Origin of the sequence: Kocuria sp. KSNUG (assembly GCF_049532735.1) — a bacterium.
GTDB lineage: Bacteria > Actinomycetota > Actinomycetes > Actinomycetales > Micrococcaceae > Kocuria > Kocuria rhizophila.
Genome location: NZ_CP150981.1, coordinates 1,612,953 through 1,670,623, shown reverse-complemented (window position 1 = coordinate 1,670,623; position 57,671 = coordinate 1,612,953). Strand labels below are relative to the sequence as shown.

Annotated in this window: 46 protein-coding genes and 1 tRNA gene (2 of these 47 cut by a window edge); 20 read left to right on the top strand and 27 right to left on the bottom strand. The window is 71.4% G+C overall.

What is annotated here, in order from left to right:
- Together AABM36_RS07215 and AABM36_RS07210 are read left to right on the top strand one after the other, a co-directional pair.
- Positions 1-185: the end of a DUF3000 domain-containing protein gene (locus AABM36_RS07215; protein ID WP_145000602.1), read on the top strand. 427 nt of this gene lie to the left of the window's left edge; only the last 185 of its 612 coding nucleotides appear in the window; the start codon falls outside the window, past its left edge; it ends in the stop codon at positions 183-185.
- A gap of 146 nt (positions 186-331) precedes the next feature.
- Entirely contained in the window at positions 332-1,621 is a 1,290-nt protein-coding gene (locus AABM36_RS07210; protein WP_145000600.1) for an HRDC domain-containing protein, read from the top strand.
- A gap of 104 nt (positions 1,622-1,725) precedes the next feature.
- On the opposite strand, the gene AABM36_RS07205 is transcribed toward AABM36_RS07210, so the two are convergent.
- Entirely contained in the window at positions 1,726-2,145 is a 420-nt protein-coding gene (locus tag AABM36_RS07205) for a hypothetical protein (protein WP_145000598.1), read from the bottom strand.
- 156 nt (positions 2,146-2,301) lie between these two features.
- Between AABM36_RS07205 and AABM36_RS07200 the strand changes: the two genes are divergently transcribed.
- Positions 2,302-2,808, top strand: a complete 507-nt coding sequence (locus tag AABM36_RS07200) for a Rieske (2Fe-2S) protein (RefSeq protein WP_145000596.1) — start codon at positions 2,302-2,304, stop codon at positions 2,806-2,808.
- 10 nt (positions 2,809-2,818) lie between these two features.
- On the opposite strand, the gene dxs is transcribed toward AABM36_RS07200, so the two are convergent.
- The 4 genes from dxs to AABM36_RS07180 all read right to left on the bottom strand — a co-directional run bounded on the left by dxs (position 2,819) and on the right by AABM36_RS07180 (position 11,458).
- Positions 2,819-4,855: a 1-deoxy-D-xylulose-5-phosphate synthase gene (dxs, locus tag AABM36_RS07195; protein WP_145000594.1), complete on the bottom strand. Its 2,037-nt coding sequence runs from the start codon at positions 4,853-4,855 to the stop codon at positions 2,819-2,821.
- A gap of 203 nt (positions 4,856-5,058) precedes the next feature.
- The gene (acnA, locus tag AABM36_RS07190; protein ID WP_145000592.1) at positions 5,059-7,866 is read right to left on the bottom strand and encodes an aconitate hydratase AcnA; all 2,808 of its coding nucleotides are present in this window, start codon (positions 7,864-7,866) and stop codon (positions 5,059-5,061) included.
- A gap of 167 nt (positions 7,867-8,033) precedes the next feature.
- Positions 8,034-9,488 (bottom strand): class I SAM-dependent RNA methyltransferase, encoded by a 1,455-nt coding sequence (locus tag AABM36_RS07185; RefSeq protein ID WP_145000590.1) that lies wholly within the window; start codon positions 9,486-9,488, stop codon positions 8,034-8,036.
- A complete protein-coding gene (locus tag AABM36_RS07180; RefSeq protein WP_423445504.1) occupies positions 9,485-11,458 on the bottom strand; it encodes an APC family permease in 1,974 nt (657 codons plus the stop codon). Before AABM36_RS07180 ends, AABM36_RS07185 begins: the two co-directional genes overlap by 4 nt.
- A gap of 64 nt (positions 11,459-11,522) precedes the next feature.
- On the opposite strand from AABM36_RS07180, the gene AABM36_RS07175 reads away from it, so the two are divergent.
- Both AABM36_RS07175 and AABM36_RS07170 read left to right on the top strand, forming a co-directional pair.
- Positions 11,523-12,242, top strand: a complete 720-nt coding sequence (locus AABM36_RS07175; RefSeq protein WP_423445502.1) for a potassium channel family protein — start codon at positions 11,523-11,525, stop codon at positions 12,240-12,242.
- Positions 12,242-13,000 carry a potassium channel family protein gene (locus AABM36_RS07170; protein ID WP_019310674.1) on the top strand — a complete coding sequence of 253 codons (759 nt, stop codon included), beginning with the start codon at positions 12,242-12,244 and terminating at the stop codon, positions 12,998-13,000. The genes AABM36_RS07175 and AABM36_RS07170 overlap by 1 nt, the downstream gene beginning before the upstream one ends.
- Here AABM36_RS07170 and AABM36_RS07165 read toward each other — a convergent pair.
- From AABM36_RS07165 to dut, 4 genes are read right to left on the bottom strand one after another with little or no spacing between them, the layout of a single operon-like run.
- Entirely contained in the window at positions 12,906-13,622 is a 717-nt protein-coding gene (locus tag AABM36_RS07165) for a DUF3159 domain-containing protein (protein WP_081477468.1), read from the bottom strand. The two genes, AABM36_RS07170 and AABM36_RS07165, sit on opposite strands and share 95 nt — an antisense overlap.
- Positions 13,619-13,987 carry a hypothetical protein gene (locus tag AABM36_RS07160; protein ID WP_019310676.1) on the bottom strand — a complete coding sequence of 123 codons (369 nt, stop codon included), beginning with the start codon at positions 13,985-13,987 and terminating at the stop codon, positions 13,619-13,621. Before AABM36_RS07160 ends, AABM36_RS07165 begins: the two co-directional genes overlap by 4 nt.
- A 2-nt stretch (positions 13,988-13,989) precedes the next feature.
- Entirely contained in the window at positions 13,990-14,763 is a 774-nt protein-coding gene (locus AABM36_RS07155; RefSeq protein WP_423445499.1) for a DUF3710 domain-containing protein, read from the bottom strand.
- Positions 14,764-14,822: 59 nt separating this feature from the next.
- Positions 14,823-15,239 (bottom strand): dUTP diphosphatase, encoded by a 417-nt coding sequence (gene dut / locus AABM36_RS07150; protein WP_423447926.1) that lies wholly within the window; start codon positions 15,237-15,239, stop codon positions 14,823-14,825.
- Between the two features lie 295 nt (positions 15,240-15,534).
- Here dut and AABM36_RS07145 point away from each other — a divergent pair, with 295 nt between their 5' ends.
- A complete protein-coding gene (locus tag AABM36_RS07145) occupies positions 15,535-16,200 on the top strand; it encodes a DUF3093 domain-containing protein (RefSeq protein WP_423445498.1) in 666 nt (221 codons plus the stop codon).
- A 102-nt stretch (positions 16,201-16,302) separates the two neighbouring features.
- Here AABM36_RS07145 and AABM36_RS07140 read toward each other — a convergent pair whose 3' ends face one another.
- The gene (locus AABM36_RS07140; RefSeq protein ID WP_423445496.1) at positions 16,303-16,602 is read right to left on the bottom strand and encodes a DUF4193 domain-containing protein; all 300 of its coding nucleotides are present in this window, start codon (positions 16,600-16,602) and stop codon (positions 16,303-16,305) included.
- A gap of 316 nt (positions 16,603-16,918) precedes the next feature.
- Here AABM36_RS07140 and sepH point away from each other — a divergent pair, with 316 nt between their 5' ends.
- A complete protein-coding gene (gene sepH, locus AABM36_RS07135; RefSeq protein WP_423445494.1) occupies positions 16,919-18,292 on the top strand; it encodes a septation protein SepH in 1,374 nt (457 codons plus the stop codon).
- A 133-nt stretch (positions 18,293-18,425) separates the two neighbouring features.
- Positions 18,426-19,067: a hypothetical protein gene (locus AABM36_RS07130; RefSeq protein ID WP_423445492.1), complete on the top strand. Its 642-nt coding sequence runs from the start codon at positions 18,426-18,428 to the stop codon at positions 19,065-19,067.
- Positions 19,068-19,130: 63 nt separating this feature from the next.
- Here AABM36_RS07130 and AABM36_RS07125 read toward each other — a convergent pair whose 3' ends face one another.
- From AABM36_RS07125 to AABM36_RS07110, 4 genes are all read right to left on the bottom strand, one after another.
- The gene (locus AABM36_RS07125) at positions 19,131-20,261 is read right to left on the bottom strand and encodes an alkaline phosphatase family protein (RefSeq protein ID WP_423445490.1); all 1,131 of its coding nucleotides are present in this window, start codon (positions 20,259-20,261) and stop codon (positions 19,131-19,133) included.
- Positions 20,258-20,962, bottom strand: coding sequence for a DUF5998 family protein (locus AABM36_RS07120; RefSeq protein WP_423445488.1), 705 nt, complete (start codon positions 20,960-20,962; stop codon positions 20,258-20,260). The genes AABM36_RS07125 and AABM36_RS07120 overlap by 4 nt, the downstream gene beginning before the upstream one ends.
- Positions 20,963-21,087: 125 nt before the next feature.
- A complete protein-coding gene (locus AABM36_RS07115) occupies positions 21,088-22,710 on the bottom strand; it encodes a protein kinase domain-containing protein (RefSeq protein ID WP_423445486.1) in 1,623 nt (540 codons plus the stop codon).
- Positions 22,711-22,723: 13 nt separating this feature from the next.
- A complete protein-coding gene (locus AABM36_RS07110) occupies positions 22,724-25,414 on the bottom strand; it encodes a GNAT family N-acetyltransferase (protein ID WP_423445484.1) in 2,691 nt (896 codons plus the stop codon).
- Between the two features lie 70 nt (positions 25,415-25,484).
- On the opposite strand from AABM36_RS07110, the gene AABM36_RS07105 reads away from it, so the two are divergent.
- On the top strand, positions 25,485-28,040 hold the full coding sequence (locus AABM36_RS07105; protein WP_423445482.1) for a DNA gyrase/topoisomerase IV subunit A: 2,556 nt from the start codon (positions 25,485-25,487) through the stop codon (positions 28,038-28,040).
- Positions 28,041-28,169: 129 nt separating this feature from the next.
- Here the strand turns inward: AABM36_RS07105 and AABM36_RS07100 are convergent, their stop codons facing one another.
- Positions 28,170-30,278, bottom strand: coding sequence for a DNA gyrase/topoisomerase IV subunit B (locus AABM36_RS07100; RefSeq protein WP_191872105.1), 2,109 nt, complete (start codon positions 30,276-30,278; stop codon positions 28,170-28,172).
- Positions 30,279-30,501: 223 nt separating this feature from the next.
- Between AABM36_RS07100 and AABM36_RS07095 the strand changes: the two genes are divergently transcribed.
- Positions 30,502-30,702 (top strand): DUF7455 domain-containing protein, encoded by a 201-nt coding sequence (locus AABM36_RS07095; protein ID WP_047978633.1) that lies wholly within the window; start codon positions 30,502-30,504, stop codon positions 30,700-30,702.
- A 122-nt stretch (positions 30,703-30,824) separates the two neighbouring features.
- Here the strand turns inward: AABM36_RS07095 and AABM36_RS07090 are convergent, their stop codons facing one another.
- The 5 genes from AABM36_RS07090 to AABM36_RS07070 all read right to left on the bottom strand — a co-directional run bounded on the left by AABM36_RS07090 (position 30,825) and on the right by AABM36_RS07070 (position 37,307).
- Entirely contained in the window at positions 30,825-31,553 is a 729-nt protein-coding gene (locus tag AABM36_RS07090) for a ubiquinone/menaquinone biosynthesis methyltransferase (RefSeq protein ID WP_423445479.1), read from the bottom strand.
- Positions 31,553-33,109, bottom strand: a complete 1,557-nt coding sequence (locus AABM36_RS07085) for an RNA polymerase sigma factor (protein WP_423447924.1) — start codon at positions 33,107-33,109, stop codon at positions 31,553-31,555. Before AABM36_RS07085 ends, AABM36_RS07090 begins: the two co-directional genes overlap by 1 nt.
- Positions 33,110-33,557: 448 nt before the next feature.
- Positions 33,558-34,853: a hypothetical protein gene (locus AABM36_RS07080; RefSeq protein WP_423445478.1), complete on the bottom strand. Its 1,296-nt coding sequence runs from the start codon at positions 34,851-34,853 to the stop codon at positions 33,558-33,560.
- A gap of 168 nt (positions 34,854-35,021) precedes the next feature.
- Positions 35,022-36,317 carry an MFS transporter gene (locus AABM36_RS07075; RefSeq protein ID WP_259919684.1) on the bottom strand — a complete coding sequence of 432 codons (1,296 nt, stop codon included), beginning with the start codon at positions 36,315-36,317 and terminating at the stop codon, positions 35,022-35,024.
- 57 nt (positions 36,318-36,374) lie between these two features.
- Positions 36,375-37,307 (bottom strand): proteasome assembly chaperone family protein, encoded by a 933-nt coding sequence (locus AABM36_RS07070; RefSeq protein WP_019310694.1) that lies wholly within the window; start codon positions 37,305-37,307, stop codon positions 36,375-36,377.
- Between the two features lie 216 nt (positions 37,308-37,523).
- Between AABM36_RS07070 and AABM36_RS07065 the strand changes: the two genes are divergently transcribed.
- The 4 genes from AABM36_RS07065 (at position 37,524) to AABM36_RS07050 (ending at position 43,456) form a co-directional block, all read left to right on the top strand.
- On the top strand, positions 37,524-39,050 hold the full coding sequence (locus AABM36_RS07065) for a leucyl aminopeptidase (RefSeq protein WP_423445475.1): 1,527 nt from the start codon (positions 37,524-37,526) through the stop codon (positions 39,048-39,050).
- 172 nt (positions 39,051-39,222) lie between these two features.
- Positions 39,223-40,590 carry a dihydrolipoyl dehydrogenase gene (gene lpdA / locus AABM36_RS07060; RefSeq protein ID WP_047978638.1) on the top strand — a complete coding sequence of 456 codons (1,368 nt, stop codon included), beginning with the start codon at positions 39,223-39,225 and terminating at the stop codon, positions 40,588-40,590.
- A gap of 118 nt (positions 40,591-40,708) precedes the next feature.
- Positions 40,709-42,940, top strand: a complete 2,232-nt coding sequence (sucB, locus tag AABM36_RS07055; protein ID WP_423445473.1) for a 2-oxoglutarate dehydrogenase, E2 component, dihydrolipoamide succinyltransferase — start codon at positions 40,709-40,711, stop codon at positions 42,938-42,940.
- Positions 42,941-43,108: 168 nt separating this feature from the next.
- Positions 43,109-43,456, top strand: coding sequence for a hypothetical protein (locus AABM36_RS07050; protein ID WP_019310698.1), 348 nt, complete (start codon positions 43,109-43,111; stop codon positions 43,454-43,456).
- Between the two features lie 83 nt (positions 43,457-43,539).
- Here the strand turns inward: AABM36_RS07050 and AABM36_RS07045 are convergent, their stop codons facing one another.
- A complete protein-coding gene (locus AABM36_RS07045; protein ID WP_423445470.1) occupies positions 43,540-45,897 on the bottom strand; it encodes a serine/threonine protein kinase in 2,358 nt (785 codons plus the stop codon).
- Positions 45,898-45,972: 75 nt separating this feature from the next.
- On the opposite strand from AABM36_RS07045, the gene lipB reads away from it, so the two are divergent.
- From lipB to AABM36_RS07030, 3 genes are all read left to right on the top strand, one after another.
- Entirely contained in the window at positions 45,973-46,695 is a 723-nt protein-coding gene (gene lipB / locus AABM36_RS07040) for a lipoyl(octanoyl) transferase LipB (RefSeq protein ID WP_059281907.1), read from the top strand.
- Positions 46,696-46,780: 85 nt separating this feature from the next.
- Complete coding sequence (gene lipA / locus AABM36_RS07035; protein ID WP_019310701.1) at positions 46,781-47,788, top strand: lipoyl synthase; 1,008 nt, start codon at positions 46,781-46,783, stop codon at positions 47,786-47,788.
- A gap of 206 nt (positions 47,789-47,994) precedes the next feature.
- Positions 47,995-48,744: a DUF4191 domain-containing protein gene (locus tag AABM36_RS07030; protein WP_039100836.1), complete on the top strand. Its 750-nt coding sequence runs from the start codon at positions 47,995-47,997 to the stop codon at positions 48,742-48,744.
- 1 nt (position 48,745) lies between these two features.
- Here AABM36_RS07030 and AABM36_RS07025 read toward each other — a convergent pair whose 3' ends face one another.
- The gene (locus AABM36_RS07025) at positions 48,746-49,192 is read right to left on the bottom strand and encodes an RDD family protein (RefSeq protein WP_102614078.1); all 447 of its coding nucleotides are present in this window, start codon (positions 49,190-49,192) and stop codon (positions 48,746-48,748) included.
- A 227-nt stretch (positions 49,193-49,419) separates the two neighbouring features.
- Between AABM36_RS07025 and glnA the strand changes: the two genes are divergently transcribed.
- Entirely contained in the window at positions 49,420-50,844 is a 1,425-nt protein-coding gene (glnA, locus tag AABM36_RS07020; RefSeq protein ID WP_070636459.1) for a type I glutamate--ammonia ligase, read from the top strand.
- 126 nt (positions 50,845-50,970) lie between these two features.
- Here the strand turns inward: glnA and mptB are convergent, their stop codons facing one another.
- A complete protein-coding gene (mptB, locus tag AABM36_RS07015) occupies positions 50,971-52,539 on the bottom strand; it encodes a polyprenol phosphomannose-dependent alpha 1,6 mannosyltransferase MptB (RefSeq protein WP_423445467.1) in 1,569 nt (522 codons plus the stop codon).
- 247 nt (positions 52,540-52,786) lie between these two features.
- Here mptB and orn point away from each other — a divergent pair, with 247 nt between their 5' ends.
- Together orn and AABM36_RS07005 are read left to right on the top strand one after the other, a co-directional pair.
- Positions 52,787-53,410 carry an oligoribonuclease gene (gene orn, locus AABM36_RS07010; protein ID WP_223246194.1) on the top strand — a complete coding sequence of 208 codons (624 nt, stop codon included), beginning with the start codon at positions 52,787-52,789 and terminating at the stop codon, positions 53,408-53,410.
- Between the two features lie 106 nt (positions 53,411-53,516).
- A tRNA-His gene (locus AABM36_RS07005) sits at positions 53,517-53,592 on the top strand.
- 244 nt (positions 53,593-53,836) lie between these two features.
- Here the strand turns inward: AABM36_RS07005 and AABM36_RS07000 are convergent.
- The 4 genes from AABM36_RS07000 to AABM36_RS06985 all read right to left on the bottom strand — a co-directional run.
- Entirely contained in the window at positions 53,837-55,021 is a 1,185-nt protein-coding gene (locus AABM36_RS07000) for a zinc-dependent alcohol dehydrogenase (protein ID WP_144802864.1), read from the bottom strand.
- Positions 55,022-55,033: 12 nt separating this feature from the next.
- The gene (locus tag AABM36_RS06995) at positions 55,034-56,332 is read right to left on the bottom strand and encodes an APC family permease (RefSeq protein ID WP_186319738.1); all 1,299 of its coding nucleotides are present in this window, start codon (positions 56,330-56,332) and stop codon (positions 55,034-55,036) included.
- A gap of 111 nt (positions 56,333-56,443) precedes the next feature.
- The gene (locus AABM36_RS06990) at positions 56,444-57,352 is read right to left on the bottom strand and encodes an SDR family oxidoreductase (RefSeq protein WP_423445464.1); all 909 of its coding nucleotides are present in this window, start codon (positions 57,350-57,352) and stop codon (positions 56,444-56,446) included.
- Between the two features lie 73 nt (positions 57,353-57,425).
- Positions 57,426-57,671 carry the 3' end of a DNA-binding response regulator gene (locus tag AABM36_RS06985; protein ID WP_423445462.1) on the bottom strand. 408 nt of this gene lie beyond the right edge of the window, so 246 of the gene's 654 nt are visible here — the last part of the coding sequence; its start codon lies beyond the right edge, outside the window — the gene reads right to left on this strand; the stop codon is at positions 57,426-57,428.

Genomic DNA, 57,671 nt, shown 5'->3' with positions numbered 1-57,671 from the left:
AGCGCCACTACGGGAGCCTCACGGACCGGGCCGACGTGGCCCAGGTCGAGGTGCGTGCCTCCTGGACGCCAGTCCCCCGCACCGGAATTCCCCACTGGGCCCAGTCGCACCTGCACGCGTGGGCCCAGGTACTCTGTACTGCTGCAGGGCTGCCCCCGCGCCACGACGACGTGGCGTTCGTGTGAGCACCACCGGGGCCCGACACTGATCCCAGACTGCCCGACGGCGCGGAGCCGGTTCCGCCGCCGTCGCACCACCGTACGAGGAACCTCTCATCAACAGACACGCCGACGATCCCACTCCCGCTCGTGAACCCGGTCCCGCCGAGATCGTGGTCCCGGGCTTCGAGCACCTCGCCGTCCCCGCGACCGTGCACCTCAACGGTCCCGCGGAGGGCCTGCCCCGCGTGGTGGACACCGCGCGGGGTCTCACACGCGCGGCCGAGCAGCTTGCCGATGCCACGGGCCCGGTGGCCGTGGACACCGAGCGCGCCTCCGGTTTCCGCTACGGCCAGCGTGCGTTCCTCGTTCAGCTGCGCCGTGAAGGAGCGGGCACCATCCTGATCGACCCCGAGGCGGTGGGTTCCCTCGCGCAGGTGGACGAGGCGCTGCGCGGCGTAGAGTGGGTGCTGCACGCGGCCACCCAGGACATGCCGTGCCTCGCGGAGCTGGACATGCGACCGGACCGGCTCTTCGACACCGAGCTGGGCGGACGGCTGCTGGGTCTGCGCAAGGTGGGGCTCGCCTCGATGACCGAGGAGCTGCTGGGCTTCACGCTCTCCAAGGAGCACTCGGCCGTGGACTGGTCCCAGCGTCCGCTGCCGGTGGACTGGCTCAACTACGCCGCCCTGGACGTGGAGGTGCTCGTGCAGCTGCGCTGGGCCACCGAGGACCGGCTGGTCGAGGCCGGGAAGCTGGACTGGGCACTCGAGGAGTTCGAGCACGTGCGCTCCACACCCCCTCCCCCTCCTCGGCAGGACCCCTGGCGGCGCACCCACGGGCTCGGCAACGTGCGCGGTCGGCGCAAGCTGACCGCCGTGCGCAATCTCTGGCAGGCGCGCGAATCCCTCGCGCAGCACAAGGACATCGCGCCCACCCGGCTGCTGCCGGACTCCGCGATCGTCGCCGCCGCCAACGCGATGCCGCGCACCGTCCCCCAGCTGATGTCCACCCCCGGTTTCCACGGCCGCCTGGCCTCCCGCGAGGCCACCCGCTGGCTCGCGGCCGTGCAGGAGGCGCGGCTCACCGAGGAGCCCGTGCCCGCGACCGTGCCCTCCGCCGCGCTGCCCCCCGTCAAGGGGTGGGAGACCAAGCGGCCCGAGGCCTCCGAGCGTCTGAAGGCCCTCAAGCCCGCGGTCGCCGAGCTCGCGGCCCAGCTCCACCTGCCCACGGAGAACCTGCTCACGCCCGAGCACCTGCGGCGCTTCTGCTGGCAGCCGCCGCGTTCCACGTCCGACGACGCCGTGGCCGAGCGCCTGCGTGAGCTCGGCGCCCGCTCGTGGCAGGTGGAGCGGGTGGCTCCGGTCATCGGCGCCCACTGGCGGGACCTGCGCTCACGACGGCGCGCGGAGCGCTCCGATGCCCAGTGCATCGATTCGCAGGACGCCGATCCGCAGGACTGAGCGCGTCGCCCCACCCCCGGGGCCGGACACGACGACGGCCGCGCACCGAGGTGCGCGGCCGTCGTCGTGGGATGACGCCGAGGCGTTGCCCGTCCGTCAGGACGTCAGTTCTTCATGTCCTTGGCGTCCGGCGCGGGGTGCGCCGGCTCCATGTCCACGTCCTTCTCCGTGGTCACGGGCTTGGGAAGGTCGTTCTTGGAGCCCGTGGAGGTGGCGCTCTGCGCCTTGTCCTTCGCCGCAGCGGCGCCACCCTGAGCCTTGTCCTTGACGGTGGCCGCGCCCTCGGACGCCTTGGAGGTCACGGTGTCCGTGGCCTTCTGCGCACCCTCGGCGATCTTGCCGCCCACCACGGGGACCTCGGACTTGACCCACTCGGTGCCCTCGGAGACCTTGGACTGGACCTTGGGGTCGTTCCAGGTGTTGATGGCGCTCTCGCGCAGGGACTCGTAGCTCTTCCGCCCGGACGCGGATCCGACCACGAACCCGATTCCGAAACCGGCCACAAATGCAAGACGCTTGATCATCGTGTCTCCTTCTCGTTTCCGCGGACCGATCGGACCGGACCGCTGCTGGTCATCATGGTACTGACAGAATCTGGTGGAATGCTCCGCCCACGCCGAAAGGGTCCCGGACGCCGCGCCGTCCTAGGATGAATGGCAACAGCTCAGAGAGGATGCTCCATGACACCGCAGTCCCCGGACCACGATTCCACCACCCCGCACGGCAGCCGTGCGGACAACTGGCAGGATGCCACCCGCGAGGCCTCGGGTGGGGTTCCCACGCGCCGGCGGGCCGTGGGCATGGCGGGTGTGGCCGCAGCCGGTGCGCTGGCCCTGAGCGCGTGCGGCAGTGACGACCAGGCGGAGTCCACCCCGTCGCCCACCGGTCCGAGCTCTCCCACGGACGTGGGCGCCGCCTCGGAGATCCCCGTGGGCTCCGGGATGAAGGTGGATCAGGACGGACTCCAGGCCGTGGTCGGCCACCCCCAGGAGGGCACCTTCACCGCGTACTCCCCCGTGTGCCCACACCAGGGCTGCACGGTCAACCCGGCCAAGAAGCAGTTCGTGTGCCCGTGCCACAGCTCGGCGTTCGACATGGCCACCGGCGACGTCACCGGTGGCCCCGCCGAGTCAGGGCTGAGCCCCTACCCCGTGAAGGTCGAGAACGGCCGCATCATCGTGGGCTGAGGCCCGGGCCTCACTGTTCGCGGCCCGCGTCCCGCGCCGGGTCCCCGGCGCCCGGGGTGCGGGTCACGGGCAAGGCCTGCGCGGCGTCGTCGTGGGCGGGTCGGGCGTACGGGACCTTGGTGCCGAGCACGGACGCCAGGGTGTCCTGGGCGATGCGCTGCGCGGTGAGACCCGTGTGCTGCAGGATCTGGTCCCGGCTCGCGTGCTCCAGGAACTCCGTGGGCAGGCCCACCTCGTTCAGCGCGGTGTCCACCCCGTGCGCACGCATCTGCTGGCGGATGAGGGAACCGATGCCGCCGGCACGCACCCCGTCCTCGATGACCACCACGATCCGGTGGCGCGCCGCGGTCTCCACCACGGAGTCCGCCACGGGCAGCACCCAGCGCGGATCGAGCACGGTGGATGAGACGCCGTGGGCGGCCAGCCGCTCGGAGACGTCCAGGGCCATGACGCACATGGCACCCACGCCCACGATCAGCACGTCCCGCTGCTCCTGCTCCGGACCAGCGCCCTCCCCGTTGCGGGCGAGCACGTCCACGCCGTCCGCCAGGCGCTCGAGCGCGGGCAGCGGGCTGCCGACAGCACCCTTGGGGTAGCGCACCACGGTTGGGGCGTCGGACACGGCCACCGCCTCGCGCAGCTCCTCGACCATCGTGGCCTCGTCACGCGGTGCCGCGAGGTGGAGCCCCGGAACGATCTGCAGCAGGGCGAGGTCCCACATGCCGTGGTGGCTGGGGCCGTCCGGGCCCGTGACACCCGCGCGGTCCAGTACCACCGTGACGCCGGCCCGGTGCAGGGCCACGTCCATGAGCAGCTGGTCGAAACCGCGGTTGAGGAACGTGGCGTAGAGACCCACCACGGGGTGCAGGCCACTGAAGGCCATGCCCGCGGCCATGGTCAGGGCGTGCTGCTCCGCGATCCCCACGTCCACCACGCGGTCCGGGTGCGCGAGCTGCATCTTCTGCAGCCCCATGGGGATCAGCATGGCGCCGGTGATCCCCACCACGTCCTCGCGGTCGTCGGCGATCGCGGCGATCTCGTCGCGGAACACGTGGGTCCATGTCCGGGCCGAGGCCGTCCCGGTGGGTTTGCCCGTCTCGGGGTCGATCACCGGAACGGAGTGGAACTGGTCGTTCTCGTCCAGCCGCGCCGGCAGGTAGCCGTGGCCCTTCTCAGTGATCGCGTGCACGATCACCGGCCCGCCGAAGTTGCGGGCGTTGGTCAGCGCCTGCTCCATGGCCCCGAGGTCGTGGCCGTCCACCGGACCCACGTACTTCATGCCGAGGTCCTCGAAGATGCCCTGCTGGACCACCACGTCCTTGATGCCCTGCTTCATCCCGTGCAGCCCGCGGTAGACGGCCTGGCCCAGGTGCCCGGACGCGGTCAGCATGTGCTTGGCCCGGTCCAGCGTCTGCTCGTAGCGGCGGTCCGTGCGCACCGCGTCCACGCCCTGCTGCACGCTGGCCTGCAGGTCCTTGAGGTGGTTGGCGAACCCACCCACGGTGGGGGCGTAGGAGCGGCCGTTGTCGTTGACCACGATCACGACCTTGCGGTCCCGGTCCGAGGCGATGTTGTTCACGGCTTCCCAGGCCATGCCCCCGGTCAGCGCACCGTCTCCGATCACGGCGACCGTGTGCCGGTCGCTCTGGCCCGTGAGCGCGTAGCCGCGGGAGATCCCGTCCGCCCAGGAGAGGGAGGAGGACGCGTGGGAGGACTCCACGATGTCGTGCTCGGACTCCGCCCGGGAGGGGTACCCGGCCAGACCGCCCTCCTGCCGCAGGGTGCTGAAGTCCTGGCGCCCGGTGAGCAGCTTGTGCACGTAGGACTGGTGGCCGGTGTCGAAGACCACGGAGTCCGTGGGCGAGGAGAAGACGCGGTGCACCGCCATGGTGAGTTCCACGACGCCCAGGTTGGGTCCCAGGTGTCCCCCGGTGGCCGAGACGTTGCTGATCAGGAACGCGCGGATCTCCCCCGCCAGCTGCGCCAGCTGCCCGGCGTCCAGCCGCTTGAGGTCCTCGGGTCCCGCGATGCTCTCCAGAAGGGTCATTGCCTGCTCTCCGTGGTGTCTCGGCGCCTGTACCCCGTGCCGGCCGGGTGGTGGCTCGACCGGGGCTGTCGTGTGGGGGCACGGCGCCCGAATGCTCCGTCCGATCCTACTCGCACCCCGTGGGGCGCAGCGCACACGGCAACGGCCGGGACCCCCGGACAGGGGATCACCGGCCGTTGCTCGGGTGTGCCGTACGGGTCGCGCTACTTGGCGATCTGGCGCAGCACGTACTGCAGGATGCCGCCGTTGCGGTAGTAGTCGGCCTCACCCGGGGTGTCGATGCGCAGCACGGCGTCGAACTCCACGGTGGAGCCGTCCTCCTTGGCGGCAGTGACCTTCAGGGTCTTGGGGGTGGTGCCCTCGTTGAGAGCGGTCACCCCTTCGATCGAGAAGGTCTCCGTGCCGTCCAGGCCCAGGGAGTCCGCGGACTCGCCCTCGGGGAACTGCAGGGGCAGCACACCCATGCCGATCAGGTTGGAGCGGTGGATGCGCTCGTAGGACTGCGCGATCACCGCGCGCACACCCAGCAGGGAGGTGCCCTTGGCCGCCCAGTCGCGCGAGGAGCCGGAGCCGTACTCCTTGCCGCCCAGCACCACCAGGGGCACGCCGGCCTCCTGGTAGTTCATGGCGGCGTCGTACACCGCGGCCTGGGGGCCGCCGTCCTGGGTGAAGTCGCGGGTGAAACCACCCTCGACCCCGTCCAGGAGCTGGTTCTTGATGCGGATGTTCGCGAACGTGCCGCGGATCATGACCTCGTGGTTGCCACGGCGGGAGCCGTAGGAGTTGAAGTCCTTGCGCGCCACACCGTGCTCGGTGAGGTACTTGCCCGCGGGGGTGTCCGACTTGAAGGAGCCGGCCGGGGAGATGTGGTCCGTGGTGACCGAGTCGCCCAGCTTGAGCAGCACGCGGGCGCCCTCGATGTCCTCCACCGGGGTGGTCTCCATGGACATGCCCTCGAAGTACGGTGGCTTGCGCACGTAGGTGGACTCGGGGTCCCACTCGAACACGTCACCCGTGGGGGTGTCGAGGTTCCGCCAGCGCTCGTCGCCGTCGAAGATCGTGCCGTACTCGCGGTCGAACATCTCCGTGTCGATCGACGCGTCGATGATCTTCTGCACCTCGGTGGGGTCCGGCCAGATGTCCTTGAGGAACACGTCCTTGCCGTCCGAGTCCTGGCCCAGGGGCTCGTTCTCGAAGTCGAAGTCCATGGTCCCGGCCAGTGCGTAGGCGATGACCAGCGGCGGGGACGCCAGGTAGTTCATCTTCACGTCCGGGTTGATGCGACCCTCGAAGTTGCGGTTGCCGGAGAGCACCGAGGTGACCGAGAGGTCATTGTCCTGGATGGCCTGGGAGATCTCGGACTCGAGCGGACCCGAGTTGCCGATGCACGTGGTGCAGCCGTAGCCCACGATGTAGAAGCCCAGCTCCTCCAGCGCGGGGACCAGACCGGACTTCTCGTAGTATTCGGTGACCACGCGGGAGCCCGGGGCGATCGAGGTCTTGACCCACGGCTTGGCCCTCAGACCCTTCTCCGTGGCGTTGCGCGCCAGCACGGCCGCCGCCATCATCACGGACGGGTTGGAGGTGTTGGTGCACGAGGTGATCGAGGCGATCGACACCGCACCGTGGTCCAGCTCGAACTCGCGGCCGTCGGGCATGGTCACGGGAACGGTCTTCTCGGCGCGGTCGCGCAGCTGGGCGGCGGAGGCCTCCCGTGGCTCGTGCTCCGGGTCCTGCTCCTCGGCGGCGTCGTGGGACGGGGCGTCAGAGGCCGGGAAGGACTCCACCACGTTGGCGTCCACCTCCACGTTCTCGTCCTGCGCCACGTAGTTCACGAGGTCCTCGCGGAACTGCTCCTTGGAACGGGACAGCTCGATGCGGTCCTGGGGACGCTTGGGTCCGGAGATGGAGGGGACCACCGTGGAGAGGTCCAGCTCCAGGTACTCGGAGTAGCTGACCTCCTTGGCGGGGTCGTGCCACATGCCCTGTTCCTTGGTGTACGCCTCGATCAGGGCGATCTGCTCCTCGGAGCGGCCGGTGAGCTTCAAGTAGTCCAGGGTCACCTGGTCGATCGGGAAGATCGCGGCGGTGGAGCCGAACTCCGGGGACATGTTGCCGATCGTGGCGCGGTTGGCCAGCGGCACGGCCGCCACGCCCTCGCCGTAGAACTCCACGAACTTGCCCACCACACCGTGCTCGCGCAGCATCTCGGTGATCGTCAGCACCACGTCCGTGGCGGTGGCGCCAGCGGGGATCTCGCCGGTGAGCTTGAAGCCCACCACGCGCGGGATCAGCATGGAGATGGGCTGGCCCAGCATGGCCGCCTCGGCCTCGATGCCGCCCACGCCCCAGCCCAGCACGCCGATGCCGTTCTCCATGGTGGTGTGGGAGTCGGTGCCCACGCAGGTGTCCGGGTACGCACGCACGGTGCCGTCCACCTCGCGGGTCATGACCACGCGGGCCAGGTTCTCGATGTTGACCTGGTGCACGATGCCCATTCCGGGCGGGACGACCTTGAAGTCGTCGAACGCGGTCTGGCCCCAGCGCAGGAACTGGTAGCGCTCGCCGTTGCGCTGGTACTCGATGTCCATGTTGCGCTCGATCGCGTCGGCGGAGCCGAACTCGTCGATCTGCACGGAGTGGTCGATGACCAGCTCGGCGGGTGCCAGCGGGTTCACGCGGGAGGGGTCTCCCCCGAGGTCCGCAACGGCCTCACGCATGGTGGCGAGGTCCACGATGCAGGGCACGCCGGTGAAGTCCTGCATGATCACGCGACCAGGGGTGAACTGGATCTCCGTGTCGGGCTGGGCGCTGGGATCCCAGGACCCCAGGGCCTCGATGTGCTTGCTCGTGACGTTGGCACCGTCCTCGGTGCGCAGCAGGTTCTCGAGCAGGACCTTCAGGCTGTAGGGAAGCTTCTCGGCTCCCGCCACGGCGTTCAGTCGGAAAATTTCGTAGTCGGTGCCCTTGACGTTGAGAACGCCCTTGGCTCCAAAGCTGTCCACAGTCATGGTGTGGAACTCCTCTCGCCACCGTCGGTTGCGTTCCACGCACCGGGGCACCGGAGTGTCCCGCGCACGGGGAACGGTCCCTGCCAGTGTATCCCGTGCCACGTCCCACGCCCGTCATGACCACCCCGGGGAGCCCGCCCGGGCGGTCGGTCCGTCGCGGGGGTGAGTCAGGCGTCGCGGCGCAGCACAGCCACGGCCTCCACGTGGTGCGTGTTGGGGTACAGGTCCAGGGCCGTCACGTCCTCGACCTTCCACCCGCGCCTCCGGAGCCTGCCCAGGTCCCGTCCGAGCGCCGCCGGATCGCACGCCACGTACACGATGGTGCGGGGCCCGGCCTGGTCCACGGCGGCCAGCACCTCCTTGGCGGCACCGGCGCGCGGCGGATCCATGAGGACCACGTCGGGACGCGGCGGGGCCTGGCCCCCGGCGGACGACGCCGCTCGGGACCCCCGGCGGCGGTGGTCACCGCGACGGTGGTCTCCGCGGACGCGGCCCCCGCGTCCGGTCAGGACACGGGCCACGTCCCCTCGCACGCTGCTCACGTGGGGGGCGTGGGCGAGGTTGTGGGCGGCGTCGGCGGAGGTGACGGGTGAGCCCTCCACCGCGAACACCGCGCCGCTCTCCCCCACGGCGCGTGCGGCCACGGCCGTGAACAGCCCGGCGCCGCTGTAGAGGTCCCACACGGTGTCACCCTCGCGCAGGTCGGCTCCGGCCAGCACGGTCCGAGCGAGCGCTGCCGGGGCCGCGCGGTGGATCTGCCAGAAGCCCGTGGGGCTCACGCGCCACTGCAGCGGCTGAGCGGTCTCCCCGGAGGCGTCTGCGGACACGGGCCACTCGAGGGTCTCGAGCACCTCTCCGCTCCCGGCCCAGGTGGCGACCCTGCGGTGGTCCGCCGAGCGCGCCGTGACGGAGACGCCGTGGGCGGCGCCCCACTCTCCGAGCTGTGCCCGCAGCGCGTCCAGCTGCCGCTCGTCCGCGTCCGCCCGCAGGCTCACGTGCAGCAGCGGGGTCCGGCCGTTCGACGGGGCGGAGACGTCCACGCGCTCGGCGCCCTCGAAGCGCAGGGCCCACGGGGCCAGGGCCTGGATCGGGGCGGAGGCCAGGGGCATGTCCTGGAGGGTCACCAGCTCGTTGGAGCGGTGCGGGTGCATCCCGGGGGTCCCGTCCGCGGCCACGTCCAGGTGCAGCCGGGTGCGCCACCCCGTGCCGTCGGGCGTCTCCCCCTCGATCGGGAGCACCCGGCCCTCCCACTCGTGGCCGGCCAGGTGCGAGAGCTGCTCGGCGAGAACGCGCCGTTTGAGCTCGCGCTGCGTGGCGAGGTCCGCGTGGCCGAATTCCGCCCCGCCCACCGGCGCACGGCCCTCGGCCGCGGCCAGCAGGGCGTCGGCCAGGGGCCACACGTGGTGCTCACGGCGTCCCGGCGCGGGGTCGACGACCTCGACCACGTCCCCGCGCCAGTAGGACGCGTCGGGCTGCCGGTCCGTGAGCGCCACCCGTGCCAGCTCCCCGGGCAGCCCGTGCCGCACGAACACCACCCTGCCCTCGGCGGTTCGGGCCACCACGTGGCCGCCGTGGGCCACCTCGCCCAGGCGCAGCTCGAGGGTGTGAGGGGTGTCGGTCATCGGCTGTTCTCCGTGAGTTGCAGTTCGCGCACCGATTCGAGGTGCCAGGGCACGGAGGCGATCATGACTCCGCGTTCGTAGTGCAGCCGGGTCCGCAGGGGGCGGATGGCCTGGTTGTGCAGGAAGCGCTCCCAGCCGCGGCCCACCACGTACTCGGGCAGGTAGACGATCACGAGGTCCCGGGGGGACTTGCGCCGGATCCCGCGGATGTGGGCGATCACCGGGCCCACCGAGTCCCGGTAGGGAGAGGCGAGCACGGTGATGGGCACCGGGATCTCCAGGGACTGCCAGCTGCGCACGATGTCCTCCGTGCGCGTGCGGTCCGTGTCCACCACCACGGCCTCCAGGCTGGAGGGACGGGACGCCCGCGCGTAGGTCAGTGCGCGCACCACGGGCTTGCGGACGGACGTGACCACGATGATCGAGTGCACGCGGGAGGGCAGGGCGCGCACCATGGAGTCGGGGTGCACCTCCAGCTCCGCGTCCACGGCGCGGTAGTGGTGGGCGATCGCCCGCATGAAGAGGGTGGTCAGGGCGATGGCCACGATCGTGAGCCACGCCCCCTGCGCGAACTTGGTCACGAGGATCACCACGAACACCGCGGCGCAGGCCACCAGGGCGACCGTGGCAACCGTGAGGCGCACGGCGATCTGCCGGCTGGTGGCCCGGGAGGTCCGCGTGCGGCGGACCCGGTTCCAGTGCCGCACCATGCCGGCCTGGGTGAGGGTGAAGGCGAAGAACGCGCCCACCACGTAGAGCTGGATCAGCGCGTTGACGTTCGCGCCGAAGACCAGGGTGAACGCGGCCGCCACCACGGACAGCAGCACGATCCCGTTGGTGAAGGCGAAGCGGTCCCCCCGGCTCTGCAGCTGCCGGGGCAGCAGGGCGGCGGAGGCCAGTCGGGAGGCGAGCACGGGGAAGCCGGAGTAGGCGGTGTTGGCCGCCATGAAGAGCACGCCCACGGTCACGAGCGCGAGCACCACGACCCACACGGAGTCCGGGCCGGTGACCGCCTGGGCGATCTGGGCGAGCACGGGAACCTGGTAGAAGTCCGCGGCGGGAGCGTGCCCGTCGATCAGCAGCTGGCCGTCGGGGTCCATGACCACCACCACGCCCGTGCGCCGGGTGAGGTACAGGACCCCCAGCAGCAGCACGGCGGACAGGGCACCGAGGACGGCGAGGGTCCGCGCGGCGTTCAGCGCCTTGGGCTTGCGGAAGTAGGGCACGGAGTGGGTGATGGTCTCCACCCCGGTCACGGCCACCGCGCCGGAGGAGAAGGCCCGCAGCACGAGCATGGCGCCCGCCAGGCCCGCCAGGCCCGCGTCCATGCCCTCGGCGGGCAGCACCTCGTAGGCCGCCGACGGCGCGGGGTCCAGTGCCCCGGCCACGTCCTGCACCACACCGACCACGATGAGCAGCAGCACCACGGCCACGAACGCGTACGTGGGCACGGAGGACGCCCGGCCCATGAACTTCAGCCCGCGCAGGTTCAGCAGCCCCACCAGGGCGATCCCCACGACCGCGACCGCCGTGCGGTGCTCCACCAGCACAGGAAACACCGCCGCGAGGTACTGCGCGGCGGCGGCCATGGACACCGCGACCACCAGCGTGTAGTCGACCATCAGGGCCGCACCCACGGCGGCACCGGCGGGACGTCCCAGGTTCTTGGAGGCGATCTCGAAGTCCGCGCCGCCCGAGGGGTAGGCCCGCACGTTCTGCCGGTAGGCGGTGATGACCACGGCGAGGACCACCAGCACCGCGAGCCCCACCCAGGGGGACACCACGATCGCGGAGGAGCCCGCGAGCGCGAGCGTCAGGACGATCTCGTCGGGCGCGTAGGCCACCGAGGAGAGGGCGTCGGACGCGAAGACGGGCAGGGCCGTGCCCTTGGAGAGCACCGTGCCCGCGGCGCGCTCGTTGTGGAGGGGCTTGCCCACGAGAGCGCGGCGGAGGAGCTGGGACGCATACACGTGGGAACACGCTAGTCGCTGAGCGGGTCCTTGTCCCGCGGTGGTGGCACCTATGCTGTGCCCCATGGCGCATTTCGTGATCATGGGCGTGGGCAGGGTGGGCATCAGCCTGGCGCACGCCCTCGAGGACTCCGGGCACACCGTGGCGGTGATCGACCAGGACGACCGCGCGTTCCGCAAGCTGCGTCCCGACTTCTCGGGCAGGAAGGTCACCGGCCACGGCTTCGACAGGGACGTGCTGCAGCGCGCGGGGATAGCGGACGCCTACGCGTTCGCGGCGGTCTCCAGCGGGGACAACTCCAACATCATCGCGGCCCGTGTGGCGCGCGAGACCTTCAAGGTCAAGCACGTGGTGGCCCGGATCTACGACCCCACCCGCGCCGAGTTCTACCAGCGCATGGGGATCCCCACCGTGGCCAGCGTGCGCTGGAGCGCAGACCAGGTGCTGCGCCGGATCCTGCCCGAGCACGCGATCACGGGCGACTTCCGGGAGGCCTCGGGGCGCCTGCAGCTCGGCGAGCTTCCCCTGGACGACTCCTGGTCCGGGCTGCACCTGGACCGGATCGAGGAGGCCGCCGGGGTGCGGATCGCCTTCATCACCCGTTTCGGGGAGGGCATCCTCCCCGCCAGCGACACCAGCTACCAGCAAGGAGACATCGTGCACGCGATGATGCGCGTCGAGGACGTGGAGCGCGTTGCCCGAGTCCTCTCCCGTCCGCCGTCGGACGAGGTCATGGAGGCCGTGGCGCTCGCGGCCACCCGGGACGGGAAGGGGCGGCACTGATGCACGTGGTCATCGTGGGCGGGGGCTCCGTGGGTTCCTCGATCGCCCGGGAGCTGCTCTCACACGGGCACGACGTCGTGGTGGTGGACGCCACCGCCGAGGTGATCGGGCGCTCCAACCTGCGCGGTGCGCAGTGGGTCGTGGGGGACGCGTGCGACCTCGACGTCCTGCAGCGTGCCCGGGCCGAGGAGGCGGACGTCATGGTGGCCGCCACGGGGGACGACAAGGCGAACCTCGTGGTGTCCCTGCTCGCCCGCAGCGAGTTCGGGGTGCCCCGCACCGTGGGCCGGGTGAACAACCCCAAGAACGAGTGGCTCTTCGACGACGCCTGGGGCGTGGACGTGGCCGTGTCCACCCCCCGCCTCATGACGGCCCTCGTGGAGGAGGCCGTGGAGATCGGGGACGTGGTGCGGCTGCTGAGCTTCCAGACCGGGGCCGCCACGCTGTCCGCCTACACGGTCCCCCGCGAGCACCCCGTGGTCGCGAGCACCGTGTCCCAGGTGCCGTGGCCCCCGGACGTGGCCCTCGTGGCCATCCTGCGCGACGGCGTGCCGATCGCCCCGTCCGGGGACGACCTGCTGGAGGGTGGGGACGAGCTCTTCTTCATCACCACCGCGGAGGGAGAGGAGCAGCTGCGGGCCATGTTCACCACGGCCCGGGACGTCAATCTGCAGGCTGCGCTGGACGAGGGCGGCTCGACAGCCATGCCAGCCACAGCGCGGCGGCGTACAGCGGGGTCCCCATCACCAGACGCGTGACACCGAGCGCGGTCACGTTCTCGGCGAAGTACAGCGGCAGCTGGACCACCAGACGGGCCGCGAACATGGCCATGAGCAGCCCGTTGGCCCGCTGGTAGACGGCCCGCCGCGCCGGATCGGACTGCCAGGCGGTGCCCTCGCCCCGCACGTAGCCGTACAGCACCCCGAGCAGGGGCCACTTCACCGCCGCCGACAGCGCGAGCCCCAGCAGCCACGCGGCGTTGATGAAGAATCCCGGGACGTAGTAGTCCAGTGCCTGGCCGCCCACCCGTGCGAACAGCGCGCACACGCCCACGCCCACGAGGCCGGCGAGCGCCTGGGTGACCGTCTGGCGCTGCGCGAGCCGCGCGAGGGTGAACACGGCGGCGGTCGCGAGGGACGCGGTCAGGGCCACGGACAGCTCCCCCACGAGGATCACGCACGTGAGGTACACGAGCCCCGGCAGGATCGACTCGACGACGCCGCGCCAGCCGCCCATCGCCGAGAGCACGTCCAGCTGCCCGCTCTCGTCGCGGCGCAGGCCCGAGCGCTCGGCGAACTCCTGTGCGGCGCGGCGCATCGAGGCGTCGGGGTCCCCGGCGGCGTCGCCCCGAGTGGGCTCTGCGCCCGGCTCCCGCGTCACCGGGCGGCCCGCTTGGGCGTGACGATCTCGTAGCGAGGGTTGTACATGGTGGGAACCCCGTCCGGGAAGCACACGACCGCGAGGCAGCGCAGCCTGGTGCCGGCGGCAACTCCCGGAACGGTGCGCTGACCGTGCCACAGCAGCTCCACACCGCACGGCACGGCGCTGCCGGGACGCGGCACCTTCAGCAGGGCGCGGAAGTGCGGGGGCGCGGTGGCGGGCGCCACGGTGACCTCCACCACCACGCCCTCCACCACCGCCCGGCGCCGGCACCGCTCCCCGGTGCCGGGCGTGAGCTCGTGCTCCCCGGCCTCGGGCTCGGAGCGCACGTCGATCGCGCCGGTGAGGGGGTTGTTGACGGGCACGGTCAGCCGATCTCGGTGATCTCGGGACCGCGGCGCGGCGGCTGCACGTCCGGGCGCGACGACGTCTCCCCGGACTCACCGCCGCCCTGCGGTGGCGTGTCCCCCGGGCCGTCCGCGCGGGTGATCGTGGCATTCTCGGGCATGGTCAGGGCCAGCATGTCGCGCGGCGGGTGCGGATCCTGGCCGCGGACCACAACGAGGGCCCGCACGGCGTCGTCGAGCACCTCCGCAGTGGTGCCGGGCATGGCGGCGCCGCCCGTGAACACCGCGCGCAGGAACCAGCGCGGGCCGTCGATGCCCACAAAGCGCGCGAGACGGTAGCCCTTCTGACCGTCCGGGGTGGTCCCCGGGAACTTCGCGTCGACCTGCAGCCCGAGCGGGCCCTGGGACACGGTCGGGTTCCCGCCGTCGCGGCGCAGCCCGGCCACGAGCTCGGCCCGCACCTCGTCCCACAGCTGCGCGGTCTTCGGCGCGGTGAACGCCTGCAGCTGCACCGAGCCGTCGCGGAAGTCCAGGTTCACCGCACGCGGCACCTTGGTGTGCTGGTCCACCTCCATGCGCACGGTCACCCCGCTGATGGGCTTGACCAGCAGCGCCCCCATGTCCAGGTAGTCGCCACGTTCACCCGAGAACTCGGCCTCGTCCCACGGGCCGTTCGCCCGCGGGTCCGTCGTGTCCTGGGCCGGTTCCGCCGCCTCCTCGTCCTGTGGCACCGCGGCTTCCTCGGCGGCGGACTCCGCCGCGTCGGTGCTGTTGTGCTTCTTACGTCCGAACATCGATCACTCCAGGAAGTCGTCGGGCAGAAATTCAGTGGTGCCCCGCAGCGGGTGCGGGGTCAGTGGGTTCCGGAGGAGCCGAAGCCCCGTTCCCCGCGCTCGCTGGCGTCGAGCTCGTCGCTCGGCACGAAGCGCGCCGTGACCACCGGCTGGATGACCAGCTGGGCGATCCGCTCGCCCCGGCGGACCGTGTAGCTCTCGTGGGCGTCCGTGTTGAGCAGGCACACCTTCAGCTCCCCCCGGTAGCCGCTGTCCACGGTGCCCGGGGCGTTGACCACGGTGATCCCGTGCTTGACGGCCAGCCCGGACCGGGGGTGCACCAGGCCCACGTGGCCCGGCGGGACGGCCACGGCGACACCCGTGTCCACGAGTGCCCGCTCCCCCGGCGCCAGCACGACCTCGTGGCGCGCCCGCAGGTCCGCCCCGGCGTCACCGGCGCGCGCGTAGGACGGCGGGAGCAGGTCGGGGTCCAGCATCCGCAGCGGAACGGGGAGGTCCTCGGGGGTTTTCGCATCAGTCACAGTCCTCCACTCTAACGCCCCGCACCGGCACCCAGGGAGCGCGTCCAGGGCCCGCTCAGGAGCCCCGGGTCCGTTCCTGGCGGGCCGCATCCACGGGCGGCGGTCACGAGAGGCGCACCGCGCCCCGGCCCCGGGACGCCTGCGGCGGCGCGGCACCGGTCCCGGAGCTGCCGAGGCCGTGTGGCCACGGTCGCGTCCCCCGCGGCCTCCCGGCGGCGCACCGGACGCACGAGTGTGCCAAGGTGGAGGCATGAGCTCTCAGCACCCCGTCCCCGGCGAGGACACCCCTCAGGATGCCGCCACCTCCCGCGAGACCCACGGCACCGCGCCGGGGAGCACGCAGGACCGCACCGCCACGGCCGACCCACGGGACCGGGACGTCTCCCCCGCTTCCCGGGCCGGGGACGTGGACCGTGCGCGCGCGGCGTCGTCCGCCGGGGCCGCGCACGACGGCGCGGTGCGCTACCGCGAGAAGCTCACCGTGTCCTGGTGGATGTGGCTGATCGTGGCGTTCGTGGGCGGCACGGGCTTCGTGGCCGTGGCCCCCATCAACATCACCGTGGGAATCGTCGTGGCCGTCGTGCTGGTGCTCGCCGTGGGTCTCGCCGTGCACCTCGGTGCGCCGAGCATCGTGCTGACGGACGAGGACCTGCGCGTGGGCCGGGCGTACATCGAGCGGCGCTACGTGGGCCGCGCGGAGGCCCTGCGCGGCGCCGAGGCCCGCGAGGCCCGCGGCCCGCAGCTGGACGGCCGCGCCTTCATGAACTTCCGGGTGTCGGTCCCGGACATGTGCCGGATCGAGATCACCGACCCCGTGGACCCCACGCCCTACTGGCTCACCGCGACCCGCCACCCGGAAGAACTCGCCCGCGCCGTCAACGAGCGACCGGCCCCCGGCCACGTCGAGACGCGCTGAGCACCACCCCGTCCCGTTGCTGCAACGCACCGGTTCCCGGAACGACGACGGGCGGTCACCCTGACAGGGTGACCGCCCGTGGCAGTCGTGCGGGCGGGGAACTCAGCCCATGCACTCGTAGCAGTACTTCACGGCGCCGCGCTCCTCGGCGAGCTGCGAGCGGTGGCGCACCAGGAAGCAGGAGCCGCACGTGAACTCGTCGTCCTGGGCCGGCAGGACCACCACGGAGAGCTCCTCGTTGGAGAGGTCCGCCCCGGGCAGCTCGAAGCTCTCGGCCGCCGTGGCCTCGTCCTCGTCAACGCTTCCGGACTGGTGGTCCGACCGCCGGGACTGCAGCTCCTCGATGGAGTCTTCCTTGAGGTCCTCGTCCTGCTTGCGCGGTGCGTCGTAGTCTGTGGCCATGTGTCTATCCGCTCCAACCGGTCTTCGCGAGATCGCTGTGTGCAACGGCGTCCGGGCGATCTCCCCCGGGGCCGTGTCGCGTAGAGTGTGCATCATGGGGGCCGAAAAAGCCAGTACCCAGGACCCAGATTTCTCACAGGGCATGATCCACCGTAGCGGTGCGCAGATCCGCACCCGGACCAGCCTCGACGCCGCCGCCACGCGGCCGTGCGGCACCCGCCCCGGTGCCCCGCGGGCCTGCCAGTAGACTGACCCACAGATGGCGCGGGGCGCACCACGGCAGCCGTGGCGAGCGCTCCCCCGACGGAAGGACAGCATGGAGCAGTTGCGCCTGGCAGGAGTGCACGACGACGGCGAGCACCTGATCGTGGAGGCCCCCGACTCCACGCGGTACCGCCTGAAGATCGACCAGCAGTTGCGGCAGGCGATCCAGCACGCCCGGCGCAAGCCGCCGGCCCGAGGGCGCGGCGGCGCGTCCTACGGTCCGCGGGACATCCAGGCGAGGTTCCGGGCGGGCGCCAGCGTGGACGACATCGTGGCCGAGTCCGGGTGGGAGCCGGAGCGCGTGCGCCGCTACGAGTGGCCCATCCTCGCCGAACGCTCCCACATGGTCACCGAGGCCTGCCGGGTCAAGGTGTCCGGAACCAACCCCTCCCACGACGGCTACCGCTCCGTGTTCGAGGGAGAGCCCAAGTCCCTGCAGGAGACGGTCGACGCCCAGGCCTCCCGACTCGGGGTGGACCGGTCCAGCTTCGACTGGGACGCCTGGCTGCGGGAGGACCAGCTGTGGACGGTCCAGCTGAGCTTCGAGGCCCCGGCCGACCGTGACTCCCTGCCCGCACCCGAGCCTGCACGGTGGAGCTACAACCCCGCCACGCGCAGCGTGCGCCCCGACAACGAATGGGCCCGGACCCTGGGCGAGGAGCCCCGTGAGGCGGGTCCGCTCGGCGCCGCGGCACCGGCCGCGCCCGCGCAGGCCCCCGGCTCCGCCGTGCACCGGCTGCAGCACGAGGCCGGCCCGGCGGACGACCTCCTGGACGTCCTGCAGTCACGACGCGGCCGCCGTCTCGGCACCGACGAGCCCGGCGACGACCGGCTGGCGGAGATGCTCGGCCGCGGGATGGGCCAGGTGGAGCAGCGCCCCCGGCCGATCGACGCGCCCGAGGACTCCCCCGTGTTCGACCGCCCCATCCAGCCCGCTGCCTCGCAGGTGGCCGAGGACCAGGCGCTGCGGGGTGAGGGGATCCAGATCGTGGACGACTCCACACCTGACCGCGAGGATCCCCGTACCTCCGGTGCGGACACCTCTTCCGAGACGACACCGGGGCCCGCTGAGGACACCCATCTGGACGGCGACGAGACCTGGGTGGAGGTCACGCAGGCGCACGATGCGCCCGGGGAGCGCACCGACCTCCGGGACCACGACGAGGACCGCGCCACCGCCCCGGTGGCCACCCTGACCCCGCGCACCACGGGTGCTGGTCGGGATGCGGCCGGCCACGGTGCGGGAGACCCGCAGGAGAGCAGCCGGGACGAGGACCGGCAGGAGCCCCGGGCGGCCTCCGCGGAGCAGGCCGCCGGGGAGGACTCCGAGTCCACGGCCCCCGGCCCACGCGGACGCACCCCGAAGGCGAGGCGGTCCTCCGTGCCCAGCTGGGACGACATCGTGTTCGGAGCCAACAGGTCCTGACCGCACCGCGGCCACGCGCTGTGGTGCAACATCCGCGCACCGCACGGTACAGTCGCGGGGGCAGGCCGGGTTCCACGGGGAGAATGTGCTCCGGCCGCACGCGAACACGGGCTACTCGTAGGGAAAATCGGGCATGAGCAACTCCATTCAGGACGATCTATTCGGCGACGACTCACCGTCTGGCGAGGGCGCGGGCTCCGCACCCCGCTCGGGCGCGCGCCGCTATCTGGCGCCCGTGGCGCTGGGTGGGGCCGCGCTGCTCGTCCTGGCCGGCGTGGGCGCCGTGGCCTTCACGGGATTCACGGGAGGTTCGGACGATCCCGCTCCCGCGGACTTCGCCACGGAGACCGCCACCCCGAGCGCTCCCCCGACCCGCACGAAGACCCCCACGCCCACTCCGACACCCACCACGCCGGAGCCCACGATCCCACCGGAGCAGTACTACGAACCCCCGCAGCCCGTGGCACCCGTGCAGCCCGTCTACCCCGCGCCCCAGCCCCCCGTGGCACCACAGCCGGCACCCACCACGGCCGAGCCCGCGCCCACGAAGCAGCCCTCCAAGGCCCCGCCGACCAAGGCCCCGCAGCCCACGGCGCCCCCCGCCCCGAAGCCCACACAGAAGCCCACGGCCCCTCCTCCCCCGGAGCCACCCAAGCCCACGGCTCCGCCCACCGGTGGCGGCACGGGCAAGGGCTCGGACACGGGTGGTGGCGCGGCCCAGGGCGCAGGTCAGGCCGGGAACTCCTCGGGGTCGGACGCCGGGTCCGCCCGCTGAGTGCCCGGCACCGGGTTCACCCCCGAGCGGCAGGCTCCCCACCCGTCCGCGGGGTCACGGACCTCACCACAACAGTGCGGGCACGTACCGTTCCTCGTCCGTGAGGGAACCGTGCTGGCCCACCATGCCCAGTGGCCGGGCGCCCTGCCGGGAGACGTCGTAGAGGGCGATCTCCCCCCGTCCCAGCACCCACACGTCGCCCGCCCGGGCCAGCATCCGGGGGTCCGGGTCCGTCCCGAAGTAGCCCGCCCGCGCCAGCTCGGTCCGTGTGGCCGTCCACACCGCGTCCCCGAAGTGCTCCTGCCAGCGCTGCGCCACGTCCTCCGGATCCGCGTGGCCCGAGAGGTGCAGCTGCACCGCCCGCGGCTCCCCCGCCGTGTGTCGTACCCCGTCCATCAGATCGGGCTCCCCACTGACGTCCAGGCGGTGATCGGGGCCCACGTCCACCATGCCGTGGTCCGCCGTGAGCAGCACCCGGGTGTTCGCGGGCAGCCGGGTCACCAGGCGCTTGAGGGCGGAGTCCAGCTCCTCCAGCGCCCGCAGCCACGCATCGGAGCGCCAGCCCACCCTGTGGCCGGTCTTGTCCAGCTCGTCCCAGTAGAAGTACACCAGGCCCCGGCGCCCCTCGCGCAGCTGCTCGAGGGTGCGGGCCGTCCGGGCGTACACGCCGTCGGCTCCCACGAACCGCCCGCCCCGGAGCGCCGCCCGGGTGAGTCCGGAGGACTCGAAACGCGGCGCACTCACGGTCACGGTGTCCACGTGCTCGGCGGCGCGCTCGAGGACGGTGGGCACGGGCTGCCACGCGAGCGGATCGACGTCCGCGGGCCACTGGCCCAGCATGTTCACCACCCGGTCAGTGGCAGGCTCCAGCACGTCGTAGCCGAGCATCCCGTGCGTCCCGGGGGCCGCCCCGGTCCCCAGGCAGGACAGGGAGACGGACGTGGTGGAGGGGAACGCGGCGTCGAGCTCCCCGAGGGACTGTGCGCAGCGCAGCGTGGGCGCGTAGCCCTGGACCTCCCGCAGCAGCCGGGAGCCGAGCCCGTCCACGAGCACCACCACGTAGCGGTGCGCGCCCGGCAGGCTCAGGGCGTTGGACGTGCCGGGCACCCCCGTGGCCGCGGCGGCCGAGCTCAGCACGTCCGCGATGCTGCGCGAGCCGTAGCGCGGCGGTCGGGGCAGCTCGCGGGCGCTCACGACGTGCGGCCCGCGTCGCGCCCGCTGTGGCGGTGCCCGAAGCGCGTGCGCGGGGCGGGGGTCTCCGGACGGGACGCCCCCTGGTGCGGGGCCTGGGCGATCTGGGCACCGGAATCGGTCAGCGGGGCCACGTTCGCGCGCCGCAGGGTTCGGGCGAACTCCCGGGCGCCCTCCACGGCGTCCTGCCCGTCCGCCTCGGAGCTGATGCGCATCACCACGTCCTCGCTCGCGGCGGTGCCCGTGTACCCGTGGTCGGCCTGGCACTCCGGGTCCTCGCACATGGCCGGGTACAGCTCGAGCTGCTGCGTCCCGGTCCAGCTCACCGCGAGGTTCAGCTCCATGATCGGCGTGCCCGGCTGGTAGTTCTGGGGCTGGTGGTACGCGTAGCTCAGCGTCACGGAGCGGATCTGGGAGATGGGGACGGTCTCCGAGGACACCCGCGCCACGGTGTCGGCCCCGTTCTCGTCCAGCTGCTGGTCGTCCACGTGGGTGATGTGCAGGACGTCCTCCGCCAGGACCAGCGCGGTGATGTGGCGGTGCAGCTCCGTGTTGGTGAAGTGGGTCTCCAGCTGCACGAGGTGGGACGCCGGCCGCCTGCCGTCGAGGGAGTCCATGACCACGTCCGTGACGAGCTGCGGGTAGAACCCCGCCTTCTCGATGTCCTGGACGAGCCGTGAGCCGTCGGGTGCTGAGTAAGTCATGGCGCCATTGTCCTCCACCGGGGCCCCCGCGGCACACCGTGTCATCGCACGACCTCGCCCGCGGTGGCCGATGCCGTCGCGGGGCACGACGTCGCCCCGCGGCCCGCACGGTGCACCGCAGCCCCTCAGGGGGTCACGACGCAGGACACCGTTCCGTCCTCGAGCTGCGTGCACTCCGGGGTGACGTCCGTGGTGGCCGCCGGCGGTCCGCCGCCGCCGTCCGAGGGGACCCCGGAGGTCTCCGGTGCCCGGGTGGGTTCCGGAGTGGTGCCGGGGCTCTCCTGCCCGCCCCAGCGCGCCAGGGCCGGCCCGAGCCACACATAGCCGGCGACGAGTGCGAGCACCGCGAGGGTCACGGCGAGCACCCACCAGGGCCAGCGAGGCGCGCGGGCGCCCCGTCCGGTTCCACGAGCGCTGGGTGGTGCGGCGGCACGCGCGCCCACGGGATCCTGCGACGTCATCCCGTCCGCAGCCCCCGCGGGAACAGGATCCCCTGAGGTCACGGTCAGTCGGGCCGTCTCCTCGGGTCCGGGTGCCGTGGGTGCCGGTGCTGTGGGTCCCGGGGCCGCTGTGGCGCGCCCCCTGGCCCCGGACAACGGCTCCAGCACGGGGGTGTCGGCGGTGTCGATGAGCTCCGTGCTGTCCTCCACGGGCGGCCCGGCCACGGGCCACCGGGTGGTCGATGCCGAGGTGGTGCGGTCCTCGTCGGGCTCCTCGTCCCCCACCGGGGAGAAGGGGCGCAGCAGGTCTCCCCCGCGCTCGGTCATCGCGGGGCGGTCCGGAGCCGAGATCGCCTGGCGGTGCACGGCGTGCCACGCGATCGGGGCGTCGGCGGTGCGCCGGGCGCCCGCGGGCAGGCGGGCGGCGTCGGCCACCGGTGACAGCTCACGCTCCGTGGTGGGCTCGAGGACGTCGAAGACCTCGAACGGCTCGCCCTCCGCGGTCTCCGCCGATCTGTCTGCGCGAGCGGACGCCGTGTCCAGCAGCTGCGCCAGCAGGCGGTCGGCGGCCCGGACGCGCTCCTCGGGGTCCGGGTCCAGCAGCCCCGCCACCCCGGTGCGCAGCGCGGGCGAGTCCTCGAAGAGCGCCAGCTCCGCGACATCCTCGGGGCGCAGCGGGTCCGCGCTGAGGTCCACCTCGGGCAGGACCATGCGCACCGCGGTCACTCCCGCCGCGTAGAGGTCCATGCTCCGCGAGGGGTTGCCCGGCGAGTAGGCCTCGGAGGGCAGGTACCCGGGGGTTCCCACGACCGTGCCCGTGTGGGTCAGGCGCGCGTCGTCGAGACGCACCGCGATGCCGAAGTCCGCGAGCCGGGCGACCGGAAGCCGGGAACCGGTGGGTTCGAGCAGCACGTTGGCGGGCTTCACGTCCCGGTGCACCCAGCCGCGGGTGTGCACGAACCGCAGGGCCTCCAGCAGCTGGCACACGAGCTCCTCCGCCAGCCAGTCCGCCACCGCGCCGTTGTCCTGCAGCGCAGCCTCCAGGGTGCCGCCGGAGACGAGCTCCATGGCGATCGCCACGTGCTCGTCCTCCGCCGCCCAGCCGTAGGGCGCCACCACGTGCGGGTGGTCCAGGTTCACGGACTGCTCGCGCACGAAGCGCAGCAGGTCCGCGGAGTCCCGCTGCCGCAGCACCTTGGCCGCGCACTCCGTGCCCAGCCGCAGGTCGTGGGCGCGCCACACGGCGCCGCTGCCGCCCTCCGCAATGGGCGTCAGCAGCTCGAAACGGCCGGCGATCGTGTCCCGCACTGTCGGACTGCGCCTATCCCAGCATCGCGCGGCGGGCGCTGTCCGTGCGCTGGCCCGGGTCCCCGATCTTGACGACGGCCGAGAGCACGGTGAGCACCGGTCCGGAGAGCACCACGGGGTTCAGCTCCAGGAACGCGATCTGCGGGAAGCGGTCCTTGAGGAACGCGACCCGGTTCACCAGCTGCTCGAGCCCGGTGGTGTCCACCGGCGGGACCCCCTGGTACCCGAAGAGCTTGCGCGCGGCCTTGGGAGCCCGCACCATCCGGGTGATGTCCCGGTCCGTGAGCGGCGGCACGCGGTGGGCCCAGTCGTCCAGCAGGTTCACGGCATCGCCGGTCATGCCGAAGGACAGCACGGGGCCGATCAGAGGGTCCTCCGCGGCCCGCAGCACCACGGTCTGACCCGTGGGCGCCATGGACTGGACCTCGAAGTCGGTCACGTTCCACCCGGCCAGGGTGCGCTTCATGGTCTCGATCGCCGCGCGCAGCTGGTCCGAGTCCTGGATGTTGAGCACCACACCGCCCAGGTCCAGCCGGTGGCGCAGGAACGGGTCCGTGGTCTTCAGCGCCACCGGGTACCCCAGGCGTTCGGCGGCGGCCGGGCCGTCCTCGGGGTCGTTGAAGCGCACGGACTCCAGCACCCGAATCCCGGCGTGGCCGAGCAGCTCGTTGCGCTCGGCCGTGCTCAGCTCGTAGAGCTCGTCCCCGGTGACCTTCTCCCGCAGCCGGTCGAGCACCGACTCCAGGGCCTCGAAGTCGAAGTCCTCGGGCACCGTGACCACACCCTGGTCCTGCGAGCGCCACGTGGTGTAGTCGATCACCTGGGCGAGCGCGTGCATCGCGGTGCCCGGCGAGTCGAAGCACGGCAGGGCGGCATCGTCCGCGGTGTGCACGGACGCGGTGAGGCTGTCCGGGCCGTGCTGGCCGGTGAACACGGCCACCGTGGTGCGTCCCGCATCGCGCGCGGCAAGCGCCACGTCCGCCGCGATCCGGTCCCGGTCCAGACCCTGCGCGGGCATGAGCACGAGCACCACGCTGTCCACGTCCTCGGAGGCCAGCTGCGCGCGCGCCGCCTCGAGGACGGTGCGGTGAGCGGCCTCCCCGCCCTGGGTGGTGTCCACGGAACCGTTGACCACGGCCGGCTCGAGGTCCAGCCGCAACGCGGTGTCCTCGGTGAGCTGGGCGAGCGCAAGGGCGTTGGAGACCACCGCGATCCGGCGGGATCCGGGCAGCGGCTGGCTCTCCGCGATCGCGGCGATGTCCAGCAGCTGCTCCGCGGTGGTGGCCCGGATGACCCCCGCCTGGCGGAACATGGCGTCCAGGGCGCCCGGCGGGGCCTGGGTCACACGCCCGGTGTGGCCCGGGGGCAGCCGCAGCCCGGTGACCTCGGACTTGGCCACGATCACGGGCTTGGATAGCGAGAGCCGGCGCGCGATGCGCGAGAACTTGCGCGGGTTGCCCACGGACTGCAGGTAGAGCCCGCACACCTTGGTCCCGGGATCGTCCTCCCAGTGCTGCATGAGGTCGTTGCCGGAGACGTCCGCGCGGTTGCCCGCCGACAGGTAGCTGGACAGCCCCACCCCGTGGCGCTGTGCCGCGCCGTAGAGCATGGTGCCCACGGCCCCGGACTGGGAGAACAGGCCCAGCCCACCGCGCCGCGGCATCTGCTCCAGCACGGAGGCGTTGAGCGAGACCGCAGGGTCGGTGTTCATGAGCCCCAGGCTGGCAGGCCCCACCACGCGCATGCCCGCCGCGCGGGCGATCCGCACGAGCCGGCGCTGGGCCAGGGCACCCTCCACACCGTCCTCGGCGTAGCCGCCCGTCATCACGACGACGGCGCGCACGCCCGCTCGGCCGCAGTCCGTCACCGCCTCCTCCACGGCGTCCCGGGGCACGGCGATAACGGCCAGGTCCACGGGGTCGGGGATCTCCGAGAGGGCCGGGACGAAGGTGAGCCCCTCGCGCTCGAACGGGGAGTGGCCCACGCCGTACAGGGTTCCGGTGAACCCGCCCGCGAGGATGCTCTCGACCGCGTGGTGACCAGCGTGCTCCTCGTGGGCGGAGGCGCCGATCACGGCCACCGTGGTCGGTGTGAGCAGGTCCTGCACGGAGCGGGCCTCGGCACGGTGCTCGCGGGCGGCCATGACCGCCAGGGACTTCTCGGTGGGGTCGATGTCGAACTCCACGACCACCACGCCGTCCTCGAACTGGCGGGAGACGTCGTAGCCGGCCTCCACGAACACGTGCAGCATCTTGCGGTTCTCGGGCAGCACCTCGGCGGTGAAGCGGTTGATGCCGTTCTCCCGGGCCGCCGCGGCCAGGTGCTCCAGGAGGATGGAGCCGATGCCCCGGCCCTGGTGGTGGTCCGAGATCATGAACGCCACCTCCGCCGCTCGCGGCGAGGTGCGGTCGTAGCGGCCCACGCCGATGAGCTTGTCCCCCAGGATCAGCACGAAGCACACGCGGTCCCGGTGGTCCACCGTGGTGAAGCGCTCCAGCTCCCGCTGGGACAGCTTGGGCTTGTAGGAGAAGAAGCGCAGGTAGATGCTGTCCTGGGACTGCGAGGAGTGCATCTGCTGCAGCAGCTCCTGGTCCTGCGGGCTGATGGGGCGCAGGTGCGCGGTGGCGCCGTCCCGCAGGATGACGTCCGCCTCCCAGTACTCGGGGTAGGCCTGCTGCTGCGGAGTCTCGTCGAGGGAACCCATAGACTTCAGACTAGCCAACCGCCTGCCCCTGACACAGGAGCACGCACCGAATCCAAGGAGTTGCCGCTCGATGGCTCGTCGCCGCTCAGCCACCCGTTCCCCCCAGGACGACCTCCCCGAGGACTTCGTCGAGCACATCGTGGACGTGGACGTCACCCAGGAGATGGAGACCAGCTTCCTCGAGTACTCCTACTCGGTGATCTACTCCCGCGCCCTGCCGGACGCCCGGGACGGCCTGAAGCCGGTGCAGCGGCGGATCCTGTTCATGATGGACCAGATGGGTCTGCGCCCGGACCGCGGCCACGTCAAGAGCGCGCGCGTGGTGGGCGAGGTCATGGGCAAGCTGCACCCCCACGGTGACGCCGCGATCTACGACGCGATGGTCCGCATGGCGCAGTCCTTCGCCATGCGCGTGCCCCTGGTGGACGGCCACGGCAACTTTGGCTCGCTCGACGACGGTCCGGCCGCTCCGCGCTACACCGAGGCCCGCATGGCCCCGGCGGCCCGGACCCTCACCGGGGACCTGGACGAGGACGTCGTGGACTTCGTGCCCAACTACGACAACCAGTTCCAGCAGCCCGCCGTGCTCCCGGCCGCCTACCCCAACCTGCTGGTCAACGGCGCCACGGGCATCGCCGTGGGCATGGCCACGAACATGGCCCCCCACAACATGCGGGAGGTCGCGGCCGGCGCGCGCCACCTGGTGCTGAACCCCGAGGCCACCCTGGAGGAGCTCATGAAGCTCATTCCCGGCCCGGACCTGCCCTCGGGCGGGCGAATCGTGGGACTCGAGGGCATCCGGGACGCGTACCGCACCGGGCGCGGCTCCTTCCGAACCCGCGCCACGGTGGCGATCGAGCAGGTCTCCCCGCGCAAGCAGGGCATCGTGGTCACCGAGCTGCCCTACATGGTGGGCCCGGAGAAGGTCACCGAGAAGATCAAGGACGCCGTCCAGGCCAAGAAGCTCACCGGCATCTCCGACGTGGTGGACCTCACGGACCGCACCCACGGGCTGCGGCTCGTGATCGAGCTCAAGAACGGCTTCAACCCGCAGGCGGTGCTCGCGCAGCTCTACAAGCACACACCCCTGGAGGAGTCCTTCGGGATCAACAACGTGGCGCTCGTGGACGGCCAGCCGCGCACCATGGGCCTGCTGGAGCTGCTGCGCGTCTACACCGACCACCGGATTGCCGTGGTGCGCCGGCGCACCGCGTTCCGCCTGGCCAAGCGCCAGGACCGGCTGCACCTGGTCGAGGGTCTGCTGATCGCGATCGTGGACATCGACGAGGTCATCCAGATCATCCGCGGCTCCGAGGAGACCGCCGAGGCCCGGGACCGGCTGATCGCGGTCTTCGACCTCTCCCGTGCTCAGGCCGAGCACATCCTGGAGCTGCGGCTGCGCCAGCTCACCAAGTTCTCCCGCATCGAACTCGAGGCCGAGCGCGACCAGCTGCAGAAGGAGATCGCTGAGCTCGAGGCGATCCTGGGCTCGGAGACCACGCTGCGCGGCGTCGTCGCCGACGAGCTGGCGGAGACCGCCGAGAAGTTCGGGGACGAGCGCCGCACCGTGCTGCTCGAGGCGGAGGACCTGCCCGCCGTGACCGCGGCCCAGACGGGCGGGAAGAAGGCGGTCACGTCCGTGGCCCTGGAGATCAGCGACGACCCGTGCTGGGTGTTCCTCTCCACCACGGGGCGGATCGCCCGCAGCGCCGCGCGCACTGCCCTGGCTGACGGCTCGCGCCGCTTCAAGCACGACGCGCTCACGAGCGTGGTCCCCGCGACGGCTCGCGGCGAGATCGCCGCCGTGACCTCCACGGGCCGGATGCTGCGCGTCTCGTGCGTGGACATCCCCGTCCTGCAGGACTTCGACGGCGTGCCCCGCCTCGCGGACGGCGTGCCCGCCGCGGACTTCCTGGGCCTGGAGAAGAACGAGGCGCTCGTGGGCCTGGCGCCCCTCAACGAGGTCGTGGCCATCGGCACTGCGGCCGGTGTGGTCAAGCGCGTGAACCCGGACTACCCGCTGAACCTGGACCAGTGGCCCGCGATCAAGCTCAAGGACGGGGACCGCGTGGTGGGCGTGGGTGCCGCGCCGGACACCACCGAGCTCGTCATGGTGTCCTCGGACGCCAAGCTGCTGCACTTCCCCGCCTCCACGGTGCGTCCGCAGGGCCGCACCGCCGGTGGCGTGGCCGGCATGAAGCTCGCCGCCGGTGAGCACGTGCTCTTCTGCGGGGCGGTGATCCCACAGGAGTCCACCGTGGTGGTCACGCAGGCCCGCGGGGACGGCCAGCTGCCGGAGATGGGAGAGGCCTCCGTCAAGGTCACGCCCCTGAGCGAGTTCCCGCCCAAGGGCCGTGCCACCGCGGGTGTGCGCGCGCAACGGCTGCTCGCCGGGGAAGAAGCGCTCAACCTCGCGTGGGTGGGTCACGGGCCGGGCAAGGCCGTCTCCGCCGCCGGGGTCGCGCGGAGCCTGCCCACCGAGTACGGGCGCCGGGACGGCTCCGGGGTGGGGATCGACCGCGCCGTGGCCGCGGTGGGGCCGGCCTTGACGGGGCTGCCGGTGGAGGCTCCCGCCGCAGAGAACGCGTCTGATCCGGCTGCGGAGACGGCCTCACCCACTGACTGAGCCAGCGGCGACCGGGGGCCGGTGCCCTCGGGACACGGATGTCGAGCCTGCTCCCAGCGCAGGCCGTGCCGCGTCCCACGCGGACCGGTTCGGCCGCAGCCCGTGGCACCCCGCCGTGCGTGGCCTGGATCAGGCGTCGATCTGCTCCTGGTTCAGGTGCGAGGCGCCGGCCACGATGAAGTCCTTGCGGGGCGCCACCTGCGAGCCCATGAGCAGCGAGAACGCGCGCTCGGCGGCCTCCGCGTCCGCCACGCGCACCCGGCGCAGCACGCGGTGGCGAATGTCCATGGTGGTCTCCGCGAGCTGGTCGGCGTCCATCTCACCCAGACCCTTGTAGCGCTGGATGGGTTCCTTGTACCGCCGGCCCTGCTCCTCCAGGCTGCCCAGCAGGGTGTCCAGCTCGCGCTCCGAGTACGTGTAGACCATCTCGTTGGCCTTGGATCCGGGGTTCACGATCTGCACCCGGTGCAGCGGGGGCACCGCGGCGTACACCCGGCCGGCCTCCACGAGCGGGCGCATGTAGCGGTAGAACAGGGTGAGCAGCAGCGTGCGGATGTGGGCGCCGTCCACGTCCGCGTCCGTCATCATGATGACCTTGCCGTAGCGCGCGGCGTCCAGGTCGAAGCTGCGCCCCGAACCCGCACCGATCACCTGAATCAGTGCGGCGCACTCGGCGTTGGCGAGCATGTCCGTGATGGAGGCCTTCTGCACGTTGAGGATCTTGCCGCGGATGGGCAGCAGGGCCTGGTGGTTGGAGTTGCGCGCCAGCCGGGCCGTGCCCAGGGCGGAGTCGCCCTCCACGATGAACAGCTCGGAGCGGGCAACGTCCGCGGAGCGGCACTCCACGAGCTTGGTGGGCATGGACGAGGTCTCCAGCGCGTTCTTGCGCCGCTGGGTCTCCTTGTGCACGCGCGCCGAGATGCGGGACTTCATCTCGGCCACGACCTTCTCCAGCAGCTGGCCGGCCTGTGCCTTGTCGTCGCGCTTCTTCGACGTCAGCTGCCTGGTGAGCTCCGTCTCCACCACCTTGGCGACGATCTGGCGCACGGCGGGGGTGCCGAGGACCTCCTTGGTCTGGCCCTCGAACTGGGGCTCGGCCAGGCGTACGGTCAGGACGGCGGTGAGACCCGCGAGGACGTCGTCCTTCTCGAGCTTGTCGTTGCCGGCCTTGAGCTTGCGGGAGTTCGCGTCCACCTGCTTGCGCACCGTCTTGAGCAGGGCGTTCTCGAAGCCGCTCAGGTGCGTGCCGCCCTTGGGGGTCGCGATGATGTTGACGAACGAGCGCACCGTGGTGTCGTAGCCCACCCCCCAGCGCAGGGCGACGTCCACCTCGCACGTGCGCTCCACGTCCTGCAGCTGCGCGTGCCCGGAGTCGTCCAGCACCGGCACGCGCTCGGTGAACGAGCCCTGCCCCTGGAGCCGCCACACGTCCGTGACGGGGGCGTCCGCCGCGAGGAACTCCGCGAACTCGGAGATCCCGCCGTCGTACTGGAAGACCTCCTCCACCGGGCCGTCCGCACCCGGGGTCCCCGGCAGGCGGCGCTCGTCCGTGACGGTGATGCGCAGTCCGGGGATCAGGAACGCCGTCTGGCGGGCACGGCGCACGAGCTCCTCCGTGGAGAACTTCGCGTCCGGCGTGAAGATCTGGTCGTCCGCCCAGTAGCGGATCCGGGTGCCCGTGACACCCCGCTTGGCCCTGCCGACCACCTGCAGGTGCGAGTCGGTGGTGAACGGCTCGAACGGAGCGCTCGGGGACGGCGCACCCTTGTCCGTGAACGTGCCGGGCTCGCCGCGCTTGAAGGACATCTGGTAGGTCTTGCCCCCGCGGTCCACCTGCACGTCCAGGCGCGCGGAGAGGGCGTTGACCACCGAGGCACCCACGCCGTGCAGACCGCCGGAGGCGGAGTACGAGCCCCCGCCGAACTTGCCGCCGGCATGCAGCTTGGTGAACACCACCTCCACACCGGTCAGTCCGGTGCGGGGCTCGATGTCGATGGGGATGCCGCGGCCGTCGTCGTGGACCTCCACGGAGCCGTCCTTGTGCAGGAACAGCGCGATGTCCTGGCCGTAGCCCGCGAGGGCCTCGTCCACCGAGTTGTCGATGATCTCCCACAAGCAGTGCATCAGTCCGCGGGAGTCCGTGGAGCCGATGTACATGCCCGGGCGCTTGCGCACCGCTTCCAGTCCCTCCAGCACGGAGAGGTGGCGGGCGTTGTATTCGGATCGAGACGGTGTCACGGGCTTCTTCCGGGGTTTGGGTGGCCGCGAGGGCGGTTGGGGACCTCATCACTCTAGACGGCGCCCCGGTTTTGTGCGCGGTGGGCGAAACATCGGCCGTGCGGGAAGCAATGGCCGCCCGCGTGGGTTGTACTGGGACGTGCGATCCAGCTGATCGAGCCGACATCGCGCTGCGGTGCGCACACGCGTGCGCGCCGCATTCCACACCTGTGAGGAGGATCCCATGAACGCGACACTCGAAGCGCGTGAACTGAATGCGACCCACCGCTGCGATGCCTGCGGCGCGCAGGCCTACGTCCGCGTGGTCCTCGAATCCACCGGCGGCGAGCTGCTGTTCTGCGCCCACCACGCCCGCGTCAACGAGGACAAGCTGCGTCCCCTGGCCGCCACGTGGCAGGACGAGACCGAGCACATCGGAGCCTGAGTCCCCCACCGCGCCACGGCGGCGGAGACCGGCCGGGGCTGCGCAGGACATGGCATGAGACGAGGCGCGCACCGCACGGTGCGCGCCTCGTCTCGTACCGCACACCCGCGGCCCCGCGGGTGTCAGGAGGCCGCGGGTCTGCGACCCCAGAAGATCACGTTGGTTCCCAGGTACCGGCTCTCGGAGCCCACGTCCTCGAAACCGGCCTCCCGCAGCAGCCGTTCCACCTCGGCGGGCGGGACGAACCCCAGCGTGGAGGACTTGAGGTAGCTGTACGCGCTGCGGTCCCGGGCCACGATCTGACCCAGCAGCGGCAGCACCACGCTCATGCCCGCGGAGACGGCGAGCTTGAGCAGCCCGCGCGGCGGCGCCGTCTCCAGCACCACCACCCGGCCACCGGGCTTGAGCACCCGGAACTGCTCGCGCAGCACCCGAGGGACGTCACTGACGTTGCGCAGCAGGTAGCCGTGCGTCACGGCGTCGAAGGACGCGTCCTCGAACCGCAGCTCGTGGGCGTCCGCGAACTCCCACGTGATCGTGTCCGCACCGGGCTTGGTACGGGCCTCGTCCAGCATGTTCTCGGAGAAGTCCACCCCCACCACGTCCGCTCGCGGCTCACGACGCCGCACGGCCAGGGCGATCTCCCCGGTGCCCGTGGCGATGTCCAGCAGTCTCCCCTGCGGCGGCACCTGCGCCCGCCGGGCCACCTCCCGGCACCAGCGGGCATGGCCGCCCAGGGTCATGAGCGCGTTGATGCGGTCGTACTCCACGTTGATGCGGTTGAAGATGCCCTGCACCTGCGAGTCGCGCGCGGTCATCTCGTGCCCTCCCTCCGGGCTCTGCGCGGACATCAGTCCAGGTAGTCCCGCAGCACCTGCGAGCGGGACGGGTGGCGCAGCTTGGACATGGTCTTGGACTCTATCTGGCGGATCCGCTCACGCGTGACGCCGTAGACCTTGCCGATCTCGTCCAGGGTCTTGGGCTGGCCGTCCGTGAGACCGAAGCGCATGGCCACCACGCCGGCCTCCCGCTCGGAGAGGGTGTCCAGCACGGAGTGCAGCTGCTCCTGCAGCAGGGTGAAGGACACGGCGTCCGCGGGGACCACGGCCTCGGAGTCCTCGATGAGGTCACCGAACTCGGAGTCGCCGTCCTCGCCCAGCGGGGTGTGCAGGGAGATGGGCTCGCGGCCGTACTTCTGCACCTCCACGACCTTCTCGGGGGTCATGTCCAGCTCGTTGGCGAGCTCCTCCGGGGTGGGCTCGCGGCCCAGGTCCTGCAGCATCTGGCGCTGCACGCGGGCCAGCTTGTTGATGACCTCCACCATGTGCACGGGAATGCGAATGGTGCGGGCCTGGTCCGCCATGGCGCGGGTGATGGCCTGGCGGATCCACCACGTGGCGTACGTGGAGAACTTGAAGCCCTTGGTGTAGTCGAACTTCTCGACCGCGCGGATGAGGCCCAGGTTGCCCTCCTGGATGAGGTCCAGGAACAGCATGCCGCGGCCGGTGTAGCGCTTGGCCAGGGACACCACGAGCCGGAGGTTGGCCTCCAGCAGGTGGTTCTTGGCGCGGCGTCCGTCGTGGATCACCCAGCGGTAGGCGCGGCGGGTGTCGGCATCCATGGAGTCGGCCTCGTCCGCGAACTTGTGCTCGGCGTAGAGCCCGGCCTCGATCCGCAGCGCGAGGTCCACCTCCTGCTCCGCGTTCAGCAGCGCGACCTTGCCGATCTGCTTGAGGTAGTCCTTGACGGGGTCCGCGGTGGCTCCGGCGACGACCACCTGCTGCGCCGGGGCGTCGTCGTCGTCGTTGCTGGTCAGCACGAAGCCGCGGGCGCTGCGGTCCTGGCGCCCCTTCATGAGCGGCGCGGACTCCTCCACCGACGCCTGCTGGGACTCCTGGGCGTCGTCGTCCTCGGCGTCGTCCTGGAGGTCCTCCGTCACGATTTCGTCCTCGGCGAGCGCCTCGTCCACGGGGTCGGCCTTCTTGCGGCCGCGCCCGGTGCCGGTGCTCTTGGGCCCGGCCTTGGCCGCACTCTTGCGGGGTGTCTCCGTGGTGCCGGGCTTCTCCTCCGTGGAGGCCTTGGCCGCGGCTCCCGCAGCCTTGGTGGTGCCCGCGGCCTTGGTGGTGCCCGCGGCCTTGGTGGTGCCCTCGGCCTTGGTGGTGCCCGTTGTCCGTGTGCCGGTGCTCTTGGTGGCGGCCGTCTTCTTGGCCGCGGTCTTCTTGGGTGCAGCCGTCTTGCGGGCTGCCGTCCTGGTCCCCGCAGTCTTCGCGGTGGAAGCCGTCGTGGTCGAGGCCTCCGCGGTGGCCGCCGTCTGCTCTGCAGCGTCCGACGCCGCAGGCGCGGTGGAGCTCGCCGTGCGCGACGAGGCCGCCGTGGTCTTCTTGGCGGCGGTGCTCTTGCGGGCCACGGTCTTCTTCGCGGCCGTGGTCTTGGCCGCGGTCGTCTTCTTGGCCGCCGTGGTCTTCTTGGCGGGTGCCTTCTTCGCGGCGCCACTCGTGCTCGCGCCGCTCTGGGAGGCCGACGCCGCCGAGGCGGTCTCCGCCGCGGGGGCCTGCGAGGCGGACGCGGTCTTGCTGGCAGCTGGTGACACGGAAAACCTTTCGTTGGACAGATCTTCGGACGCGTGCCACGCGGGTGGCCAACACGCCTATGACCCTGTCAAGTCCGGTGCAGTGACAGTAATGTCCGACCGGGACTCTGAGGGTCCTACTCCCGGCAACGCCACACCCCCGCAGATTGTTCCCACCCCCGGGGAGAAAGTTTTCCGCGCGGCTGCTCCGGCCCGCGCACCGAACCACCGCAGTCCCCCGCAGGCCACGCACGACGACACCCGACCCCACCCGGGGTTCGTGCCCTCAGCCGCGGCTCCAGTGGTGGCGCCCCGGCCACGCCGTGGCCCGGCTCGCGCACCACCACGGTGTGGGAAGCGTGCTCAGGCGGCGCCGGACGTCGCTCACGGCGTGGCGCCCAGCCCCCGGAGCACTGCCCTCGTGGCAGTGTCCCTCCAGCAGGCGAGCGGCCGTGAGGGACCGCCCACGGTAGTGCTCCAGCTGAGCCAGAACGGCGACCACCGTGGTGCGTGCCTCCCGCCCACGGTCCTCATCCCCGGCGTTGACCGCCAGCACCGCGTCGAGCACCTGGAGCACCCTATGGGCGCTATCCACGGAGTCCCAGTGCGGTGGCCCGTCCCACTCCCCGGACACCGCGGCGATGCACCGCAGTGCCTCGTCGATGGTGTCCGCGTCGGGATCCGGCTGCCCCGGGGCACCCCCGTCCAGGCGCTGCGACGCCGCATGGAGCCCCACCAGCGCGGCCGCCGCGCGCTCTGGGCTGCCGGTGAGCCACATGTAGAGCAGTGCGTCCCGGCTGAGATCATCCCCCAGGTCGTCCAGCAGCCGGAGGAGTATGCGGTCGGGCCACGCGAGAACTTCCGCCACCCAGCGGTTCCGGTTCCGGCCCACACTGTGCCCGGCGGCCGACCAGGCTGCGAGCCGTGCCCTGGCCCGGCCCACCGTGAGGTCGTGGGACGAGGCGGACCGTGGGGTCGGCGCGGCGGCGTGCCGGTCCGCCGTCTCCCGGGGGCTGCGGTCCGCGGATCGCCGGAGCGCCTCGCGCAGGTGCGCTCCTCTCTCCTGCACGCGGGACCGCCACACGGGGTCGTCGCGCAGGAGCGGTGGTTCCGCGCCGCTGCCCTCGGTCACGAGCTGGGCGTTCACGGGGCTGTCCCGGATCAGCCGGGCCGGCAGCGCCCGCTCCGGCTCCTCGGCGTCCCACCAGTGGGTGGGCCCCACCACGAGCAGCCGCAGCAGCTCGAATCCCGTCAGGTCCACGATTCTCCGCCACCGTGCGAGGGCCCCGGAGGCCTCGGTCACCGCGTCCCCGGTCTCCGTGGCGCAGTAGACCACCACCACCAGCTCACCGCGGTGCGGCGTGCCCGCGAGGAGTCCCGCCAGGTCCTCGGCCACCGCAGGCAGGTCCGTTCGGGAATCCGGGGTGTCGAGGCTGAGGCACAGGGCGTGCCCATCCCTCACGGGAAGGAACAGCACGGTACCGTCGCAGGGGCTGTGCCCCAGCTGGTGGGGAATCAGTGCGAGCAGGTCCTCGCAGCGGCGGACGGTCACGGTCGGGGTGGATTCAGGAGCCACGGTCATGCCCCCACGGTGCCCCGGGGTACGAACGGCCGCGTGACCGCGGCGTCGTACGTGGAGGGCCGGGGGCCGCAGGCGCACCGGGACCACCGTGGTGCAGTGCGCTCACCGCGGCATGCACCCGGCACCGCCCGCCGCGGGCGCGCCCTCCGCAGAGGGCGTCAGACCGCGTCAGACCGCATCGGGTCCGTGGACGCGACGGACCTGGCGGCTGCACCGCAGGATGGCCAGCGTGCCCACGAGCGCCACGAGTCCCTGGGCGGCGATGGCGGGACGGAACGCCTCACCGTCGTACAGGGTGGACGAGATCCCGGCTCCGTAGAGCAGGTCCAGCACCAGCCCGGTGACCCAGATGGCGAGCAGGGACGCCGCGAAGCCCCCCACGTTGGCGAGTCCCGTGGCCGTGCCGCTGACCCGGGGCGGGCTGAACGAGCGCACGATGTCGAATGCGATCATGGAGGCGGGAAGGGAGAGGGCTATCAGGCACACGCCCCCGTAGACCACGGCCAGCGGAGCCCTGCCCGGCCACAGCAGCAGGACCGCCCAGCCGGACCAGCTGACCGCGCAGCAGGCCAGCACCAGCCTGGAGCGGTGGTGGGCGAAGCGCGCGCTCAGCCTGCCGATCACGGGCGCCACCACCACGTTGAAGACCACGTACACCGTCATCACGGCAGAGGCCTGCCCCGGGTCCAGCCCCTGGGCGTTCTGCAGGTACGGGTAGGCCCACATCAGCGCGAACGTGTTGCCCGCGAACTGGACCGTGAAGTGCACCCAGAAGCCCAGGCGCGTTCCCGGTTCACGCAGCGCCAGGCCCATGGACGCGCGCACCGCGGAGAACGAGATGCTGTCGCTGAGCTCCCGCGCGCCGGGAGGGTGGTTGCGCAGCAGCAGTCCGGACAGCACCGCGGCGAGCATGGCGATCCCCGCCATCACCACGAACGAGGGCACCCACCCGGCGGCGTGCAGCAGCACGGCGAAGGGCAGCACGGAGAACAGCTGCCCCAGGTTGCCCGTCATGCCCACCACCTGGGAGAGCATCGGGACGCGCAGCGGCGAGAACCACACGGGCAGCAGGCGCATGACGCACACGAACGTGGCCGCGTCCCCGGCGCCCACCAGGACGCGTCCCACCACGCCCTCGGCCACCGACTGCGCCGAGGCCAGCTGCAGCTGCCCCGCGGCCATGGCCACCCCGCCCACGGTGATCAGGATGCGGGGACCGAAGCGGTCCAGGAGGACCCCCACGGGAACCTGCAGCACGGCGTAGACCAGCACCTGCATCATGGAGAACAGGGAGAGACCGGAGGCCGCGGTCTGGAAGCGCTCGGCGGCCTCCACGGACGCCACCCCGAAGCTCGTGCGCTGGGCTACGGCGGAGAAGTAGGCGAACATCCCCACCGCCAGGATCAGCCACGCGGTGGGAGAGTCCCTGGACCGGGGCGCGCTGGGCGAGGGGGTGCGGGGCATGCTGGAGGGCCTTCCGGGGGCTGTCATTGCTCTGCCCCCGCGCGCACGGCCCGTGGGCTACTGGTCCTGGTGGCCGTCCGAGTCGTTGCGAGCGGCCAGGAACGCCTCGGCCGCGGCGCCGAGGTCGTCGGCGTCGGGAAGATCGGAGTCGTCAGGCCCGGCGAGGATGGACCGGCGGGCGGACGCGTCCACCACGTCATCGTAGCGCCGTTCCATGCTCTCGATGACGGCCTGCACCTCGGGGGACGAGTTCGCCTGCTCGTCGATCTGGCGGATCACGTCCCGGGAGGCCTCCCGCAGCTCGTCGGTGGGCAGCGTGCGGCCCGTGACCGCACTGAGGTGCTCGAGGGCCGCCACGGCGGCCTGCGGGAGGTAGGACTCCGCGAGGTACTGGGGGACGTGAACGGACAGACCCACGTGGTCGATCCCGTGCTCCTGGAAGCGCAGCTCCAGCAGGTGGGAGGCCGAGGCGCTCACCTCGAAGCTCGGCCGGCTCCCGCCCATGCGGGGCAACAGGTCCGCGCGCGGACCGTGGGCCGTCACGAGGACGGGACGGGTGTGGGGCACGGGCATCGGGATGCCGTTCACGATCGCCACCAGGGAGACCCGCAACCGCTGGGCAAGCCCCACCACGGCCGCGGCGAACCGCTCCCACTGGGTGTCCGGCTCCGGACCGGTGAGCAGCAGGAAGTGCCGGTCCAGCCCGTCGGTGACGAGGTGCAGGTTCAGCTCGGGAGCCTCCCAGTCCTCGAAGTGGTCCTCCGCGAAGGTCACCCGGGGGCGCCGCGAACGGTAGTCGTAGAGCTGGTCGAGGTCGAAGCGTGCCACCGTCTCGCTCGGCATGGAGTCGAGGACCACTGCCTCGATCTGACCCGCGAGGTGCCCGGCCTCCACGTACCCGGAGAGGGCCACGATCATCGGCAGACCACGCAGCCGGTCATCACCCAGCAGAGCGGGGTTGCCCAGGTACAGGGCCGTGGGATCCAGCACTTCTCCTCCTAGTGGACACGGGCCGCGGCGCACCCGCAGACCACGGCGCGCGCCCTCGATGGACAGGGAACGCCCCCGGGGTCACAGGGTATTCCCGCCCCGCAGACCGCAGCCGGATGACTAGGATCGGTGTCACATCGGCGCATCGCGCCCGGGCCCGCGGCCACCTGCACCGCGGCTCCGACTGTTCTCAGCCAGGCGTGGAAGGACATCACAGTGACCACAGCGCAAGAGATCCTCACGACCCACGAGGTGAGCCTCACCGCCGCCACCAAGCCCCTGGGCGACTCCGCCACGGACGCGCTCGTGCTGGGCGTCCTCCAGGACGGCACCGTCTCGGTGCCGAGCGACGTGAAGGCGGGAGTCCGGCGTCGTCTGGCGCAGCTCGCCGAGCGGGCGCAGGCCTCGGGCCGCCTGGAGAAGGTCGTCGTGGTCCCCGCGCCGGACGACGTCCGCGCCGGTCTCGTGGTCTTCACGGGCCTCGGCGAGGGCCAGGGTCGGGAGCAGCTCGAGGACCTGCGCCTCGCCGCGGGCTCTGCGGTGCGCGCACTGCAGGGCCGGGCCTCGTCCGCCGTGGTCTCCCTGCCCGTGGACACCGCCGAGCAGGTCCAGGCCGTGGCCGAGGGCGTGGGCCTCGCGGCGTTCGTGTACACCGCTCAGAAGACCCGCACCGTCGAGGACAAGGACCGGCCCCTGGAATCCGCCGTGGTGAGCGTGCCCAAGAACCTCGCCAAGGCCGCGAAGCCCGCCGTCGAGCGTGCCCGCCACGTGGCCCGCGCGGTGCGTCTGACCCGCACCCTCGTGGACCTGTCCCCGGACACCGCCACCCCGGAGTTCGTGGCGGACGTGGCCACCACCGCCGCCAAGGGCACCAAGGTCAAGGTCGAGGTGCTCGCGGAGAAGGAGCTGACCCGCGGCGGCTTCGGTGGTCTGCTCGGCGTGGGTCAGGGCTCCGTCAACGGACCCCGGCTCGTGAAGCTGCGCTGGTCCCCGGCGCGCGCCAAGAAGCACGTGTCCCTGGTGGGCAAGGGCATCACGTTCGACTCGGGCGGGCTCTCCCTGAAGCCGCCGGCCTCGATGATGACCATGAAGTCGGACATGGCGGGTGCCGCGGCCGTGCTGAGCACGGTCCTGGCCGCGGCGGCCCTCGAGCTGCCCGTGGCCGTGACCGGCTGGCTGTGCCTCGCGGAGAACCTGCCCTCGGGCTCGGCCACCCGCCCCGGCGACGTCCTGCGCATGCACAGCGGCCACACCGTCGAGGTGCTCAACACGGACGCCGAGGGTCGCCTGGTGCTCGCCGACGGCCTGTGGGCCGCCGGCCAGGAGAACCCCGACCTGCTCGTGGACATCGCCACCCTCACCGGCGCGCAGATGGCCGCGCTCGGCGTCCGCACCGCCGGTGTCATGGGCGACGACGCCGCCCGCTCCCTCGTGGTCGACGCCGCCGCGCGCGCGGGCGAGCCCGCGTGGCCCATGCCCCTGCCCGAGCACCTGCGCCCCTCGCTGGACTCCTTCGTGGCGGACCTGAAGAACATGGGCGACAAGCACGGCGGAATGCTCGTGGCCGGCCTGTTCCTGCGCGAGTTCGTGCCGGAGCAGGGTGGACGCAAGCTCCCGTGGGCCCACATCGACATCGCCGGACCGTCCTTCAACGAGTCCCAGCCGTGGGGCTACACCCCCAGGGAGGGGACGGGCTTCGGCGTGCGCACGATGCTCGAGATCGCGGCCGCCCACGCCGAGTGAGCAGCGCCGCGTGAAGTGCGCCACGTCGCGGGGCCCCACCGGGCAGCAATACCTGGTGGGGCCCCGTGGGTGGCGTTAGGCTTGACCCCAACCGTGACCGTCCTCCTCAGACCCCGGATCGGGCCTCGGGCGGACATCCGAATCCAAGAACTCGAACCCCGAGGGAGCCAACGTGGCCGACAACCAATACGACATCCTGGTCCTGGGCGGAGGATCTGCCGGGTACTCCGCCGCTCTGCGCGCGGTGCAGCTGGGCTACTCCGTGGCGTTGATCGAGAAGGAGAAGCTCGGCGGCACGTGCCTGCACTGGGGCTGCATCCCCACCAAGGCGTACCTGCACTCCGCTGAGCTCGCAGAGGGCGCCCGGGAGTCGGAGAAGTACGGCATCAAGGCCACTCTGGAGTCCATCGACATGGGTGCCGTGCGCGACTACAAGAACAAGATCGTGCAGGGCAAGTACAAGGGCCTCACCGGGCTCATGAAGATGCGCAAGGTCGATGTCATCCAGGGCAACGGCAAGCTCACGGGCAAGAACACCATCGATGTGGACGGCACCACGTACACGGGTGAGCACATCATCCTGGCCACCGGATCCGTCTCCAAGACCATGGGTCTGGAGATCGGCGGCCGCGTGATGACCTCCACCGAGGCGCTCGAGATCGACTTCGTGCCCAAGTCCGCGATCGTCCTCGGCGGCGGTGTCATCGGCTGCGAGTTCGCCTCCATGTGGCGCTCGTTCGGTGTGGACGTCACCGTGATCGAGGGTCTGCCCCACCTCGTGGCCAACGAGGACCCCGCGATCATCAAGACGCTCGAGCGCGAGTTCAAGAAGCGCGGCATCAAGTCCAACCTGGGCACCTTCTTCGAGAAGGTCGAGCAGAACGACGACGGCGCCAAGGTGACCCTCGCGGACGGCAAGGAGTTCGAGGCGGAGATCGTGCTCGTGGCCGTGGGCCGCGGCCCGAACACCGCGGACATGGGCTTCGAGGACCAGGGCATCCCCATGGACCGCGGGTTCGTGACCCCGAACGAGCGGCTGCACACGGGCGTGGGCAACATCTACGCGATCGGCGACATCGTTCCCGGCGTGCAGCTGGCGCACCGCGGATACCAGCAGGGCCGCTTCGTGGCCGAAGAGATCGCCGGGCTGAACCCCGTGGTGGTCCCGGACATCAACGTTCCCAAGGTCACCTTCACCGAGCCGGAGATCGCCTCCGTGGGCTACTCGCAGCCCAAGGCCGAGGAGAAGTTCGGCAAGGAGAACGTGGAGACCTTCGAGTACAACCTGGCCGGCAACGGCAAGAGCTCGATCCTCGGCACCGGCGGCCTCATCAAGCTCGTGCGCGAGAAGGACGGCCCCATCGTGGGCTTCCACGCGATCGGCACCCGCATCAGCGAGCAGATCGGTGAGGGCCAGCTCATGGTCAACTGGGAGGCCTACCCGGAGGACGTCGCGGCGTTCGTCCACGCGCACCCCACGCAGAACGAGGCCATCGGAGAGGCCGCCATGGCACTGGCAGGCTCTCCCCTGCACGGCTGAGCCACGAGCGGGTGCGCGTCCCCGGGGACACGCACCCGCTTGCTCCTCCCGGTACCGCCCGGGCCCGGACACGTAGAACATTTTTCGAGAAATTCTGTAGAGAGGGACGGACGCGACAATGTCTGAAACCGTTAATCTGCCCGCACTGGGTGAGTCTGTCACCGAAGGAACCGTCACCCGCTGGCTGAAGCAGGTCGGGGACGAGGTCGCGGTGGACGAGGCCCTGGTGGAGGTCTCCACGGACAAAGTGGACACCGAGGTTCCGTCCCCCGTGGCCGGTGTGGTCGAGAAGATCCTCGTGGACGAGGACGAGGACGTCGAGGTCGGCGCACCCCTCGTCGTGATCGGTGTCGGCTCCGGCGGATCCGAGCAGGGCTCCGACTCCGGCGCGGACACCGCCGAGGAGCCTGCCGCGCAGGACTCCGACCAGGGCTCCTCCGACGATTCCAGCAACTCCTCCGAAGAGCCGCAGGAGGCCCCGAAGGCGGACACCAAGCAGGCCTCGGGCAACTCGGTGGAGGTCACCCTCCCCGCGCTGGGCGAGTCCGTGACCGAGGGCACCGTCACCCGCTGGCTCAAGCAGGTCGGCGAGAGCATCGAGGTGGACGAGCCCCTGCTGGAGGTCTCCACCGACAAGGTCGACACCGAGGTCCCCTCCCCCGTGGCCGGCACCATCCTGGAGATCAAGGTCCAGGAGGACGAGGACGCCGAGGTCGGCCAGGTCCTGGCCATCGTGGGCGACGAGTCCGCGGCCGGTTCCGGCGACTCCGGCTCCGGCTCCGACAACGGCTCCTCCGAGAAGTCCGGTGAGACCAAGGCCGAGAAGGTCGAGGACGCCGCCACCACCGCCGACTCCGGCGAGAACACCGAGCAGGCCGCCGAGGCCAAGACCGAACAGGCCCCGACGGCCGACACCAAGCAGGCCTCGGGCAACTCGGTGGAGGTCACCCTCCCCGCGCTGGGCGAGTCCGTGACCGAGGGCACCGTCACCCGCTGGCTCAAGCAGGTCGGCGAGAGCATCGAGGTGGACGAGCCCCTGCTGGAGGTCTCCACCGACAAGGTCGACACCGAGGTCCCCTCCCCCGTGGCCGGCACCATCCTGGAGATCAAGGTCCAGGAGGACGAGGACGCCGAGGTCGGCCAGGTCCTGGCCATCGTGGGCGACGAGTCCGCGGCCGGTTCCGGCGACTCCGGCTCCGACAACGGCTCCTCCGAGAAGTCCGGTGAGACCAAGGCCGAGAAGGTCGAGGACGCCGCCACCACCGCCGACTCCGGCGAGGACACCGAGCAGGCCGCCGAGGCCAAGACCGAGCAGGCACCGAAGGCCGACACCAAGCAGGCGTCGCCGCAGAATGGCGGGGACTCCTCGTCCGCGGGTTCCCCCTCCAAGGACGTCCCCGGCTACGTGACCCCGCTGGTGCGCAAGCTCGCCCGCGAGAAGAACGTGGATCTCGACTCGCTGACCGGTACCGGTGTGGGCGGACGCATCCGCAAGCAGGACGTGCTCGCTGCGGCGGAGAAGGCCGAGAAGTCGTCGGCTCCCGCCGTCCAGGACACTGGCGCGGACCTGTCCCCCGCCGTGTCCCGTCAGAGCACCGAGTCCGCCGCCGCCCCGGCTGCGGACGCCAAGCGTGGAACCACCGAGAAGGCTCCCCGGATCCGCATGACCATCGCCAAGCGCATGCGCGAGTCCCTGGACGTCTCCGCCCAGCTCACGCAGGTGACCGAGGTGGACATGACCCGCGTGGCCAAGCTGCGGCAGCAGGCCAAGGACCAGTTCCAGAAGCGCGAGGGTGCCAAGCTCACGTTCATGCCCTTCTTCGCGAAGGCCGTGGCCGAGGCGCTGCAGGCACACCCCGTGCTCAACGCCACGTTCAAGGAAGACTCCAAGGAGATCGTCTACAACGGCTCCGAGGACATCGCGATCGCGGTGGACACCCCCCGCGGGCTGCTGGTGCCGGTCGTGAAGAACGCCGGTGACCTCAACCTGGGTGGCCTGGCCAAGCAGATCGCCGAGCTGGGCGCCTCCGCCAAGGACGGCAGCATCTCCCCGGATGCGCTGGCCGGCGGCACGTTCACCATCACGAACATCGGCTCGTTCGGTGCACTGTTCGACACCCCGATCATCAACCAGCCGCAGGTGGGCATCCTGGGGACCGGTTCGATCGTGAAGCGGCCCATGGTGGTCACGGACGCGGAAGGCAACGACACGATCGCCATCCGCCACATGTGCTACCTGTCGCTGACCTACGACCACCGTCTGGTGGACGGCGCGGACGCCGGTCGCTTCCTGAGCACCCTCAAGAAGCGCCTGGAGGCCGGGCAGTTCGAGTCGGAGGTCGGTCTCTGAGCGACGGTTCGACGTGTGCGGATGGTGGGGGGCTGCGCCCCGTGAACCGTCTGCACGCCACCGTCCGGTAACCCGCCCCACGGGCCCGGGATGTGGAGTGCCTCACGCACGCCGCGTCCCGGGCCCGTGGTCGCTTCCGAGAGCCGCTGTCTCGGTTAGTCTCGATCCATGACATTCCTGCTGAACCTCCTCCTCTTCCTCCACATCGTGGGCGTCGCTGTGATCGTTGGCACGTGGATCTACACCATGAAGCGCCCCACCGTGACCGCCGGCCAGTTCTGGGCCGCCGTGCTCATGCTCATCACCGGTCTGGGCCTGGTGGGCATCCACGAGATGGGCGGCGGCTCCATCAACTACGCCAAGATCACCGTCAAGATCGTGATCCTGCTGGTGGTGCTCGTGGCCGCCTTCATCGGCATGCGCAAGACCCAGCGCAACGAGCCCGTGTCCACGGGCCTCGCGCACGCGGTGGGCGGCATGGCGCTCATCAACGCCGCCGTGGCCGTGTTCTGGTGATCTGAACCGCCTGGTTCGACCTCCGGAACCCCGGCGCCCGCAGTCCTCTGGACCGCGGGAGCCGGGGTCCCTCCATGTCGGGGTCACCGTGACGGCAGCGGGGCCACGTCCGCGAGACGCCATCCCTCCGGCGTCCACACCACGGTCACGCGCACTGCCTGTCGCGCCCGCGCCCCGTCACGTCGGACATGGGCCTGCGTGGGCACCGCGCCGTCCCAGCCGCGGGTCACGATCTCGGCACGGTAGGTGCGCGTGCGCGCCTCCTCCGCCGGGGTGAGGCGCCCTCCCGGCACCCGTTCCTCCTCCTCCAGGGACTCCACCTCCATGCTGAGCCCGGAGAGGGGGGTCTCGCCGGTCCCCGGAGCAGGCTGCGCGGCGGCGCGACGGATCAAGTCACGGTCCTTGGCCGCGAGCGCCGAATCCGGGACGTACACCGCCGAGACCGCGGCTTCGTCACCAGCCGCCAGTGCCGCCGCCCGGGCGGAGACGAGCTGCGTGACGGCCTCCCGTGCTTCTCCCTCCTTGTCCTGAGCCCTCGCACCGGGTGCCTCCGAGTGCGGCGTGCCGCCCTCCCGACCCGTGCGTTCCGCCGGGCTTCCATCGGCACCGTCTCCATCGGCACTCTCGCCCGCGGTTCGCCCGGTTCGTCCCTCCGCCGGCTCGGGCCCGGCTGACGCCGAGGACGTCGGTGGCGCGTCCGGGCCAGCTGCCGTCCCCGGAACTGCCCCGGCCGCGCCGGCCGCCTTTCCCGGGTCCGCCGCAGTCACCGGGCCAGGAACCGCCGCAGACGACGCCGCGGCCTCCGGGTCCACACCCGCGCCGTCTGATCCGGTCCACGCGGCGTAACCGCAGGCCAGCAGGGTGGCGAGACTCGCGGCCGCCACCATGGCAAGCACTCTCGGGTGGTTTCCTGCTCGTCCCATCCACCCGACGCGGGCATCCCCGTGCCCGAGAGCCGAGGCTGCCCCGCCCGCAGTGTTCGCACGACGTTCGGGGCCCCTCACCGAACGACCGGAGCGGATCGTGCCCGTGCGGGTGGTGCTCCTGCGGCGGTCACGTGCCGCCCCCGATCCCCGTCTGCGGGCGACGTCACCTCCCTCTGAGCCAGAGGCGCGGGCTGAGAACCTCCGGCGGGACCGCACCACGGTGCCGTCCGCACGGATCACTTCCGGGGTCATACGCTCCTGCGGCCGCCGCGCGGGCGCGGACCTGGGAGCGGGAGCGGCGAACCCGGCCGCGAGCTCCCCGGCGGTGGGGCGGACGGACGGGTCGTCGGCGAGGGCGGCCTCCAGCATGAGCACGAGGTGCCGCGGTGCGGAGGGCACCATGAGGGTGAGCGGAACCCGGTGCGAATCCGGCCCAGGCATGCGCCCGGTGAGCGCCCGCCACCCCAGGACACCGAGCGCGTACACGTCCTGGGCCCCGGATGCCGGGCCGGCCGCGGTCCCCCCAGTGCGGTCGGGGGCGCCCTCCGGGTCTCCGTCCAGCAGCCCCGGCGCCGTCGAGCGGTCCCCGTGGCCCCACGCTGCAGGGAAGCCACTGCGCCCCGGGCGCACGCCGTAGCCGTCCAGCAGCACCTGCCCCTCCGCGGTGACGATCACGTGCTCCGCGCTGAGACCCCCGTGCACCCAGCCGTGCTCGTGGAGGTGGCCGAGCCCCCGGGCCGCGGCCGCGAGCACGGGTGCGATCTCCTCCGGTGTGATCCGCCCCGCCTCGCGGGCGCGCTGCGCAAGAGTCGTGCCCCTGACGTGGTCCGTGACGAGCCCCGCGACCCGGCCGTCCTGCTCCAGGGTGGCCCGCACGGACACGAGGTGAGGGTGCGGGTTCTCGGACCACGCCGCCACGAGCTCCGCGAAGTGCGCCTCGAGATCGCGGCGCAGGACCGGGTCCTCCGCGACCGCAAAGGTCACCGTGAACTCCTCCCGGGTGGTGGACTCGTGCGCCCGCCACGTGCGGGTTCCCGCCCCCTCGCTCAGCACCCCCGCAAGCTCCAGTCCCCCGAGCAGGGCTGCTTCGGACACCTCGCCGTCGCCCGCGCCAGAGCCCGGGCTGTGGTCGCCCGGCACGACGCCGCCGGACCCGGCTTTCTCGCGCCCGCCCGGGTCTCCTGCCGTGCGCCCACGCACCTGCCCGTCCGGATCCCCGCCAGGACTCCCCGCCGAGGGCATCTCCGGTGCTGCCCGAGCGGAGACATCACGGCGCCCGAGTGCCGGGGCGGCGTCGGGGTCCCCGAGTGCCGGGGCGGAATCGAAGGTCCTGGGCACCGGGGCGGGGTCCGCGCCCTGTGATCGCCGGGTCATGGCGCGCGCCGCGCGGACCCGGTCCATGGCCGAGGGCCGGGACGCGGCAGGGCGGTCCTCGGCGGTCTGCGGGGACCGCGGCTCCGACGGCGGCTCGGACGGCGGGAAACCGTGCCCGTGACGTGATCGGTGTGTGTGCATGCCCCCACTGTGCCGCGCGGGCTGTGCGCCCGCTCACGTTATCCACAGGGTGGGGGGAAGGGATAAGCTGGTCGAATGGCTCTGCACTTCGAACGCATCGGATTCGCCCCGGAGCTGGTGAACTACCGCGAGTGCCTGGACCTCCAGCGGCAGGTCCACCAGGAGGTCGTGGCGGGCACCCGCGGCAACACCGTGCTCATGGTCGAGCACGATCCCGTGTACACCGCCGGGCGCCGGACCGAGAAGCACGAGTACCCGTGGGACGGCACCGAGGTGGTGCCGATCGGCCGCGGAGGCAAGCTCACCTACCACGGCCCGGGCATGCTGGTGGGGTACCCCATCGTGCGTCTTCCCATCCCCCTGGACGTCGTGCGCTTCGTGCGCGTGCTGGAGGAGGTCATCATCGCCGTGGTGCGGGACTTCGGTGTTCCTGCCACCACCGTGGAGGGCCGCTCGGGTGCCTGGGTGCTCGCGGACGAGCGCGGTCCGGACCGGAAGATCTCGGCCATCGGCGTGCAGGTGTCCAAGCGCGCCACGCTGCACGGCTTCGCCTTGAACTGCTCCAACGACCTGCGCCCGTTCGGCAAGATCATCCCGTGCGGCATCACGGACGCCGGCGTCACGTCCCTGAGCGAGGAGACCGGGAATCGCATCGACCCGGTGGACGTTGTGGCACGTATGGAGCAGGAGCTCACCGCACGGGAGTCCGATCTGTGCGTCCCGTTCGAACCCGATTCCCCGGCCCCGCCGCTGCGGCTGGCACCCGCGCCCGGCGCGGCGTCGAGCACCGTGTCCTGAGGGGACCCGGCCCACACCTGTCGAAGCGCTCCCCCGCCGACACCACGCGGTACGGAGCACCCATCGCCACCAGCGAGGAGTACGCATGACGATCGCACCCGAAGGCCGCAAGCTGCTGCGCGTCGAGGCACGCAACGCCGAGGTGCCCATCGAGAAGAAGCCGTCGTGGATGAAGAACACGGCCAAGATGGGCCCCCAGTTCACCGAGCTGAAGTCCATGGCCCGCGGCCGCGGCCTGCACACGGTGTGCGAGGAGGCCGGCTGTCCCAACATCTACGAGTGCTGGGAGGACCGCGAGGCCACCTTCCTCATCGGTGGTGACACGTGCACGCGCCGCTGCGACTTCTGCGACATCGCCACGGGCAAACCCGGCATGGTGGACGTGGCCGAGCCCCGCAAGGTGGCGGAGTCCGTCCGGGACCTCGGTCTGCGGTACGCCACGGTGACCTCCGTGGCCCGCGACGACCTCGCGGACGGCGGCGCCTGGCTCAACGCGGAGACCATCCGCGCCATCCACACCATGAACCCCAGCACGGGCGTGGAGATCCTCATCCCGGACTTCAAGGGCCAGCCGGACGCCGTCCAGCAGGTCATCGACGCCCAGCCCGAGGTCTTCGCCCACAACCTGGAGACGGTGCCCCGGATCTTCAAGCAGATCCGCCCCGCCTTCGCGTACGAGCGCTCCCTGGACGTGCTCACGCAGGGCAAGGAGCACGGCATGATCGTGAAGTCCAACCTGATCCTGGGCATGGGCGAGACGGACGACGAGGCCTACGAGGCCCTGTGCGACCTCCACGACGCCGGCTGCGACATCATCACGCTCACGCAGTACCTGCGCCCGGGCCCCACGTTCCACCCCATCGACCGCTGGGTGAAGCCCGAGACGTTCGTGGAGCTCTCCAAGGCCGCCGAGGAGATCGGCTTCCTGGGGGTCATGGCCGGGCCCATGGTCCGTTCCAGCTACCGCGCCGGCAAGCTGTGGGCACGGGCCATGAAGAAGATGGGGCGCGAGATCCCGGAGCACCTCTCGCACATCGACGACTCCGGCTCCGCCGCCCAGGAGGCCTCCTCCCTGCTGGCCCGCCTGAGCTGAGCCCGCGGGCGGACGGATCCCGCTCACGGGCCGAGGCCCCGCCCACCCACGGACCGACGACGACGCCGCCCCCGCCCGGGCGGCGTCGTCGTCTCCCGTGCGGCCGACCCCCGCGCCGTGCGACGGCCGCTGCGTCCCGGGCCGGACCCGCCCGGTCAGCGGATAGAATGGCCCCGATCCCCTACCACCAACTGCGAGGAAGCACCGTGTCACCAGCCACGTCCACCAAGGCCAAGGCCGCCGAGCGCGACCGCAAGCGCGAGGAGAAGCGGCAGCGCAAGGCCGCCAAGGGCCCCGGCGTCTTCGCGCAGATGAAGCAGGTCTTCCAGATGACCCGCGAGAACGAGCCGAACATCCTGTGGTGGATGATCCTGCTCGGTCTCGCTGTGCTCCTGGTGTTCCTGCTCATCGGTGTGGCCCTGGGCAACTGGATCACGTGGTTCCTGATCGGCATCCCCTTCGCCGTGCTAGCGGCCGTGATCCTGCTGTCCCGGCGCGCCGAACGCGCCGCGTTCACCCGGATCGAGGGTCAGCCCGGTGCCGCCGGTGCCGCCCTGTCCACGCTCAAGCGCGGCTGGATCGTGGAGGAGGAGCCCGCGGCCATGGACCCCAAGTCCAAGGACCTGCTGTTCCGCGCCGTGGGCCGCCCCGGCGTCGTCTTCATCACCGAGGGCCCCGTGAACCGCGTGGACAAGCTCGTCAAGAAAGAGCGCCGGCGCATCGGCCCGGTGATCACCAACGTCCCGATCCACGTGATCAAGTCCGGCAACGGTGAGGGCCAGGTGCCCCTGAACAAGCTCACCAAGCAGCTGCGCGGGCTGGACAACAAGCTCACCAAGCAGGAGGTCCAGGTGGTCTACCGCCGGATGAACACCCTGCAGAACAAGCTGCCCATCCCCAAGGGCGTGGACCCCACCCGCGCCCGCCCGGACCGGAAGTCCATGCGCGGCCGCTGAGTCAGCGCACGCGCACCAGCACCGTGCCCACGGCGCGGTCGTGCAGCCCGCGGTGGTCCTCGTCCACCACGAGCGGCGGGACCACAAGACAGATCAAGAGGGACCGAACGGCCGCTCTGCCGAAACCGGCGGGGCGGCCGTTCATCGTCTGCACCTGCAGACCCATGATCCAGTGGCCCGGGGAACGCCCGAAGAAGCCGACCATGAGCGCGCTCAGCACGAAGAACACCAGCAGGTTCATGAGCCCGGCACCGTTCCACTGCGCGAGGAACAGCCCCGCGATCAGCAGGGAAATGAGCCAGTCGATCACGAGCGCCACCACCCGGGGTGCGAAGCGTGCGATCGAGGCCGGGCCCTCCGGGGGGCGGCCGAGCCGACGGCCCGGATAGGGGCTGCCCGAGCCCGGGGCGCCGTCGAGCCACGAGCCCATGTCCTGGCGAGAAATCATGGTTCCAGCCTATCCGCCGCGCCCGGTGACCCCGTGCAGCCTCGCTAGACTGGGACCCGTACTGACCGGTCGGCCGCCCTCCCGGGGCTGTTACACGCGCGAAACACGCGCGTCACGGGTGGGCAACGCCAGGTTCCTACGCTGGACACCAGAATCGAACGGCCGCGGTCCCCGACAGGGTCCGCCGCGGCGTCGATCGGACGCCCACAGACAAGGAGAACAGGTCCATGTTCCAATCAGCCGAAGAAGTTCTGGCATTCCTCAAGGACGAGGAGGTCGTGTTCGTCGACCTCCGCTTCACGGACATGCCCGGGGTGCAGCAGCACTTCAACCTGCCGGCCAAGGCGGTGGACGAGGATTTCTTCACGGACGGCCAGCTCTTCGACGGGTCCTCGATCCGCGGCTTCCAGGGCATCGCCGAGTCCGACATGCAGCTGATCCCCGACCCCCAGTCGGCCTTCGTGGATCCCTTCCGCGTGGAGAAGACCCTGGTGGTCACGTGCTCGATCGTGAACCCCCGCACCGGTGAGCCCTACCACCGCGACCCCCGCGGTGTGGCCGAGCGCGCCGAGGCCTACCTGGCCTCCACGGGCATCGCGGACACCGCCAACTTCGCGTCCGAGGCCGAGTTCTTCGTGTTCGACGACGCCCGCTTCCAGGTCCGCCCGGAGTCCACCTTCTACAAGCTGGACTCCGAGGAGGCCCCGTGGAACAGCGGCCGCAAGGAGGAGGGTGGCAACCTGGCCAACAAGACCGCCCTCAAGGGCGGCTACTTCCCCGTGTCCCCCGTGGACAAGCAGGCGGACCTGCGTGACGCCATGTGCGTGGCCCTGGACGAGGTGGGTCTCGAGGTCGAGCGCTCCCACCACGAGGTGGGCGCCTCCGGCCAGGCGGAGATCAACTACAAATTCTCCACCCTGACCGCCGCGGCCGACGACCTGCTGAAGTTCAAGTACGTCATCAAGAACACCGCGGATGCCTACGGCAAGTCCGTCACCTTCATGCCCAAGCCCGTGTACGACGACAACGGCTCCGGCATGCACTGCCACCAGTCCCTGTGGAAGGGCGGCGAGCCGCTGTTCTACGACGAGAAGGGCTATGCCGGTCTCTCGGACGTGGCCCGCTGGTACATCGGCGGTCTGCTGGAGCACTCCTCCGCCGTGCTGGCGTTCACCAACCCCACGGTCAACTCCTACCGCCGCCTGGTCAAGGGCTACGAGGCCCCCGTGAACATGGTCTACTCGCAGGGCAACCGCTCCGCGGGCATCCGCATCCCCATCACGGGCACCAACCCCAAGGCCAAGCGCCTGGAGTTCCGCGCCCCGGACCCCTCCTGCAACCCGTACCTCGCGTTCGCCGCACAGCTGATGGCGGGCCTGGACGGCATCCGCAACCGGATCGAGCCCGCGGACCCGGTGGACAAGGACCTCTACGAGCTGCCCCCGGAGGAGGCCAAGGACATCAAGAAGGCCCCCACCTCACTCGAGGAGGCGCTGAAGGCCCTGGAGGAGGACCACGAGTTCCTGCTCGCCGGTGACGTGTTCACCGAGGACCTGATCGAGTCCTGGATCGAGTACAAGCGCGAGTTCGAGCTCAAGCCGCTCTCGCTGGTCCCCCACCCCCTGGAGTTCCAGCTCTACTACGGCGTGTGAGCTGCGCCCACTGACGGACCGGCGGCCCCGTTCCCTGTGGAACGGGGCCGCCGGTCCGTGCACGGGTTCGCGGCACCGGGTCTGGAGCACCCGGGTCTGGAGCACCCGGGTCTAGCGCACCCGGGTCTAGAGCACCACGGGCCGTTGCCCCGGTGCCGGCCCGTGGCGGCGGATGCGGCGCGTGGCCGGGTCCAGGGCCCAGAGGTAGATCCCGTACGTCAGCGCGAGCAGCGCGGCGATCACGCGGGCCGCGATGAGGCTGAGGTCCAGGTAGGGGAAGATGTCCAGCTGGTCCACCACGGCGTAGACCGAGAAGAACCCCGTGACGAAGAACAGCACGTCCGTCTGCCAGTCGGGGCGGATCCCGGTGATGGCGAACAAGGGGATCAGCCACACCACGTACCAGGCCTGGATGATCGGGGCGAGCAGCACGAAGCCCGCCATGGACCACGCGAGCCGGCGCATGATGGTGGCATCGCGCCCCACGAACATCAGCGCGATCGCCACGCCCGCCGCGACCACCGTGCCCAGGGTGTGCACGGCCTCCATCCACGCGGAGCCGTCGAGGCCCCACGAGTCCCCCACGAGCTGCGCGAAGAGCCCCAGCAGCCCGAAGGGCGCGTACCAGATGTACACCGTGCCCGGGGTGGACACCGCGGAGACCCACCCGAAGCCGAAGCCGCTGACCAGTCCCATGACGGCCAGCAGCACCACGGAGTAGGCCAGCGTGAGGGCCCACACCACGAACTTGCGGGGCCAGCCGGCGTTCCTGCCCGCCCACAGCAGGCCCACGAAGGGCAGGAACACCAGGGTGATGGGTTTGATGGCCACCGAGAGGGTCACGAGGGTGGTGCCGATCAGCCCACCCTTCCAGTTGCGCTGCACGGCCGCCGCGTAGGTTCCCAGCAGGGCGAGCGCGAGCATGATGGCGTCGTTGTGCGCGGCGATCACGAAGTTGGTGAGGAACAGCGGATTGGCCACCGAGAGCCACAGCGCGCGGCGGGGGTTGACCCCGTGCAGTCGGGCCAGGCGCGGGATCACCCACATGCACGCGATCACGGAGACCACGCACAGGGCTCGGAACAGCAACACCGCCACGTCGGGGTTGCCGCCCGACAGCGTGACCACCAGCTGCTCGATCCACAGGAAGACGGGCCCGTAGGGCGGAGGGGACTCGGCCCACAGCTGGTCCGCGCCGAGCTGGAAGAAGTTGTCGATGGACGAGACCCCGGACTCGTACGGGTTCAGACCGTTGGCCATGACCCGCCCCTGCCCGATGTACGAGTACACGTCACGGCTGAACAGCGGGATGCTCACGAGCATGGGCCCCGCCCACGCGGCGATCGCGATCAGCACCCACCGTGCGCTCTGCGGCCCCCACGGGTGCAGCTTCTGCCCCAGCCGCAGCCACTGCCGCACCAGGAGCATGGCCCCCAGGGCCAGCAGCACCACGGACACGACGACACCCAGGGTCTCGAAGCGCATCCACATGACCAGGGGATTGCGTCGCAGCCCGGACACACTGGCCAGCCACCCGACGCCCAGGGAGCCGAGGAACAGCATCACCGAGCCCAGCGTGCCCATGAGCACCGTCCGGCGCAGGGAGGACGACGTCGCCGCGTCCCGTTCCGCTCGCGGCGCACCCGTTCCCGGGGGCCTCGTGGCGTGGCGGTCCGTCGTGGACGTGGGGCGCACGGCGCTCCTCCCGGTCGAGTGCGTGCCGGGCGTGGACGAATGCTCCGGCGGGTGTCTCCTGTGCGGGTGCCCGGTGGAGACGTCGGGGCCGATCCTACCGCGCGGCGTCGGTACCGGGCCCGGGCGGCGTCGTGCCCGACCGGTGGGCGCCGTCGTGGCGGAACCCCGGGGCGGCCTCGCGCCGTGACCCGGGGCGGCATCCGGCCGCGGGCGCGGGAGGGGCGCGCGGCGCGATAGATTGGACGGCGTGACGACTGGAAACCGGAGAATCGTGTGGATCGACTGCGAGATGACGGGGTTGTCCCTGTCCGATGACGCGTTGATCGAAGTGGCCGCGCTCGTGACCGACGACGAGCTGAACGTGCTCGGCAGCGGCGTGGACGTGGTGATCAAGCCGCCGCAGCAGGCGCTGGAGCAGATGAACGACTTCGTGCGCACCATGCACGAGAAGTCCGGCCTGCTCCCCGAGCTGGAGAAGGGCACGGACATGGCCCAGGCCCAGGCCATGGTGCTGGACTACATCCGCGAGTGGGTTCCCGAGGCGGGCAAGGCCCCCCTGGGTGGCAACTCCGTGGGCACCGACAAGACGTTCCTGAGCCGGGACATGCCGGAGCTCGTGGACCACCTGCACTACCGGATCATCGACGTCTCCACGATCAAGGAGCTGGCCCGCCGCTGGTACCCGCGGGCCTACTTCCAGGCACCGGAGAAGACCGGCAACCACCGCGCGCTGGGAGACATCGAGGACTCGATCGACGAGCTGCGCTACTACCGCCACATCCTGTTCCCCGGGGACCCGGGGCCCACGTCCGACGACGCCCGCAGGGTCGCCGCGCTGATCCAGGCCTCCCCCACCCGTTCGGGCCACTGACCCCGCCTGCGCGGCCGGCGCCCCGATGCGGGAATGCGGCCGAACGTGCGCTATAGTGGTCGTCGTTGCCCGGAGGGACGCACAGCGTTCCGCAACGGGTTTCATGGTGGGCGTAGCTCAGTCGGCAGAGCGCCTGGTTGTGGTCCAGGAGGTCGCGGGTTCAACCCCCGTCGCTCACCCCATCACCCGAAGAACGCGGCATCCGGTGCGGATGCCGCGTTCTTCGTGTCCGGGCCGCTGCCCCTCGGACCAGCCCTCCCCCGAGACCGGACTCGCGTGCCGCCACGAACCACCGGCCCGGTGCGCGGGGCCCGGCGTTCGGCACCCCCGCATCCCGGTGAAGCCCCGTGCGACCCGCCTCAGCACAGCACGACGGCGGCCGGCCGCCCCGCGGGGGAAGCGACCGGCCGCCGTTCGAACCAGGCCCTACGGCTTGAGGACCACCTTGAGACAGCCGTCCTTCTTCTCCTGGAACATCTTGTACGCCTCAGGGGCGTCGTCCAGGGACACGTGGTGGGTCGCCAGGGACTCCAGCCCCAGGACGTCCTCCGGGCGGCTGGCGATCTCCAGCAGCTCGTCCGTCCAGTGACGGACGTGGCACTGGCCCATGCGCATGGTGATGCCCTTGTCGAACATCTCCATCATGGGCATGGGGTCGGCCATCCCACCGTAGACACCGGAGAGGGACACCGTGCCCGCGCGGCGCACGCTGTGGATCGCGCTGTGCAGGGCGTCCAGGCGGTCGATCCCCACCGTCTCGATGGTCTTTCGACCCAGGGCCTTGGGCAACCGGGCCGCACCCGCGACGATCTTCTCCGCCACCGGGTTGCCGTGGGCCTCCATGCCTACCGCGTCCAGGACGCCGTCCGGACCGCGCCCGTCGGTCATCTCGCGCAGCGTCTCGGAGACGTCGTCCACCTCGCGCAGGTCCACCGTCTCCACGCCCCAGCTCTTGGCCGTGGCCAGGCGCTCGTCCACGAGGTCCACTGCGATGACGCGCTGCACGCCCTGCAGCTTGGCGGAGCGCACCGCCAGCTGGCCCACGGGGCCGAGGCCCAGCACCGCCAGGGTGTCCTGCTCCCCCACGTTCGCGTACTTCACGCCCTGCCACGCGGTGGGCAGGATGTCGCTGAGGTAGAGGAAGCGCTCGTCGTCGAAGTCCTGGGGGAGCTTCACCGGGCCGAAGTCCGCGTGGGGCACCCGGACCATCTCGGCCTGGCCACCGGGCACGGCGCCATAGAGTGACGAGAACCCGAACAGGGCCGCCCCTGTGCCCATCTCACGCATCTGCGTGGTCTCGCACGCCGCGAAGAGGCCGCGGTCGCACATCCAGCAGTGCCCGCACGCGATCACGAAGGGGACGACCACCCGGTCTCCCGGTTTCAGGGAGGAGACCTCGGAGCCCACTTCCTCCACGATGCCCATGAACTCGTGGCCCAGCACGTCGTTCTTGTGCATGTACGGGCCCAGCACCCCGTAGAGGTGCAGGTCCGAGCCGCAGATGGCCGTGGAGGTCACCCGGACGATCGCGTCCGTGGGGTCCTGCAGCACGGGATCGGGAACGTTTTCAACCCGGACGTCGCCGAGTCCTTGCCATGTCAGTGCACGCATGCCCCCAGTCAATCACCGACGAGGCTTCCCGTCACCACCCCTGCGGGGGCCCGTTGACCGGGGAGCCGTGCGGTGCAGCCGCAGCACCCGCCACAGCACTCCCGCACACAGCACCAGCACGCCCGCGAGCACGGAGGTCAACGGCAGGGTGGCCACCAGCAGTACGCACAGGGAAGCCCCCAGCACGGACACGGCCCGCGGATACCGGCGGTGCTCACCGGTCTGGGTGAACGCGCTGAGGTTCGCCACGAGGTAGTACAGCAGCACACCGAAGGACGAGAAGCCGATGACCTGGCGGACGTCCCCCGTGAGGACCAGCAGCACCACCACCGCGCCGAGGGCGATTTCCGCCCGGCGCGGCACCCCGTGGTGCACGTCCAGCACGGCGAGGGGCCGGGGCAGGTCCCCCGTGCGCGCCATTGCCAGGGACGTGCGGGCAATGCCCGTGATCCCCGCCAGCAGGGCACCCAGGGTCGCGGCGGCTGCGCCCAGGCGCACCACCGGGGCCGTCCAGTCCCAGCCGCCGACCGCGGCGAGGTCCGCGAGCGGCGTCGTGGAGGCGGCGAGCGCGGCGGGGCCGAGGACCGCGAGCGACAGCATGGCGAGGACGCCGTAGACCACGAGAGCGCCGCTCAGGGCGATGACGATGGCGCGGGGGATCGTGCGGGCGGGATCGCGGACCTCCTCGCCCATGGTGGCGATCCGCGCGTACCCGGCGAACGCGAAGAACAGCAGCCCCGCGGCCTGCAGCACCCCGTAGGCACCCGCGGGCGGGGCCGAGGAAAAGGGTGCGACTCCTGCGGAGACTCCGGACTGCACTCCGGCCAGCGCCACGAGCGCCAGGACGGCGAGAACCAGAGCCACCAGGATCTTGGTGGCGCGTGCGGTGCGGCTGACCCCCAGGCAGTTGACGGTCACGAGGGCGACCACGGCCGCCGCGGCGACGAGCCGCTCCCACGGACCGGGGACGGCGTAGGCCGCGAACGTCATGGCCATGGCCGCGCAGCTGGCGGTCTTGCCGGTGATGAAGCACCACCCCGCGAAGAATCCCGGCCAGGGCCCCAGGCGCTCCCGGCCGTAGACGTAGCTCCCGCCCGCCACGGGGTACTGCGCGGCCAGCTGGGCGGAGGACAGCGCGTTGCACAGCGCCACGAGCCCCGCGAGCAGCAGGGCGAGCGGCAACCAGGTGCCGGCCGTCCGGGCCGCGGGCGCGAACACGGCGAAGATGCCCGCGCCGATCATCGACCCGAGGCCGATGGCCACGGCGTCGCCGAGTCCCAGGCGGCGCTGCATGGTGGGCTGAGTGGTCACGGAGTCTCCCTGCGCATCGGGCTTTGTCTCTGGGTCAACGGGGTCCGGACACGGCAGTGGGTGCAGCGACCACGCCGCTGCACCCACTGTGCCACTGCCCTCCGCGGAGGATCAGAAGACCGGCTTGCCGCCGGTCACGCCGATCACCGTGCCGGAGACGTAGGACGCCTCCGAGGGGCTCGCCAGGAACACAAAAGCACCGGCCATCTCCGACGGCTGGCCGGCCCGGCCCAGCGGGGTGTCGCCGCCGAAGGCCGGCATGGCCTCACCCGCCTTGGTGGCGGGTTGCAGCGGCGTCCAGATGGGCCCGGGGGCCACGGCATTGACGCGGATGCCCTTCTCCCCCAGCTCACTGGCCAGGTTGACCGTGAAGTTGTTGATCGCGGCCTTGGTGGAGGCGTAGTCGATCAGGTTCTCGGAGGGGTCGTAGGCCTGGATGGAGCTCACGTTGATGATGGACGAGCCCTCCGTGAGGTACGACAGCGCCTGCTGGGACACCCAGAACAGGGCGTACAGGTTGGTCTTGAAGACCCGGTCCATCTCCTCGGTCTTCAGTCCCTGCAGGCCGCCGTCCCGGCGCGCCCACTGGAAGCCCGCGTTGTTGACCAGGATGTCCAGTCCGCCGAGCTGCTCGGCGGCCTGGTCCACGACGCCGCGCGCCTGGGACTCCTCGCGCAGGTCCGCGGGGAGCAGGACCGCCTTTCGGCCGGCCTTCTTGATCCACTGCCGGGTGTCCTCGGCATCGGACTGCTCCTCGGGCAGGTAGTTGATGGCCACGTCCGCACCCTCACGGGCGAAGGCGATGGCCACCGCACGGCCGATCCCGGAGTCGCCGCCCGTGACGAGGGCCTTGAGGCCCTCGAGCCGACCGCGGCCCACCCAGTTCTGCTCGCCGTGGTCCGGGAACGGCGTCATGTCCGTGGACAGCCCGGGAGGGGTCTGCTCCTGCTCGGGGAAGCCGCCGTCCTCGCCGGCGAGCTGCTGTGCGTTCTTGTCTGCTGCGAACTTGTCTTCCGTCATGATCCCATTGTGCCCCGCGGACTGCGGGGCCGTCACCCACCTGACGGGGTGGCCGTCACCGGGGCGGGAATGCTCACGAGCCGGGAGTGGGCCCCGGCTGGTCGCTGGGGTCCATCCCGTGCTGCACACCCCAGAGCACGGCCTGGCTGCGGCGTTCCACGCCCATCTTGCGGTACGCGGAACGGATGTAGGACTTCACGGAGTTGATGCTCAGGAAGCAGCTGCGCGCAATCTGGTCGTTGGTGAACCCCTGGGTGATGAGCCCCACCACCTCCGCCTCCCGCGCGGAGAGACCCTCGGGGCGGCCCGGCCAGTCCGG

What these genes read in the sequence shown, in the direction of transcription:
- AABM36_RS07105 (WP_423445482.1), top strand. Translation starts at nt 25,485, where the DNA reads ATGGCTCGTCGCCGCTCAGCCACCCGTTCCCCCCAGGACGACCTCCCC.
- AABM36_RS07185 (WP_145000590.1), bottom strand. Translation starts at nt 9,488, where the DNA reads ATGACCGACACCCCTCACACCCTCGAGCTGCGCCTGGGCGAGGTGGCC.
- AABM36_RS07080 (WP_423445478.1), bottom strand. Translation starts at nt 34,853, where the DNA reads ATGACCGTGGCTCCTGAATCCACCCCGACCGTGACCGTCCGCCGCTGC.
- AABM36_RS07170 (WP_019310674.1), top strand. Translation starts at nt 12,242, where the DNA reads ATGCACGTGGTCATCGTGGGCGGGGGCTCCGTGGGTTCCTCGATCGCC.
- AABM36_RS07050 (WP_019310698.1), top strand. Translation starts at nt 43,109, where the DNA reads ATGACATTCCTGCTGAACCTCCTCCTCTTCCTCCACATCGTGGGCGTC.
- AABM36_RS07095 (WP_047978633.1), top strand. Translation starts at nt 30,502, where the DNA reads ATGAACGCGACACTCGAAGCGCGTGAACTGAATGCGACCCACCGCTGC.
- AABM36_RS07155 (WP_423445499.1), bottom strand. Translation starts at nt 14,763, where the DNA reads ATGTTCGGACGTAAGAAGCACAACAGCACCGACGCGGCGGAGTCCGCC.
- AABM36_RS07110 (WP_423445484.1), bottom strand. Translation starts at nt 25,414, where the DNA reads ATGGGTTCCCTCGACGAGACTCCGCAGCAGCAGGCCTACCCCGAGTAC.
- sucB (WP_423445473.1), top strand. Translation starts at nt 40,709, where the DNA reads ATGTCTGAAACCGTTAATCTGCCCGCACTGGGTGAGTCTGTCACCGAA.
- acnA (WP_145000592.1), bottom strand. Translation starts at nt 7,866, where the DNA reads ATGACTGTGGACAGCTTTGGAGCCAAGGGCGTTCTCAACGTCAAGGGC.
- lipA (WP_019310701.1), top strand. Translation starts at nt 46,781, where the DNA reads ATGACGATCGCACCCGAAGGCCGCAAGCTGCTGCGCGTCGAGGCACGC.
- AABM36_RS07120 (WP_423445488.1), bottom strand. Translation starts at nt 20,962, where the DNA reads ATGACTTACTCAGCACCCGACGGCTCACGGCTCGTCCAGGACATCGAG.
- dxs (WP_145000594.1), bottom strand. Translation starts at nt 4,855, where the DNA reads ATGACCCTTCTGGAGAGCATCGCGGGACCCGAGGACCTCAAGCGGCTG.
- AABM36_RS07175 (WP_423445502.1), top strand. Translation starts at nt 11,523, where the DNA reads ATGGCGCATTTCGTGATCATGGGCGTGGGCAGGGTGGGCATCAGCCTG.
- glnA (WP_070636459.1), top strand. Translation starts at nt 49,420, where the DNA reads ATGTTCCAATCAGCCGAAGAAGTTCTGGCATTCCTCAAGGACGAGGAG.
- AABM36_RS06990 (WP_423445464.1), bottom strand. Translation starts at nt 57,352, where the DNA reads ATGACGGAAGACAAGTTCGCAGCAGACAAGAACGCACAGCAGCTCGCC.
- AABM36_RS07025 (WP_102614078.1), bottom strand. Translation starts at nt 49,192, where the DNA reads ATGATTTCTCGCCAGGACATGGGCTCGTGGCTCGACGGCGCCCCGGGC.
- AABM36_RS07145 (WP_423445498.1), top strand. Translation starts at nt 15,535, where the DNA reads ATGAGCTCTCAGCACCCCGTCCCCGGCGAGGACACCCCTCAGGATGCC.
- lipB (WP_059281907.1), top strand. Translation starts at nt 45,973, where the DNA reads ATGGCTCTGCACTTCGAACGCATCGGATTCGCCCCGGAGCTGGTGAAC.
- AABM36_RS07140 (WP_423445496.1), bottom strand. Translation starts at nt 16,602, where the DNA reads ATGGCCACAGACTACGACGCACCGCGCAAGCAGGACGAGGACCTCAAG.
- AABM36_RS07130 (WP_423445492.1), top strand. Translation starts at nt 18,426, where the DNA reads ATGAGCAACTCCATTCAGGACGATCTATTCGGCGACGACTCACCGTCT.
- sepH (WP_423445494.1), top strand. Translation starts at nt 16,919, where the DNA reads ATGGAGCAGTTGCGCCTGGCAGGAGTGCACGACGACGGCGAGCACCTG.
- dut (WP_423447926.1), bottom strand. Translation starts at nt 15,239, where the DNA reads ATGCTGGACCCCGACCTGCTCCCGCCGTCCTACGCGCGCGCCGGTGAC.
- AABM36_RS07205 (WP_145000598.1), bottom strand. Translation starts at nt 2,145, where the DNA reads ATGATCAAGCGTCTTGCATTTGTGGCCGGTTTCGGAATCGGGTTCGTG.
- AABM36_RS07200 (WP_145000596.1), top strand. Translation starts at nt 2,302, where the DNA reads ATGACACCGCAGTCCCCGGACCACGATTCCACCACCCCGCACGGCAGC.
- AABM36_RS07075 (WP_259919684.1), bottom strand. Translation starts at nt 36,317, where the DNA reads ATGCCCCGCACCCCCTCGCCCAGCGCGCCCCGGTCCAGGGACTCTCCC.
- AABM36_RS07000 (WP_144802864.1), bottom strand. Translation starts at nt 55,021, where the DNA reads ATGCGTGCACTGACATGGCAAGGACTCGGCGACGTCCGGGTTGAAAAC.
- AABM36_RS07090 (WP_423445479.1), bottom strand. Translation starts at nt 31,553, where the DNA reads ATGTCCGCGCAGAGCCCGGAGGGAGGGCACGAGATGACCGCGCGCGAC.
- AABM36_RS07045 (WP_423445470.1), bottom strand. Translation starts at nt 45,897, where the DNA reads ATGCACACACACCGATCACGTCACGGGCACGGTTTCCCGCCGTCCGAG.